The sequence below is a fragment of the Paenibacillus sp. Pae15 genome, assembly GCF_024519685.1.
Classification (GTDB): domain Bacteria; phylum Bacillota; class Bacilli; order Paenibacillales; family NBRC-103111; genus Paenibacillus_G; species Paenibacillus_G naphthalenovorans.
In genome coordinates this window covers 115,343-173,013 of record NZ_JALJRM010000008.1, presented here as the reverse complement: position 1 = coordinate 173,013, position 57,671 = coordinate 115,343, and the positions used below count along the sequence as shown (strand labels likewise).

Below are 57,671 nucleotides of genomic sequence, written 5' to 3'. Positions count from 1 at the left end.
CTCTTTCGAGCCCCTACGCGCACTCCCCCGAACAGGCTGAGTACTCCACGCCGCCTGCGCCATCAGCCCGTCCTTACCGGACCTTTTGCGGTACCTGATATAGAAAAAAGCATGAGACTGGACGATAAATCATTGAATATGGTTTATCGTCTGTCTCTTCTGTGATCATCATTTTAGCTCCTTGCCGCACAAAAGTTTGGCCGCCATCTGCCGGTTAAGCTATTTCATTACACGTTTAAGGGCATCGGCAAACCGCCGGATGCCTTCCCGGATATCTTGGGTCTCGGTGCGGCTGTAGGTAAATCGCATGAAGCCTTTCTTGGAGCCGAGTGTGGTGCCAGGGGCAAAAATAACGCCGTTTTGAATCGATTCCCTGAAAAGCGCATGTTCATCGCATTCCCCTTTTAGTCCGCACCATAAATGAATGCCGCCTTGAGGCTCGATAAATTCTATGTATGAACCTACCTCGCTACGCAAAGCCTCTACAACTCGATCCCGTTTGTCCCTCAATCCAGCGCGAAGTTGACCGATATGCGCATCAAAACCTTCGGATGCAAGCAGCCGTTCCGATATCCATTGCGGGTAATTCGGATGACCGAAATCGATTTGTTGTTTGGCATCGGCTAAACGGTCAATGACAGGCTGCGGTCCTACAATCCATCCGATTCTTAAACCGGACGCCGCAATTTTGGACAGCGAGCTGATATACAGAATAGCGCCGTCGCGATCCAACGATTTCAGCGGTGCAATGGCCTGTTCTTGAAAACCGGTAATGCTGTAAGGGTCATCTTCGACGATAGGAATGCCATATTGGGTGGAGATTTCGATGATTTTCTTTCTTCTTTCTTCAGACATGGTGGTCCCGGTCGGATTCTGGTAGGTAGGGTTCAAAAACACCATTTTGACCCGGGTTCTTTTATATAACGAGATGATTTCATCCGGATCGATGCCTTCCCGGCCGGGAGACAATAAGAACGTTTTTAAACCCGCCGAATGAAAGATAGGAAGGGAGTAGGCATAGGACGGGTCTTCGATGGCTACGGCATCCCCGGGCTTTAACAGACATTGAATAATCAGATGCAGCGCTTGCTGGGCGCCGGAAGTAATAATGATGGAGGAAGGGGTCGTTTCAATGCGCCTGTATTTCCGCAGGTGGGCGGATATCGTTTCCCGCAGCTTTATATTCCCCTGCATGTGCTCATAACCCAAGTAGTCGTTGATTTCCATGGAACGATGGATGTCCTGCATGAGCTTGACAGGCTGAAGATCGGGCGCCAATTCCCCGATAGCGAAATTGATGACGTGATCTCTGGACTGGATAATCTGATAGATTTGCTGGTTAATCGGGTTATTGATCTGGAAAAAGCCGCTTTTTACATATTGCCCCCAATTCGGAATTCGCTTCTGAGGTCCTTCTCCCCATAACGCTTGGCTCACTACCGTGCCGATCCCCTTCACCTTCTTGACGAGTCCGCTCGCAAGCAGCTCATCATAAGCCGCGATGACGGTTCCGCGATTCACGCCTAGTTCTGCCGCGAGAAAACGCTCCGAAGGAAGACAGCTTCCGCTCGGATATTCCCCGTTCATAATCCGGGTTTCCATATAATCGGCAATTTGCTTATAGATCGGCACGCTTTCTACTTTGTTTGGCTTCCATTCCATAGCATCCTCCATACGGTTGAGCATGCAGTCCTAACCATCGGATTGTTGCTCGAATCAAAATCATTACACGTCATCATTATACATCAATGTAATGTATTCTTCCATAAATTTGGTTTTTATTTTTTAAATTACGAATGATGTAAAGTATTTTATGGATTTTAAGTGGATGAGTAAAAAAATCGCGTACTGGATGAGGTGATTTTACAAATTATTCAGTAATATATGTTATATAAGTTAACAAATATAAATTGGACGTCAATGAAAGAAGGGATGGGTACTATGACTCCGGATGATCATGCTGATGAAAGGGAAGAAATACTGAGCCAATCCCGCTCCAACTGGTTGGTGGATATTCAGAACAAGGGCTTGCGCACGAACGGACTTATTGAAGGCGGCAGACGCGGGGGCGCGGGCCCGTCGGACGACCGGGCGTTTATACTGGGAGACCGGACGGTGATGGTGCCGACCTTCAACGGTCCGGCGGCCTCCTCGCCCTACTCCCTTGTTCGTACGGAAAAGGGGCTGACCTTGCAATATAACGGCAAAAAGCTGATGTATGTAGATCCGGTCGCTCGTCCCAAATTTTATGACCGGACAACGAAGGACGGCATTCCGTACAACAAGATAGCGGTGCTTCACAGCTCCGATGTGCTGGCAAGCACAGTCATTCAAAGCTGTATCCGGTGGGCTCCGAGTCAGAGATGCAAGTTTTGCGCGATCGGCCACTCTCTGGAAGCGGGAACTACCGTCGCCATGAAAACACCCGAGCAGCTGGCGGAGGTTGTCCAGGCGGCTGAGGAATTGGACGGCATCAAGCAGGTTACGCTGACAACCGGCACGCCGAACGAGACGGACCGGGGAGCGTTATACTTGGCTGAATGCGTCAAAGCCATCCGTAAGGTCAGCCGGCTTCCGGTACAGGTTCAATGCGAGCCTCCCGATGACGAGGCGCTGTATCAGGTGCTGAAGGATGCGGGGGCCACAACGATAGGGCTTCACGTCGAGTCTTTCGATGAAGAGGTTCGCCGCAGGATGATGCCGTCCAAGTCTGAGATCACTCTGGAAACCTACTTTAGAGCGTTCGAAAAGGCCGTATCCGTCTTCGGCAGAAATCAGGTCAGCACGTATGTCATCCTCGGAATGGGGGAGCGTATCGAGAACATATTGGAAGGCTGCCGGCGTGCGGCGCAGCTTGGGGTTTATCCGTTCGTCGTCCCTTTAAGGCCGCTGCAAGGAACGTTACTGGAAGATGCCTTGCCGCCAACCAGCGAATACATGGAGGAGGCCTATCGCAATGTGGCCGCCATTTTGGCAGAGGAGGGGCTGTCGTCTGAAGCCAATCAAGCAGGCTGCGCAAAATGCGGAGCATGCTCGGCCCTCTCCTCCTTCGAAAAATGGGGGACATCCGGGGTGGGCCTATGAAAAGCTGTCAGGTGCGTATAGCCAAAACGGAGCATGAGCTTGAAGCCGCATTGTCCCTGCGGCGGCAGGTATTTGTTGACGAGCAGCATTTATTCGATGGAACCGACGCCGATGAGCACGATCCGGCATCGATCTACATTAACGCCTGGAAGAATGGAGAGACGTTAATGGGAACCGTTCGCTGCTACGCAGACAACGACGACCCTACCCTATGGTGGGGAGGACGACTTGCCGTCAAACCGGAATTCCGGTTGAGGGGGGTTGGGGTATATTTGATCGAAGCCGCTGTAGAAGAAATGAGGCTTCGGGGCGTACGGCGTTTTTTGGCAAAAGTGCAGCAGCAAAATGTGAAGCTTTTTGAAAAGCTAGGTTGGAAAACGGTGGGCGGACTGATTTGGATACATGATCACCCGCATCACATCATGGAGGCGAATTTGCATGTGTATGATGCATCAGGCAGGAAGCAGCGTCAGTTTATCCAAGGTTGAATCGATCGCCCGGGTACCGGAGGAGTATGCATACGATATTCCGCTGACCATGGGATTTGGCCGAAAGGTGTTCAGCGTGCATAATCATGTCGGCCATCTGGAGCCTTGGCCGTTCTATGAGTCGGAGGTGCCGGTTTCGCCCGCCGATCCCGGCCCTGCAACGGCGGAAGAACTGGATCATTTCATGAAGTGCCGCGGTATGGAGAAGACCCTGATTATTCCGAACTACGGTATTCCCGTTCAGGCTCAACCCTTTTCCCACAATGAACTGGTCGTGCGCTTATGCCGGCAGGGAGGAGGCAAGGTCGCCGGAGCCTTATGGGTTTCGGGACTTCCGCAGAATCGGGAGCTGACTGAAAACGCGCTTACGCTTTTGGAGGAGCCGGGCATTGCCGCTTTGAAGATGAGCTATCTGCTTGGAGGGACAGCCGACCCCCGCAAGTGGGATGAGGCGACGACGAAGCTGCACGAAACGATTTTTCGGGCGGCGATGGAAAAGGATATTCCGATTCATTTCCATACCAGCCCGGGCGGGGGCTCGGATATACTGGGATTTTTTGAAATCATCAAGCGGTGGGGTAAGGAGTTGAAAATACATCTTGTTCACATGGGCGGCGGCGTCAGCGGGCATATCCGGCTGCTCTCCCGCTGGTCGGAGCTGATTGAAGGCGGCTACCGGGTCTATCTGGATACGAGCTGGGCCATCGGCTTTGCTGTCCGCAAGCTGCTTCAGGAGGTCGATCGGACAGGGATAGGCGCCGATCGCATTATGTTCGGCTGCGACGAGCCTTGGAGCGACTATGAAAGCGAGTTTTGGAAAATTCAAGGAGCGCGTATCTCTGAAGAAATCAAAGAGAGAATCTTCTGGGGTAACGCCCAAGAGCAATATTTCAGCAAGCTGGCTTAGGGCCCAGCCCTTAACCATATAAAAAATATCGAGAGGAAGATGAATCTATGACTGCCAACTTTACTGAGAACGAATTGAAATCGATGAATGAAATTCCGCACCCGTCCTTGCCGGTTGGGACGAAGCTGTACGGCGGCACCAAGGTATTTCCGGATTATAAGGCCAATCCCGGCGAAAAGTTTCTTGCGCTGGTGCACGGAATTGCCCATGAGTCGTCCCTGTCTTATGTAGCCATCCTGCAGGCCATCCGCGCCCAGCGCAAAGGGTACGAAACCGCCATTTATTTTTATGGAACCGGCGCGATGAATGCGATGGCTACCCGGGGCTTCCCTACGGTCGGCAGCGCCGCTTTCGGAGGCCAGCTGAATTACAATGAATCGTTAGCGACTTTTATTAAAGAAGGCGGAAAAGTGTACGTGTGCCGGTTCGGTCTCGGTTTGCACGGTTTGCGCGAAGAAGACCTCATTGAGGGGACGATCCCGGTTCATCCGCTTGATCTTCAGGATTGTCTCATTGAATACTCCCGGGCTGGAGCGTTTATTCTGAGTACGTTCCAAATTTAATCATCATTCCGTCAGAAAGAGCAGGTGGGTAACGATGACGATCCTTTTGGAAAAAGGGCGATTGAATCCCGATCACTTCGCGGTAACCGCCGAGCTTGTTCCGCCGAGGGATTGGAACCCTCGCCCCCTCGTTGAACAAGCGGTACGTTACCGCGGATATGTGGATGCAGTCGATTTAAGCGACAATTTGCTTGCGATCGCCAGGCTTTCGCCGGTAGTCGGCGCCTTTTTCGTACGTCAGGTCGGCGTGGAGCCAATTGTACAAATCAACCTCCGCGATCGGAATCGAATGGGAATTCAGAGCGATCTGATGGGGCTTGCCGCCATCGGAGTGAAAAATATTACGATCCTGGGAGGTTACCCGGCTAAGGTAGGTACGGAGCCAAACGCCAAAGAAGTCTATGATCTGGAGACGATGGAGCTCGTGCGCTACGCCAGAATTTTTTCCGATGAAGGGAAGCTTTTTGACGGAACGCCGATGCAGGAGCCTCCCCAATTTTCGATCGGTACGGTTGAAAATATTGCAGGCAAACCGATTAAGGAACTCATTGACCGTTTGGAGGCGAAGGCGGACAGCGGAACGAGCTTTGTTCGCACTCAGTTGGTTTTCGATATGGACCTGATCGGAGAATGGATGGAAGAGGCAAGGCGGCGCGGACTGCATGAGCGGGTCACTATCATGGCCAGCATCCTGCCTCTGCGTAATGCCGATCATGTAGGGAAGGCGCTTCGGATTCCCGGCGTTGTGATCCCCGATTCGCTGCATGCAAGACTCGCCGCTTCACACTCGAGCGAAGAGGGCCTGCATATTGCCGCCGAACTGATTAAGCAGCTTCGGCAGATCGAAGGCATCCGGGGCATCCATATCCGGCCGATCGGCGGGGCGGAAGACAGCGTGAACAAGGTCGTTCAATACGCGGGGCTGCTGCAAAGCTCCACGGCGGCTGCCAGCGCATAGGTGATATGTACGAAAGGGTGTGGCGTCAGGTGAATGTCGCTCTATATACCTACAACACAAAGCCCAGAGGCGGGGTGGTACACACGCTGGCCTTAGCCGAGGCATTGAAAGAACAGGGATGTTCGGTTACGGTCTTTGCTTTGGGCTTAAACGGCACAAAGCAGTTTTACCGTCCGGTGGGTACGGAAACAACTGTGTTCCCGTTTGAAACCAGGGAACATGAGGGATTTGAAGACCGCATCCTTCGTTACATCGAAACGTATACCGACGCGTTAGAGAAGGAGCGGTTGGAGGCATTCGACATTCATCATGCGCAGGATTGTATCAGCGCCAATGCATTGACCCGACTTGGAAAGAAGGGCCTCATTTCCTTCTTTCTCCGTACGGTCCATCATTTGGACGATTTCGTTACCCCGGCCTTGGTGGAATGCCAGCATCAATCGGTGCTTCAGCCGAGGGCCATCGTCACGGTCAGCCAAAGTTGGAAGGAAAAGCTGGAAAGCCTGTATTCGCGTTCATCGACGGTGATCCACAACGGCGTGGACGAGCGGTTCTTCACTTCCGATGAAAGCTCCATCGATACGGAGACGTTGGCCCCCTTAAAGGGGAAGATCGTTTACTTAACCATTGGGGGCATCGAACCCCGCAAAAACACGATCGAAACGCTTCGGGCTTTTGTTGAAGTAAAACAGCGTATTCCTCAAGCCGTGCTTGTCATCGCAGGGGGTACGACGCTGTTCGATTACCGGCCTTATCGTACCGGGTTCGAACGTTTGCTGGAAAGCCTGCCTGCTGAGATCAGGTCGGACGTGCGCATCATCCCCTCTCCCGATGATCGGACAGTCAAGCATTTATACCGGTTAGCGCATGTGTATCTTCAGCCTTCGATCAAGGAAGGCTGGGGGCTGTCCATTCTTGAAGCCATGGCCAGCGGAACTCCTGTTGTTGCTTCCAATATTGAAGTGTTTCAAGAATTTATGACGCATGAACATAACGCGCTGCTTTCAGATCCCATGGATTCAGGGGCTATCGCTGCCAATATGCTTCGTTTAACCCATGACCCCGCCTTGGCCGACCGTTTGCGCAAAAATGCCGGAATGACGGCCCGTCAATATACTTGGCCGCAAACGGCCGGAGGTCATATCAACTTGTATCGGAGGGTGCTGTCGAATGAATGAGTTAAGCAGGCTTGTGAGCCACCTGGCGGAATCCTCCGGATTTCGCAGAAAGAAGGATATTCAGATTCCCCTGCAAAAGTTCCAGTGGGATCCAAACGCTATGCTGGACCCGATCGGCGATGATGCCGCCGTGCTTCCAAGTGCCGAGGGTTACTTGTTGATGTCGTGTGACGGAATCATTCCTGGGCTGGTGAAGGAGGATCCGCTCTGGGCGGGTTACTGCGCAGTGCTCGTAAGCGTAAGCGATATTTACGCCATGGGCGGCCGGCCTGTGGCTATGGTGAATATGCTGAGCGCTTCGGATGAAGCGACAGCTTCTTTGATCGCCGAGGGAATGGCGGAAGGGTGCCGCAAGCTGGGGGTGCCTATGGTCGGAGGGCATTATTTGCCCGAGGAAACCGAAGGGGTGGCGACGGCCATCATCGGCAGAGCCACCCATCTTCTGCGGGCATCGAGCGGCAGGGCCGGGCAAGCTTTGATCGCTGCGGTAGATTTGGATGGAACCCCTTATAAACATTATTTACAGTGGGACTGCACCAGCGCCAAAGAACCTTGGGCATTGTTGAAAAAACTGGAGCTGCTTCCTGCCATTGCGGAGAAGGGGCTGGCCGTCGCCGCCAGAGACATCAGCAATGCAGGATTGTTAGGAACACTTGCGATGCTGGCGGAAAATGCCGGCTGCGGTGCTTATGTCCATATCGACCGTGTGCCGAAACCGGAGGCCGTGGAGCTCGAACGATGGCTGCAAATGTTTCCCGGGTATGGTTTCATTCTGGCGGCGGATGCTGAGCATACGGAGGAGATCCTATCGATTTTTGCCAAGGAGGGAATCACCGCCGCCGTCGTTGGCGAATTGACTTCGGATACCCGGGTGCTTGTCGGGAACGGTGCGGAGGAAGTGGTGTTGATCGATTGGGCGAATGAATCCCTGGTGGTGGCCCGGCATGGATAGGAAAGCGCGCATTCCGTCAGGTTTCAAAGCGGCGGCGATTCAATTCAATCCGTCGCTCGGGGACACGTCATTGAACCGCGAGCGCATGGCCTGTCTTCTCCGGGAAGCGGCTGCAAACGGCGCCCGGCTCGTCGTATTTCCGGAAATGTCCTCCAGCGGGTATGTGTGGAAGAACCGGGAGGAAATCGCCCCCTATGTCGAAACGATCCCGGGTCCGACTACGGAAGCCCTTTGCTCTGTAACCCGGGAGTATGGCTGCTATGCCGTCGCTGGCTTGCCGGAAGTCGATCCCTCCACAGGCGCGTACTATAACTCCGCCGTTCTTATAGGGCCGGAGGGCGTGGTTGGGAGCTATCGGAAAACGCACCTCTTCGCAGCCGATCCGCGATGGGCCAGGGAAGGCAATGAGGGGTTTCCTGTCTTTTCCACCCCCATAGGAAACATAGCTATGCTGATCTGCATGGATGCGATGTACTTTGAGCCTGCCCGGATCGCGGCGTTAGAAGAAGCGGACGTGATCGCTTTTCCGACAAACTGGGTTGGCAGCGGGAATGGCGGACCAAGCAAGACTTGGTGCTTGCGCGCGAAGGAGAATGGTTTGTGCTGGATTGCGGCGAACCGCTCGGATACGGAACGAGGCGCCCGATTTACGGGAGGAAGCGCAATTATCGATGCCGATGGGTCCGTTCAGGAGTCGCTGATATCGGGTGAAGGGTTTGTCTACGGGACGGTTCGGGCTGATCCGGACAAGAGAAAGAGAATCCTGAGAGGCCGGAGACCGGAAGCGTATCAAGAGATTTTGCTTCACCCGTATCTTTGGAAAGAAGGGGAAACGCGTCCAATCGGAGAACCGTCTCCATTTGAAGTCGTCGTCCTTCCGCTGGACATGAATGGGGATGGATCTGGAACCCTCGATCAATTGAGGCAATCGCTGGAGTCGGTTCAGCCGCGTTTAATGACCACCAATCGTTTATATGTCCTTCCTGAGATCGGTACAGCCGCCTTGGGCGCCTTGGGAACGGATCGGGCGGAAAAGCTTTTACACGAGCTTCAGCTGTTGGCCGGGTTATTCCGAGGTTATATCGCCCTGAGCGTCTTGGCATCTGATTCGGGAGAATGTGCCATGTACTTAGTCGGTCCTGAAGGGGTCGTCGGTTCCTATAAACAGGTTCATCACAAGCTCCATCGGGAATGCACCGGATTCCGCACCTTTGAAGTTCCTTTCGGGAGGGTGGGTATTCTGACCGGGAGGGATGCCGATTATCCGGAAGCTTATCGCGTGTTGGCCAAGCAAGGGGCGGATATCATTGCAGTCAGCGGTTCGGGACAGCATGACAGCGAAATCTGGATGAAGCGCATTTGGGCGTTCGAGAACGATGCGATATTAGCATGCGCTGTGCCTGCAGGCTCTTCCGGAAGTATGCTGTTTTTGCATCGTCAGGTGGCCTTGGAAGGAATAGAGCCTCCGGAACCTTATGTGCAGGCCTTCCAGCCTGAAATGATGGCTGTAGCCGGAAGCAGGCCATTCCTACGGCGGATGAAAACGCATTTGTATGACCGGCTGGTCATGGCTGAACCACAAAGCTTGAAAGGATGAGAACCGGAATGAAAATGCTCGGGATATCGGGGACCATTATTGGAGAAAAAACAAGCTCGGTTGTGAGAAAGGTCGTGAAACATGCGGCGCTTCTGGAGCCGGACCTGAAAACGGAAATGCTGGATTTAAGAGATTATGAGGTGCAGTTTTGCGACGGCCGCAATCCGGCGGCGTATAACCTTGATACGCAAAAAGTAATGGCAGCCGTTTTATCGGCAGACTGCTTTGTGATCGGGACACCGGTCTTTCAGGCGTCTATGGCTGCCCCGCTAAAAAATGTGTTTGACCTGCTGCCTCCGGATGCTTTTAGGGATAAGGTCATCGGTTTTATCGCCACCGGCGGGACCTATCAGCACTTCCTGGTTATCGAGAATCAACTGAAGCCGATTGCCGGGTACTTCCGGGCTTATGTGACCCCGGATTATGTGTATGCGCACCGGGATCATTTTAACGACAGGCATGAAGTCGTCGATGCGTCCGTGCTGCAAAGAATCAAAGGTTTAGCCCGGCAAATCGTTGAAATGTCCAAAGCACTGCAAGGAATCCGAACAGCCGCGGGGTGAACAGTGATGTATAGAGCCGCGATAAGCGGGATCGGCGCTTATTTGCCGACGGGACGTATGACGAACGAAGATTTAAAGCGACTGATTTCTTTAGAAGATGAGTGGATCGTCAGCAGAACGGGCATCCGGGAGAGGCGGATATCGGGCGTCTCGGAAGCCACGTCGGATTTGGCTTATCTGGCCGCGTTAGATGCGTTGGATGACGCCGGCATCCTGGCATCGGAAATTGACTTGATTCTTGTTGCTACAGAAACGCCTGATCATATTCTTCCGCCTGTGGCTTGCCAAATTCAGCGTCAATTGGGATGTCGTCCTATCGGTGCCATGGATGTTCATTCCACCTGCGTCGGATTCTTATCTGCACTTCAAATTGCCGACCAGTATATCAAGGCGGGGATGCACCGGTGCATCCTTGTGATTGGTGCGGATACATTATCCAAACTAACCGATTATTCCGATCCGTACACGAGCATCCTTTTCGGCGATGGCGCGGGAGCGGTTATCGTCTCCCGAATGAAGGATAACGATGAGGGTGAAATCATCTCGACATCGCTTCATGCCGACGGGGTAGCTTTCGAGTTTTTATATGTTCCGGGCGGGGGCAGCAGGCACCCGGCTTCGGAAGAATATAAATCCAAAATGGTCATGGATGGAGGGAAAATATTCAAGGCGGCTGTGAAAGCCATGACCTCGGGTGCCGAAGAAATATTGGAGAGGAACGGGTATCGCATCGATCAAGTAGATTGGTTCATTCCGCACCAGGCCAATGAACGCATCATAGACGCTGTGGCACGGAATCTTCATTTTCCGGAAGAGAAAGTGGTCAAGACCATTCACAATTATGGAAACAGCTGCTCGGCAACCATACCAGTGTCATTTCACGAAGCGGTAAGGGACGGGAGAATCCGGCATGGGGATACGATTTTAATGACGGCATTCGGTGCAGGCTTGGTATGGGGAGCCGCCTTGATCAAATATTAGACTGGCCGGAGGGAGATGGCAGCCGCGGATTTGGCGGGAAGGTTGCTGTTTCAACCGCTCGGCATTCCCGCAGGCGTTATTACGGCAGGAATCGGCACCCTTTTTCTTGTACCATATGTTTAAGCGGAGGATGGCGCATGAAGGGGATTTACATTTGGATTGCATATTCGTCCTGTTATTGGGAAAGTTATAGGTAATCAAATGTATGGAGTGGACAAGATGGAAACTAAAGATGGAAGCTCGGGAATTTGGGTTGCTATAGTGAGTTGGGTTGTGCTTATAGCTTTCTTCATCGGAATATTTTTGTTGTTTGTCCGCACGTGAGTATGAATGCATGAATTCAGCGATAGCAAGCTTCCCGCGGTCCTAGGACAGCTGGGAAGCTTTTTACTATCCGGAACTTCAGGAGGGACTTCCAGAAAAAGTAATGCCGGTGATGACAGGGGGAGTGTTGACAGAAAGACATAAACATCATAATATAATACCCATAGGGGTATAAGTATAAAATGAAAAGGAGTCATTGATATTTTGACATATGAAGGAGTGATAAAAGTGGCAGGTAAATATTCAAAAGAGATGAAACCTCAGGAAGTAAAACAAAGATTAGAACGGGGGGAAGCATTGACCATTCTGGATGTTCGGGAAAATAACGAATGGGAGTCCGGGCATATCCCCGGCGCCAGGCATATTCCATTGGGGCTGCTTGGTCAACGGCATACGGAGTTGGATCCTGAGAAAGAAACCATCGTCGTATGCCGCAGCGGCAATCGGAGTGGATTAGCCTGCGAAATGCTGGAGTCTTTCGGTTATAAGGTCATGAATATGTCGGGAGGCATGATGGAATGGACTGGAGAAGTCGAGTACTAATCTATTGGCTGCAGAGAAAAAATTCAAGCTTTTTTATACACATAGGAGTATAAGTATAAAATAATAAATCTAAAATGGAGGTTATGAGATGTCGACGCCGTCAGCGGTTCAAGCAGATTTAACATTGGATTGTAAAGGACTAGCTTGTCCGATGCCCATTGTCAAAACGAAAAAAGCCATGGACCAATTGAATCCCGGTCAAGTCATTGAAGTGCAGGCTACCGATAAAGGCTCATTGGCAGATATCCGGGGATGGGCAAAGAACACAGGGCATCAATATTTGGGAACCATTCACGAAGGAGAGGTATTGAAGCATTACCTGCGTAAAGCCAACCCGAATGAAGTCAAGGAAGAAACCAAATTTCCGCATACATTGACGAACGAGGAGCTGCAAATCAAGCTGGAATCCAATGAAAAACCGTTGGTGTTGGATGTGCGCGAACCTGCGGAATATGCTTTTCATCGGATTCCCGGGGCCGTTTCCATCCCATTGGGCCAGTTGGAAAACAGGCTCATCGAGCTGAAACCGGAGCAGGAAATACATGTCGTTTGCCAAACGGGCACCCGGAGCGATTTGGCCTGCCGGCTGCTCGCCGACAATGGCTTTAAAAACGTAAAAAACATCCTGCCCGGTATGTCCGGCTGGACCGGTCCGACCGAGAAAAATCAATAAAATAAACGGAGGTCATTCCTGATGTCAACGAAAGTCGCTATTATTGCCAGCAACGGCGGATTGTTCGATGCCTATAAGGTATTCAACATCGCCACGGCCGCGGCCGCTACCGATTCCGAAGTCGCTATATTCTTCACCTTTGAAGGACTTAATCTCATTCATAAACAGGGATATCGGCAGCTGCCGCTGCCTGCGGGTAAAGAGAATTTTATAGAAGGATTTAAAAAAGCCAACGTACCGTCCATTCCCGAGCTGGTTCATATGGCGCAAGACATGGGGGTCAAAATCATCGCCTGCCAAATGACCATGGATGTGATGAACATGAAGAAAGAAGATTTCATTGAAGGCATCGAAGTCGGCGGGGCCGTGACCTTCCTGGATTTCGCGAAGGATGCCAACGTCACTTTAACGTTCTAATTAAAGGGGGATCGGGCATATGGCTGCGGCAGACGATATACAGGGAATGACGGCGGAAGAAGCGGCAAGATTTATTCTCGATAAGAAAGAACTGTTCATTCTGGACGTCCGCAACGAAAGTGACTTTAACGACTGGAAAATGGAAGGGGAAAGCATCGAAATCCTCAATATCCCGTATTTTGAATGGCTGGAGGGAGCGGACTCTGTTCTGAGTCGGATTCCGGAAGGCAAACAGATTCTCGTTGTCTGCGCCAAAGAAGGATCGTCCAAATTTGTTGCCGAACAGCTTGCAGAGGCCGGCCGGAGCCCTATTTATTACCTTGAAGGCGGGATGAAGTCCTGGAGCGAGTATTTGGAGCCGGTCAAGATCGGCGATTTGAAGGACGGGGGCTCCATTTACCAGTTTGTCCGTATCGGCAAAGGCTGCCTTTCGTATATGATCGTTTCCGATGGCGAAGCAGCTGTTGTCGACATGGTTAGAATGACTGACGTGATTGAGCGCTTTGCCAAAGAAAACGGGCTGACGATTAAACACGCGATCGATACCCACCTGCACGCAGATCATATTTCCGGAGGAAGAATCCTGGCAGAGAAAACAGGAGCAGCCTACTGGCTGCCTCCAAAGGATGCGGCAGAGGTCGTGTTTGCCTACGAAAAGCTCGAGGACGGCAAAGAGATTACGGTTGGAAACACACGGATTAAGATTCAACCTGTATACTCGCCGGGCCATACGATCGGGAGTACATCGCTTATTGTCGATGATCAGTATTTGCTGACCGGAGACATTTTATTTATTGAATCGATCGGCCGGCCGGACTTGGCGGGGAAAGCCGAGGATTGGGCCGGGGATTTGCGTCATACCCTGTACAGCCGCTACAAAGAATTGTCCGACGATTTAATCGTGCTTCCCGCCCACTTCGGAAAAATATCCGAGCTGGGTGAAGGCGGAAAAGCAGCCGCCCGTTTGGGAGATCTGTACCAAAGCAACCCCGGGCTAAACATCCTGGATGAAGCGGAATTCAGATGCGCGGTTACCGATAATCTGCCGCAGCATCCTAATTCCTATCAGGCGATTCGTCAAACCAATATGGGTAAAATTCAACCGACGGACGAAGAACAGCGTGAAATGGAAATGGGTCCTAACCGTTGTGCGATTCACGATAAATAAAGAGGAATAAAAATGAACTGGCCTGAGGCCAAAGCAAATGTATAAGATTTGGCAATCCATTCGAGGATTGCAGGATTGCAAAACCATACCGCACACGTTATATTACCTGTAGGGGTATAAGTAATAATTAAAAGGAAAGTCAACCTGTTTATTTAATAGCAATCATAGAAAATACAGTGTTCAGCTGGATGCAGGGCAGCCGCCGCAAACGGATACTTGAGGTTTGAAGCGGCTGCGGGTTTTTGCGAGGGGGAAGGAAAGTGTCTATTTTATTGGTGCTGTTGGCCATCGGATTGATATGGTTCATAAGAAGTGTCTGGCCTGTAAGCGGGCTGTCCTTCGTAGATTCGAGGATATTGGAGGCGGCACGGGAAGAAATGACGACGTTGAAAATTGTTGATGTACGGGACGCGGCGGATTATCAGAAAAATCATTATCCCGGCTCAATTAATATATCGTTAGGTCGTCTGCCGTTCGTCTGGCGGAATGAGCTTTCACCGGACGAGCCTGTCCTGATCCTCGCCGATAGCCGCCGTAAAAGCATAAAAGCCGCCCGTGTACTCAAAAATAAAGGCTTCTCTCAGTTGTATGCACTGCGCAGGGTGAGCGGCTATTAATATACCTGGACGGGATCGGAATGGAGGAAAATCGAATGATAAAATACGATGAAAGCGTGCTTCGTCGGGTTAAACGCATCGAAGGGCAAGTTCGCGGTATTTTGAAAATGATGGAGGAAGGCAAAGATTGCAAGGAGGTCGTGGCACAGCTTTCCGCTGTACGCAGCGCCGCAGATAAAGCGATGGCCTACATCGTCGCCGTCAATCTGGAGCAATGCATTATTGAAGAGAAGGAAAAAGGAAAGGATACGGGCATGATTGTGAAGGAAGCTGTTGACCTGCTAGTAAAAAGCCGATAAGAAAGCGGGATGATCATCGTTGGATTAGCATTATCTTGTCGCTGTGCAAAAATAAACTTAAAGAAGGCGGAATGATCAAATAATTCCGCCGTTCTTATCGATCTTGAGGATTAGACGTTCTTTGGAATCGTCTAAATGAATTTTGATAACGGATTTGATCTGTTGAACATTCCCGTCTCTTAACGATTGAATAATCGCCAGATGCTGATTGGCGGCAGTAGTAATCATATCCTCTGAAATTAAAGAGGTCTCGGCCGCCAAAAATCTGTAATTCATAATATTTTTATAAATTTCAGTATTTTTATTGTTTCTGCCCAACTCCATAAATTTCAGATGGAACGCCATATTGTAATCGTTTTGTAAATATTGTTTTAAAGACAATGTTTTTATATCTTTAAGCGATCTTTGAATAATGGCCTCCATCACCATTAATTCTTTTTCCAGTTCCTCCTTGGGGACATCAGCCAACTTTTCCGCCACCCAAAATTCCAGCATCATTCGAGTATCCATAATGTCTAATACATCATGAATCTCGATGCCATTAACAAAAGTGCCGACCTTGGATACCGTTGTCACCAAACCATCCATCTCCAAACGGTTTAATGCGTCCCGAATCGGTGTTCTGCTTACGCCAAGCTGCTCGGCCAATTCGGGGATTAAGAGCTTTTGATTCGGTCTAAATTCCCGGCGGATGATTCGTTCCTTTAATATATTATAGGTTTTATCCCATAAATTCGAAGTATCGATTTTAGGCAGTTCCATATATAAACTCCTTTTGATCCATTTTTCTTCATAAGAGACTATCATTAACCCTTCACGATTATGATGCCTATATGTTATATACATCATATTTCATTTTCTATATTACAGCCATTAACAAATGACGTCAATTGCAGAGAAGGTTTTCCCATTTTATTTGGAAGCGGTTATATAAATACGTTGACAAAATCATTGATCATCCATTATGATGTGATTAATGTTGTATACAACATAAAACAAAAAAAGAAGGTGAAACGGACAGCGATCGCCATGCCAATTTCAGGAGTTCATCTTATTCAGAAAGGATTGACTGTAAAAACCAATTCAAGTATGATGGCTCTAGCTACCATGTATACAACATTTAATATACTTGGTGTTCAATATCAGAATCAGTGGCCGTTTCATCATTACATTTATGATAGCGGCAACACTGTAGCACTGTATCGTTCTGGATCTTCTTATGCTATTTCATTATTCGGATTATGTTCGTTCGTACATAGAGGAGGAACCATCGAATGTTAAAACCAGAAGGCATTATTCCGGCTATGGTGACACCGTTTACATCATCGGAAGAAGTAAATGAACCCGTACTCCGCCAATTAGTTAAAAGATATGTGGACGCCGGTGTTCATGGATTATTTTGTTTAGGAACGAACGGAGAGTTTTTTTCACTAACGTTCGATGAAAAAATAAGAATTGCCGAAATCATTATAGATGAGGTCAAAGGGAAAGTACCGGTATATGTAGGTGCGGGCTGCATCACAACTTCTGAAACCGTTCGTATGGCCAAAAAGCTGGAGGAAATCGGCGCCGATGCGCTTTCCGTCATTACGCCGTATTTTCTGACGTTCACACAGGACGAGCTCGTGGAGCACTTTAAACGGATTGCCGATTCGACCCGCCTTCCTGTCGTTTTGTATAACATCCCATCCCGAACGGGGAACAGCCTGCTGCCAGGCTCGGTTGGGGTATTATCTCAAATTCCTAATATCGTCGGGATTAAAGACAGCAGCGGAAGCTTTGATAACACGCTGCAATATCTTGATGCCGTCGGACCTGAATTTTCCGTATTAGCCGGGACGGATTCCCTCATCTTGCCGACCCTGATGGCCGGAGGTAAAGGAGCTATAGCGGCGACAGCCAATATTTTACCGGAGACGGTCGTATCGATTTATACTCACTGGCAAGCGGGACGCTTTGCGGAAGCCGAGGAGGGGCAAAAACAGCTAAGGGCCATTCGATCGGCCATGGGACTGGGGACATTGCCAACCGTCTTAAAAGAAGCGATGAACATCATGGGCTTGCCTGTCGGGCCGGCCAGAGCTCCTGTTGCCGCGCTGCCTGAGGCAAAATACAACCAGCTCATGAAGGTTATGGATGCCTATATTCAGAAGGGCGTTATCCAGGCATCGAACGGTAGTGCAATGGTTTAAATGAATGCGCTTTATTATATATGTGTAAGTTGTTGATTGATATTCTATTAGGGAGGTCATTATACATGAAGAAAAATGTGATTACTATGATGGCTGTGCTGTTAACTTTAACTTTACTGTTCGGCTGTGCACAGGCGCCTAAGCAAGGAGAGCAAGCCCAATCGGGTCAGCCGGAAGCGGCAAAGGCCAAATTCCCGACCAAACCGATTAATTTAATCGTTCCCTGGGCTGCCGGAGGAAGCACCGATTTGATGGCCCGCACATTGGCCAAAGAGGTGGAGAAAGAGCTTGGCCAGCCGGTCATGGTGGTCAATAAGGCCGGAGGAGGGGGAACCTTGGCGGTTACGGAGGTTTCCAAGTCTGCGCCTGACGGATATACCTTGGTCATTAGCTCGAACAGCCCTTTCACTACGCAGCCGCTCCTGAACCAACTGGAATATTCCATTGATGATTTCAGAATCGTGCACGCTACGACCTTTGAAGATCTTGTATTTGCAGCGCATGTGGATTCCCCGTATAAAACACTTGATGATGTACTGAATGCCAAAGGCAGCGGTAAGGCGATTAAATATGCGACATCGGGCGCCGGCGGATTATCTAATCTGGCTGCGGAAACCTTCTTTGAAACAGCGGGGATGAAAAGACAGCACGTTCCTTACAAGTCGGGAGCGGAAGTAGCCACGGCCGTACTTGGCCAGCAAGTGGATATCGGTATAGCCCATCCGGGAGAACTGATGGAGTATGTGAAGTCCGGGAAAATCAGATTTATCGGCGTATTCAATGAAAAGCGTGTACCGGAAATGCCCGACGTGCCTACGATGAGCGAAAAAGGCATTGACGTCAAATGGGGCGTGTACAAATTTATCGCAGTTCCCAAAGGTACGCCGGAGGATGTATATCAGGTTTTAAACAAAGCATTCGCCAAGGCTTTCGCATCTGATGCGTTTCATGACTTTTTGACGAAATCAAACTTGATTGCCAATAACGACAGCCCGCATCAAGTGGAAGAAAAAATCCGTACAGAATTGAAAGTGACCAAAGAATGGATCGATAAGATCGGTTTTGGAAAATAAGATACTTCCATGCAGCGACTGGGGCTGCTTACCATAAACAATCATGAGATGGTGCTTCACGGAGGGTAAGCAGTCTTTTTTAACGGCAGTAAAGAGCAATATGATTAAAGGATGTGTTTCCTTGTGAGAAATGCGGGGGTTTGGGTAGGCCTTGTCCTGCTGCTTTTTTCAGGCACGATGTTTTTCAGCTCCTTATCTTTGGAATATCGCGGTTCAATCGGGCCGGGACCGGGATTGTTCCCGTTATGGTTAAGCGGATTGCTGATCCTTCTGTCCGTGCTGTATATTATCGAATCCTTTATTAAAAAAGAAGTTGAGGTAAGCGACATCTTACCCAAGGGTAAAGCATTGCGAAGGGTGCTGCTTTTTGTTGGTTCGTTCCTTTTTTTTCTTCTGATTGTCCCGTTTACCGGTTTTTGTGTGGCAGGCATTGCGATGCTTTCCCTCATGTTCATGCAAGCCTACAAATGGTATGTGGGAATGGCCATTTCAACGGTAGTCACGCTGGTCTTTTTTGTCGTTTTTGCGGTTCTTCTAAAAATCCCGTTGCCGGTTAATTCTTTTGGATGGTAGGTGAGGCTGATGGAATCCTTCAACATGTTATTGCACGGATTTGAAACGGCGCTGTCCTTTTGGAATTTGTTGTATTGTTTGATCGGAGTAACCGTAGGGATGCTTGTGGGCGTGCTGCCGGGGCTTGGTCCGACAACCGCTACCGCCATTCTGCTTCCGATCAGCTTCGGTATGGAGCCTGTATCCGCCATTATTATGCTTGCCGGGATTTATTACGGCGCCATGTATGGGGGCACCATTACTTCGGTATTAATTAACACCCCCGGGGAAGCTGCTTCCGTCATCACATGCCTGGACGGACATCCGCTGGCCAAGCAAGGGCGTGCGGGCGCCGCGCTTGGAATAGCAGGGATCGGTTCGTTTATCGGGGGGACCATCTCCATTATCGGGCTTGTTCTGATCGGTCCTCCCGTTGCCGAATATGCTCTGAAGTTTGGTCCGCCGGAGTTTTTTGGGCTGATGGTGTTAGGCATGATCATGGTCATTGGCTTGATGGGAAAATCCCTCATTCGCGGTCTCGTTGCAGCCGTCATAGGCCTGGTGTTGGCTATGATTGGCATGGACCCGATGACGGGAACGGTGCGCCTTACCTTTGGCCAGGATCAATTAATGGACGGCCTTGATTTTGTGATGATTGCGATGGGCCTATTCGGCTTATCCGAAATTTTAAGCGGACTCGAAAATCAGGAGAAAGCGCAGAAAATTCCGAAGGTGAAGGGCGTTCTGCCTAAGCGGGAGGAATGGAAGCCGTCGCTTAAATCCATTGGCAGAGGAAGCCTGCTCGGCTTTCTTATGGGGTTAATTCCCGGGACGAACTCCGTCATTCCGGCGATTTTGTCTTACTCGCTCGAGAAAAAATTGGCCAAAGACCCTTCCAGATTCGGAAAAAGGAGCCATTGAAGGCGTGGCCGGTCCCGAAACGGCTAACAATTCTTATTGCGGCGGAGCCCTTATTCCGTTATTTACCTTAGGACTTCCTAGCTCGCCGACGATTGCGGTCTTGTTGGGAGCGTTCATCATGCATGGTCTTACCCCGGGGCCTACACTGTTTGTAAAAAACCCGGATATTGTATGGGCGATTATCGCCAGCATGTTTATCGGTAATCTGCTGCTTCTGATCATGAACCTGCCGCTTGCCGGGATTTGGGCCAAAATTGCGTTGGTTCCGGCAAAATTACTGTTTCCAATCATATTGATTATATCGATCATCGGATCATACAGCGTCAAAAACAGCTTGTGGGATGTAGCGGCTATGTTCGTTTTCGGCATTGTGGGATATGTATTCAAAAAAGTGGATATTCCGCTCGCACCCATCGTGCTCACTTTTGTATTAGGGGAACTGATGGAGAATTCATTATTGCAATCCCTTGCCTTGTTCGAAGGCCATTTTATGGGTTTCTTTACGCGTCCGTTAAGCGCAACATTGCTCGTGCTTTCTGCTATGATTCTGATCGCAAGCTTTGTTGCGGGGCTGATGAAAAAGAAGGATGGTCTTTCGGCGGATGTTGAAATGTAAACGTGGGTGTGATCCGGACGTGGATCGGCCTCGGCACGGTTTTTGATGATAGAAGAAAATCTAAGTTATCAGCGGAGCTGAAAGTTTTCTTTACCGCGAGAAAAGGTTCTAAAGGGGAGATTCAGTAATGAAAGTCGTATCCACATCGCCATCCTTTGCCAAATATTCGAATGAGCCTGTGAAATATCTAGAAAAACATGGGATGCAGTTGGTTCAATTGCCGGCGGATATTCAAGAGGAATCATTTATTGCCGAAATCCAGGATGCGGATGCCGCCATTGTTGCTTTTAATGCCATTACGCCGAATGTTCTGGCTCGTACGCCGAATTTAAAGATTATTTGCAAACATGGCGTAGGGGTGGATAACATCGATTTGGAAGCGGCCAGGAAAAGTCAAGTTTGGGTGACGAACGTTCCCAATACCAACAAGCATGCGGTAGCTGACTTTACCTTTGCCTTAATGCTTTCCTTGGCCCGTCAAATTCCGGCGGCCGTCGAATTAACCAAAAAGGGCGAGTGGCCAAGAATATTTGGCTCCGACGTTTATGGGAAAACGGTTGGCATCATAGGGCTCGGCAACATTGGCAAGGAAGTAGCCCGCAGGTCCAGAGGCTTTGATATGAATATTCTGGCCTTTGATCCTTACCCCGATCACAGCTTCGCGGAGAAGCATGAGGTCACATTCGTTTCCCTTGAAGAGCTTTTGAGTAAAAGCGATTTTGTAACTCTTCATATCGCGCTTACGGAACAAACGGAAAATCTCATCGGGCGCAAAGAATTGGACATGATGAAGAAAAGCGCCTATCTGATCAATGCTTCCCGGGGCGGGATTGTATCCGAAGATGCCCTGTACGAGGTTTTAAGAGACGGCTCCATTGCCGGAGCCGCATTGGATGTATTCGAACAAGAACCGGTTCGGGAGCATCCGCTGTTTGGTTTGCCCAATTGTATAGCCACGTCTCATATTGCAGGTTATACGAGCGGAGCTGTCAATGAAATCGGCATGATTTGCGTGCGGAATATCGTGGACGTTCTTGTGAACAAAAAAAGACCCGAGCATGTCGTAAACGGAATGTAGCCGCAGCGCCCGATCCTGAAACATGAGGAGAACGATGATGAATAAAATCATAGCATTACTGCGCGATATTCCGATTCCCAGGATGATCAAAGTACAGCAACACTTCATTGCTCCCGAAATTGGCGATACGGCATCGGCTGTCCGCAAAGCGATGAAGGAAGCCGGCGTTCTGCCGCGGGTTTCTCAAGGAGATCGGGTCGCTATAGCCGTGGGCAGCCGGGGAATAGCCGATATTGCCATTATCGTAAGAGAGGTCGTCCGCGCCGTCAAGTCTGCCGGTGCCCATCCCTTTATTGTACCGGCTATGGGAAGCCACGGCGGAGCGACGGCTGAAGGCCAGGCCGAAGTATTGGAGCAATTGGGGGTTACGGAACAATCCGTCGGGGCTCCCGTACATTCGAGCATGGACGTCGTGGAGGTGGGCAGATTACCTAAGGGTTTGCCTGTCTACACCGATAAAATTGCTTATGAAGCCGACAAGATTATCGTGATTAACCGGATTAAACCGCACACCGCCTTCAGCGGTCCGATCGAAAGCGGTTTGATGAAAATGATCACGATTGGCCTCGGGAAGCATAAGGGAGCTGATGCCGCTCATGCCTACGGTTTTAAATACATGGCTGAGCATGTCCCCGAGATGGCCCGAATCGTTCTTTCCAAGCTCCCTGTTATTTTTGGAGTAGCTGTTATTGAGAATGCTTATGACCGGCCCGCCAGGATCGCTGCCGTACCTGCCGAACGGCTGGAAGACATCGAACCCGGGTTACTGCTGGAAGCCAAGTCCCTCATGCCCCGGTTATTGTTCGATCCTATCGATGTCTTGATTGTAGATGAGATCGGAAAGGATATATCCGGCAGCGGCATGGACCCTAATATAACCGGACGCTTCCATACACCGTACGTCAAAAGCACGGCTCCCGCCATCAGCCGTATTGCAGTTCTCGGATTAACGGCCAAAACCCGGGGCAATTCGCTGGGCATCGGCTCGGCGGATGTGATTACGCGTAAGCTTTTTGATGAAATGGATTGGGAAAAGGGCTATATGAATGCTTTTACAAGCACGGTCCTAACCCCTGTCAAGGTTCCCATGGTTCTTCCGACGGAAAAATTGGCGATACAGGCGGCGATAAAAACGTGTAATGTGCCCGATTTTCATCAAGTGAGAATCGTCCGGATTAAAAATACGTTGGAATTAAAGGAAATCCGGATATCCGAAAATCTGCTGCCCGAAGCATTGGCTTCAAAGGCCATTGAGGTATTGACGGGGCCGGTTACGATGCATTTTTCCGACGTACCATAGAAAATTACAGGACTAACCCATGGGTTATCCAGAGGCGGTCTTGTCGGCGCCGGAGGCATCCTTGCGGGCCGATCGAAGCGCCAAGACAAGGACGGACACGATGATACAAAGGCTGCCGAGGAGCTGGACCGGATCCATAGGCGTATGTAAAAATACGGTGGTAACCAGTACGGCTGTTAACGGTTCGGCGCTGCCGAGGATACTGGCCTGGGCCGGCGTGACAAACCGCAGGCTGTCCAGGAACAGATAGAATGGAGTAATGGTGCCTACGATGACAATAAACGCAAGCAAGGCAAACAGAAGCAGGGAGCCTTGGCTCCAATCGAAAAACCATGGCGGGTGAAACAGACTAAGTCCGACACCGCCGATGACCATGCTCCAGCCGACGACGGAAACCGGTCCCCAGGCTTTCAACAGCTTTGCCGGGAACAAGGTATAGAATGCCGCGGCTATGGCGGACAGGATTCCCCATATAAACGCTTCCAATGTTATCGTTAAAGAATCGACAGAGCCGCTCGTCGTCATGAAGAAAATGCCGGTCAGAGCTAACAGGAACGCAATGAGCTCCCGGCTGCCGGGCATTCGTCTGAACTGCAGGGAAACATAGACGATGATGAAGATCGGTCCCAAATACTGCAGCAGGGTGGCTGTGGCCGCATTTCCATGGTGAATCGCGGCAAAAAAGGTGTATTGAACGCCTAACATCCCTATTAAACCAAAGACAAGTAAGGTAAGCCGGTCCTTTTTATGCGACCAGACGGAAAAAGCGTTTTTGGTTCCCTGAATCAGGCTTTGCAGCAGGATCATGATGACACCGGCAGAGAGCAGACGAATAGAGACAAGGATGCCGGGCGCTGCCGCAAAATGCTGAAAAAACAGCTGAGCCGCGATTCCGGATAACGCCCAGCAGACAGCCGCGCACAGAACCATAAAAACTCCTTTGATCTTGATGTCGTTCTCCTCCTTGCAGCTTAAACAATAATAAGACAATATCTATTACACTACCATTATCTCCTCCATGTCGTAAACCCAAATTTCTAAATGATTCCATCCGCGCAAAAAGACCCTATTCCGTCCGGTTTCGGAGAGAACAGGGTCTTATTCATGATTCGGCTTCATCCAATCACCCTTTTTTTATTCGTACATCCGGCTGCGATACTGATTGTAAACCGAATTGGTTTTGTCTTCCTTGACTTCCAGAGCATCGATAAACTTGTTCAAAGCAGCCACCAATTTTTTTAACATTTGAACAACCTCCTCCCGATCTATAGCTTTATTATCGTATCTCCGTCAGGTTTTGACAAAGCCGATATTCCTCTATGAAAACGGCAATCATTTCCAATGAAAATCAATGAAAGCGGGTATCATGCCACCCGGTCTCAGGATTTTAACGAATTTCAGAGTTTTTCATCACTTTTCATAAAATCCGGTTTGAAACGGGGGATTTAACACTCCGCAAACATTTGAAGGGTATAGTGGTAACAAGGCATGTGGAGGTGGAATTCATGAAAAATTATCCGATCATCGCTTCGGTCACTAAGGAGGAGCAAATACAAAGCGTGCTGGACAGCGGCGTCAAACGGGTGAATCTGATGGCAGGACATATCGGTAATCTGGAAACGATCATTCAGCAAATCCATGACAGCGGCAAACAGGTTTACGTCCATTTGGAGATGGTCTCGGGCTTGGGCAGGGATTCGCACACCGTGGACTACTTGGCGAAGCAATTTAAGGTGGACGGGATCGTAACGACAAAGTCTAATGCGGTAGCTGCGGCCAGGCAAGCGGGAATCCAGAGCATTCAGCGCATCTTTGCCATTGATACGGCGGCCGTCCATACGGCCATTCGAATGATCGCCAGCACACAGCCCGATGAGGTCGAACTGATGCCCGGTTTGATGCCAAGGGTCATTCGCGAGCTGAAGAACACGATTAAGCAGCCGTTGATTGTGGGCGGCCTGATCCGTTATGAGGAGGAAATAATCGAAGCGCTGGAAAGCGGCGCGGATTTTATTTCCAGCGGCGATCCGTCCATGTGGCGGCAGCGGCCTTCATGGAGAAATTTACAAAACAACAACATGTCGTTTATCGCCCCTTAACAAAACGATCTTATGATCTACCTATAAGTAGAACAGATTTACTGGTGAATATGGGTTGAGAAGAGGAGAAAACCCTTGTTCAGTAAAATGCCAAAAAAGCCGGAGCATCTATCCGATGGTTCGATGACGCTTTTTTCATTTTCGGACAAGGGTTATTTTTTGTGGAAAAGAGGCACGAAGGTGACAGGATATTGGGCATATCGCAAAAGCAAGCACGATTTTAGGCGAAGGGAAGAGGCGAAGACCAAAGGGCAGTATGCCAAACGCCCCAAAAGTTTAAATGAATTTCATGGCTATTTGTTTGATCTGGACGGCACCGTGTATTCCGGTGATACCTTACTCCCGGGTGTGCTGTCCACGTTGAATCGTCTCCGCGAACAAAACAAATCGCTGCTGTTCGTGACGAATACGACCATACGTACGGTAGAAGAGGTGCGGATGCGTCTGGAGCAGCTTGGGGTCGCTTGCAGCGAGTCTGAAATTATGACAGCATCATGTGCTGCAGGCATGTATTTTCAGGAATATGAACCGGGCGCTAGGGTGCTGATGATCGGTGAACAGGCCATGAAGCGGGAGTTGGAGCGCTTTGACGTAGAAACGACCGAGGATGCGTCCGGTGCAACGCATGTACTGGTTGGAATGGACAGGCAGTTTACGTATGACCGGCTCACCCAAGGCATGAAGGCTCTTCGCAACGGGGCGCTGCTCATCGCGGCCAACCCGGACCCGTTCTGTCCGCTGGACGACGGGGCGATACCCGATACGTGGTCGTTGGTAAGGGCGTTGGAGACGGCAAGCCTGCGGCAGACGTTTACCGTGATCGGCAAGCCTTCGGCTTATTATGCGGAAAAGGTATTCCAGAAGCTGGATATCGCTCCGGAGGAGTGCCTGATGGTCGGCGACCGGATTGAAACCGACATCCGCTTCGGCAATGATCACGGCATGTATTCTGCGCTCGTCCTGACAGGAGCGGATTCACGCAAAGACATCGTGTTAACGGGGATCGAGCCGGATTATGTCCTTGCTTCCCTTAGGGATATACTGGCCGACTGGTAGGATGATACGGAGCGCGGTATGATGCTAACGGCAAGGATAAGAGATAGAAGACAATAGCAGGGAGAATTGAACGGCTGCGCGAATATGGCCATGCCTACGTCAGCGGCCATTTTTTTATGGCATTATTTTAATATTATGTAAATTTGATTTTCATTTTAAAAACGTAATAAAAAGATTGACTGGAAAATTATTCCTTTGATATAATTTAAATTGTCAAAATAATTATTTTTTTGGGAGGGGTCGTATGAAAAACTATTCGGGTGAGAAGTTCACGGTAGCTGCGGTGCAAGCATCTTCGATTTTGTATGATCGGGACAAGTGTTTGGACAAAGCCATATCGCTTATAGAAGAAGCCGCTAAGCAAGGGGCACAGCTGGTCGTGTTGCCTGAATCGTACATCCCCGGGTACCCGTATCACATCTGGCTCGGAACCCCCATGTGGTACCATGGGCTGTTTAAAGAATGGTTTTTGAACTCGGTTGAAATTCCAAGCAAAACCGTTGATGCCTTATGTGAAAGCGCTAACAAAAATAATATCCACGTGGTAATCGGCATATCCGAACGCGACGGGAATACATGCTACAACACGATTTTGTTTATCGATAACCGGGGGAAAATATTCGGCAAGCACAGAAAATTGATGCCGACCCATGTGGAGCGCGTACACTGGGGCATGGGAGACGGAAGCTACCTGAATGTATATGATACGGATCTGGGCCGGATGAGCGGACTCGTATGTTGGGAACATACCATGGATTTGGTGCGCCATTCTCTTATTGCCCAGCGTGCTCAGCTTCATTGCGCCGTTTGGGTCGGATTCTCGAGCATTACGGGATGGGAAACCCTGTTCGACATGTCCACGGAACTTTCCGCCCGCTATCATGCGCATGTGGGAGAATGCTTTGTCCTAAATTCCCAAAGTACGGTCGACAAAGAAAACGTTGAGAAATTGTCGCAGACCGATTATCAGGGGCAGTGGATCAAACCTGGCGGCGGTTGGACGGCCATCATCGCACCCGGCGGGGCGATTCTGGCAGGTCCTTTGAAAGGAGAAGAAGGAATTCTATACGCTGAGGTCGATTTGAACATGATCGCCGACATGGCTCATTGGCATGATGCAACCGGACACTATTCCCGTCCGGATGTGGCAAGCTTGTTATTAAACCGCGAGCCTTATAAAGTGACGCGGAACATGAACAGCATTTCCAACAAAGCGGGATCGGCGATAGGTTTCGGAGCCTCCCAACAGTCTTCGGACCAGCTTTTGAAAATGATGCAACAATTAGAGGGTAAATTCGGCGATTCGGAAGAATGGACACGAAAATTAGCGGAGTTGAAGCAAGAAGCTTTGCAGAAAAAGAAATAGAAAAACAATTCAGTAAGGAATAGCGGTTGAATGAAGCTCTATAAATGGGCTTCATTTTTATTATATGGAACAACTCTGCTTGCCAATGAGGATCTTTGGGAGTACCGGCCAGAGCTAGCACGTCACAGCCGTAAGAGGTATGCTTCATACTGAGAAGCTGTAATATGTCTTAGGGAACGGGCAGTCCGTACTACTGCAAGAGAAAGCCAATATTTGACGGAGGTGCTATAATAGCATAGAAGTGATTTAGAAAGGGAATTCGGTATGGAAGCCAGTTCAGATTTTTTCAATCGAAAGCACAAAGACCACGGCGTGGCCTTAAATCATGTCCAGAAGCAGGCGGTTCTGCAGACGGAGGGGCCCTTGCTTCTTTTGGCGGCTCCGGGTTCGGGGAAGACGACTACGATGATTATGCGAATCGGCTATCTCATTGAAGTGAAGGGAGTGGCTCCGTCACGAATCAAGGCGGTGACCTTCAGCCGCGCATCGGCGTCCGATATGAAGGAGCGGTTCACACGCTTTTTCCCAGATCTTCCACCTGTCGATTTCTCTACCCTACACAGTCTGGCCTTTGAGATCGTCCGGGAGCATTTTCGTCAAACGGGAACAGCCTATCAAATGATTGAAGGGGACATCGATTTGGAGGAGCGGGTCGATTTTGATTCGGAGCACCCGCCGCTGCATAAGAAGCATATTTTAAGACATTTATTTAATACGATCGTTGGCGAAATCATCACGGATGATCAAATGGACGAGCTGACTACGTATATCAGCTATATTAAAAACAAAATGATCCCCAGGGAAGAATGGCCGCTCGTGGAGTGCGATGTCAAGGAAGCTGAACGGATTCTGCGGGAATATGAGGCGTTTAAACGGTCGGGCTCGGATAAGCTGCTGATCGATTACGATGATATGCTGACTCTGGGAAATGAGATTCTGGAGCGGGATAAGGTACTGCTGCGCAAATACCAGCAGCGATACGATTATGTGCTTACGGATGAAAGCCAGGACACCTCACTGGTGCAGCACGCCATCATAGAAAAGCTGGTCCGCCGGCATGGCAATCTTTGCGTCGTAGCCGACGACGATCAATCCATCTACGGCTGGAGAGGTGCGGAGCCTTCCTATTTGCTTAACTTCAAGCAAGTGTATCCGAAAGCCGTTATTTTGTTTATGGAGCAGAACTACAGGTCGTCCAAAGACATTGTAAGTGCGGCCAACCAGTTCATTAAACGAAACAAAAGCCGGTATGACAAAAACATGTTTACCCATAACCCGTCTCATCAGCCGATTAAAATCAGGAGCTTGGCCGATTATCAAGATCAGGCCAAATACTTGGTTCAGGAGATCCAAAAGGTGGAAAGCCTGCGTGATGTGGCAGTGCTGTACCGGAACAATGCTTCTTCCATTCCATTAATGAACAAATTTGACCGGGCGGGGATTCCTTTTTACATGAAGGATGGCGATATTCGATTTTTTTCCCATTGGGTAGTGAAGGACATCTTAAACTTTATGCGGATGACCTTTACGGACAAGCGTGCGGATATTTTGGAAGAGATTCACACCAAGATCAACGGGTATATTACCAGACGGCAAATGGCCGCACTGAAGGAAATAACCAATAACGAATCGGTCTTTGATAATTTGCTGAATTACGTCGAACTCAAAGATTATCAGCGTAAACCGCTGCAGGAGTGCAAAGAGACCCTCCAACAAATGAAAGGAATTCCGCCGTTGGACGCCATACGTGCAATTCGGAGAAAATTGGGGTACGAGAAAGCCGTTGAAAAGATGAGCGAGCGTCTGGGCTTCAGAAAGGAATACGTGTTCGGGATCCTGAACACCCTGGAAGAGATTGCCGACGGTCTTGAAACGATGGAGGATTTTGCGAAGCGGTTAAAGTATTTGGAATCGGTGATGAAAAGCTCAAGGTTCAATAAGAACCGCAATGCGGTAACCTTCTCCACGCTTCACAGCGCAAAAGGCCTGGAGTTTAAGCGGGTTTATATGATCGATTTGATTGACGGCATTATCCCTTCTAATGATGATTTGGAGAAAAACGGTGCAGGGAAGCAGGAGTTCATGGAGGAAGCGGTTCGTTTATTCTATGTGGGGATGACCCGGGCGAAAATGGAACTGAAGCTCATCACGTACCAAAAACGGGATGGCGAAAAGGTAAAAGAGTCCCTGTTTGTTTCGGATGTCCGCAGCATTATAGCTCCTCCAAAGCCGATGCAAACACAAGTGCCTAAAGAAGAACCGTCAAAGCCTCATAACCCGAAGGCAATCCGAAATAAAAATGAATTGAAATTGGGTAGCATCGTAGAACATCGTGTATTTGGCCGGGGAGAAATTATTAAAATCAACGGGGAACGAATCCACATCCGCTTTCAAGCCGGCGTCAAGGCCTTGTCCATTCTTACATGCATTGAAGCGGGATTGTTGGAACCGGCGGTGCGGGTTGAAGCAACAAGCGGTGAAAACGGTTATCCGGTATGAAACGACAACGGTGCAAGCCGGGGGTTCTTCCCCTGCTTTTTTAAGTTTGGCTATTCTATTTGGTTATGATAAACAATGAGGAATATGAATGATATGCTTCTGCTCATTTGTGATACGCTAGATCCAAGCCGGATGAACAAATGGGATGAAGTTGTGCCGCAGCGATGCATGATCCGCTGCTGCGGTGGAGGAGGTGCAGATGAACAAATTGTCCGGAAATGCCACGGTGCTTAAGATTGTACTGCTGATCATGCTGGGATCTCAGCTGATGTTGAATATGTCCAGACCCGTGATCACTCTATTCGCTTCCAATCTCGGTGCAAGCACCCTCGAAATCGGCTTCCTTACCGCTTCCTTTGCCTTCTTACCCTTGCTGTTTGCCATTCGCGCAGGTAAAATAGCGGATCGGTTCGGTGACCGGCTGCCGGTCGTGGCTGGGGGGATCGGCTGTTCGCTGGGGATGGCGCTGCCTTTTGTTTTTCCGGCCATGTGGGCGTTGTTTGTGTCCCAGGTCCTGGTGGGGTTATCGCATGTTTTTATTGCGATTTGTTTGCAAAATGTGCTGGGAAACGCGGCGGCGTCCAAAGAACAACGGGACCACTATTTCAGTATGTTAAGCATGGTGGTCGCCATAGCCCATTTTGTCGGACCTCTGATGGGCGGTTATACGGCGGAGCATTATTCATACCGGACGGTATTCCAGACGGCCATGCTGATCGGCATGGTTCCCATCCTTATTTCATTTTACATTCCTGTGATGTTGAGAAAGAAAGAGGAGACGGACCCGGCACCGGATTCGACGACTTTGCTCAGTCTGTTGAAGCTTCCTGTCCTTCGGAATGCGTTGGCGACGAGCGCATTGGTCCTGTATTCCAGAGATATATTTGTCGCTTACTTCCCGCTGTATGGCGAAAGGATAGGCATGTCGGATTCAAGTATCGGGTGGATTATAGCGATTCAAGGTCTGTCCATGGTACCCGTCCGGTTATTTTTATCCAGACTGACTGCGGCCTTTGGCCGGGAGCGTATCCTGCTTCTTTCCATACAAATCGCCGGCTTTGCCTTTGTTCTTATCCCCTATGCGGGACATATATCCCTGCTGCTCCTGTTAAGTGTATTCATGGGAATCGGTCTAGGGTGCGGACAGCCGCTGTCCATGTCAACAACGTATAGCGCGTCCCCCAAAAATAAAACGGGGGAAGTGCTGGGACTGCGGCTTGCAACAAACCGCCTGTCGCAGCTCATTGCTCCCCTTTTCTTCGGGCTGGTGGGCAGCTGGATCGGGTTGGTCTCCGTATTTTACGTGAGCGGGGCATTTCTTATAGGAGGCGCTTTGCTGACTAAAACGAAAGCCGGCCACCAGGATCAGGAAGGGGTAGGGATGTAACCAGGGATGAATCAGGGATGGACAAAATCAACGGATTCGCTCATATCCTGCAGATCGGTGGTTTTAATAAAGTCGACAAACGCTTTGACGACATTGTTTTGCAGCGATTCCTCATAGTAAAACATCCATGTTTCCCGCTTGAGAGGAATATTGTCCTTATCCGTCAGCTCGATTTTATAAATATCCTGTACATCCCTTAAAAACCTCGACGGCAGGAAGGCATAGCCGAGGCCGTTTTTCACCATTTCCTTGCAGGTGTCCGCCCGGTCTACCTTGATAGCGGTAAGCGGCGCCCTGGTATAACGATCCGCCCACCAACGATCGATGAGGGATTTAAATAAGGTATCGGTATAATAGTCGATTCTCGGCGCTTGGGGAAGATCGTTCAGATCGATCTTTTCTTTGGAGACGATCCATATCTTCTCCTCAAATAAAAGATGCTTCTCACCCGGCCAGCTGTAATCTCCCCGAACGAAACCGATGTGAATATCACGGTGATAGGCCATCTGAAAAATATCTTTGCTGAATGCGGTGTCTAATTGAAAATCCACACGCGGATACTGATCCCGAAACCATTTTAATAAAGCGGGAAGCTCATATTTTCCAAAATAATGGGAGACGCCGATGCGGAGCGTTCCTGCAATGTCCTGATTCATGTTCAGCACGGCTTCCTTGATTTCGCGGAACGTGGAGATCAGCTGCCCGGCCCGTTTGGCCAAATACTCTCCCTGCGGGGTAAAATGGACGCCCCGGATTCCCCGATTGACGATTTTGACCCCGAATTCCTCTTCGATATGCATCAGCCGTTTGGTTAGCGCAGGCTGTGTAATATATAAAATTTGGGCGGTTTTTGTAATGTTTTTCTGTTCGTAGAGCACGTGCAGGATAGTCCAGTCGCGTTCGTCCATGACGTTGTCCCCCGTGTACATAGAAGTGTTAACTTCAGTTTACCCTGAACAGGCCATAAATGAAAATGGGATACTGGAACTCCCGTCTGCGGCAATGCTTTTGGTTTGGGATGAACAAAGCGTTGAGCCGGGAGCCTGTCACTTCAGATTCAAAAGCTGGGGAACGGTAAGCAGCTTATAGCTTCTGCCGCGCAGCGTTTGGATGACGACGGGAAGCGCGTCTACCGATCCCTGCAGGCTTTCGCCGACACCACCGGCGCTGTGCTGAAGAACAATCGATCCTGGACGGGTATGGGCGAGGATGTTGGCTGCGACCTGCCTGCCGCTCAACTGCATCCAATCGAGGCTGTCCACATTCCACAAAATGACTTTTTTCTTCGCTTTGACCGCTTCTTCTACGACCGTATCGCTAAGCGCTCCGTAAGGCGGCCGGAAGAGAACAGGAGTGATTCCCGTCAGTCTGCGGATCACTTCGTCTGTTCGTTGGATTTGGGAACGGACGTCTTCGGCGGCTGTCAGCTTCGCAAGATTGGGATGGTTCCAGCTGTGGTTGCCGATTGCGTGTCCCTCTCTGGCGATACGCCGCAGCACATCGGGATTGGATTCGCATCGGCGGCCGACGACGAAAAAAGTGGCCTTCACATGAAAGCGGGCGAGCGCATCGAGAACCATCGGTGTCCATAGGCCGTCCGGACCATCGTCGAACGTCAAGGCCGCTTCTTTGCGCAGCGGACCGTGAAGGATGACCTCGGTCGGATATTTGGACGACCAATCGAGATGTTCAATATGGGGGGCATGTTCTTCCGGTCTCTCGGGCCCCCCGATGTGAGGTTCCACCGGCGCAGGCTCCCGTAATCCGCCATGCTGAATCGGCACGGCGGGATGGCGGTTCCGCCAATCATATGCGGTGTATGGCGTTGCGCAGCGGGAAGGACCGTAAACAACAGAGCCTTGCCGATTCACCCAGGTAACCAAAGGGAAAGGCTTGCGCATCTTATATCTCTCCTGAATGCTTTCCTGTTCCTGCGGAAAGCTTCGATGTCGGGGGGGCGAAACCTGCATCCAATATTGCAGCGGCTTGTGCGCCGATATGTTACAGCCTATGTACTAAAGCTTATGCAGGTTCCTTCCATAACAGATCTGTCCGGCTTTTGGACGGTCTGATTTGCCCATACCGAAAAAATCCAGTTGTAACCGCATACATTGCCCGTATGAGTCAAAAGTCCTTGTTTTTGTCGAAATTTCATAAAAAATCCTGAAAAAATCTAAAAGTTAGGGAGTACCATGTCGATATATAAATATAGCCGTGTAAATAAAAAAATAACAATCCTTACTTTGGTGGGGAAGACATCGGCATCGAGCGGTTTGTTACTATACATAATGGAGGAGAACGCATGAAATGGTTTAAAAATTCGTTTAATTGGTTTAATAATTTAAAAATTTCAATGAAGTTTGTTTTGAGTTTCTCTATCGTGCTGCTTATTTTGGTAGCCATAGGGTTATTCGGAATTACTAACGCCAACAGGATCAATAATAATCTGGAAGATATCTATGCCAACCGTTTGGTGGCCATTACCGAACTGGGGACGGTGTCCTCAAATTTGCATAGAATCAACAGCAGTGTCGGCAGTTATATGTTAAACACCGATCCGGAAAGCCGTAAAGCGGAAAAAGCAAAGATTGAAGAAAGCTCCAAACAGATCGAAGAGGCGTTGCAACGGCTCTCCACTGTCCGACTCACCGATGCGGAACTCAAGGAATTGAACTTGTTTCAAAACTTATGGAAGCAGTATCTGCCTGAAGTGGACAAGGTATATGGTTACATCAACAATAACCAGATGGAGTTTGCGATAACCCATTATCAGAGACAAGTATTAAACCGAATGAGCGGGGTAGACAGAAGCTTCCAAAATTTCATTGAAATGAACAAAGAAAATGCTCATACGGCCTATGTGGAATCCAATAAAGTGTACCAGGGAGTCATTCAGTTCTCGGCGATTTTTATGGTGGTATCTTTTATCCTGTCGGCACTGCTGGGTTATCTGATGACGAACTCGATCCGCAGGCCGTTGAACCAGTTGTTAAGTCTTTCGGAGAGAATTGGCCGGGGAGATCTGTCTCAGACGATCAGCATCAAGCGGAAGGATGAATTCGGAGAACTGGCGGGATCATTTGAAAAAATGAGAGTCAATCTGATCGAGATCGTTGAGAACGTGAAGCATTCCTCCGCCATACTATCCGGCTTGTTTAATGAAATTCGGGATCATGCCGACAATACCGGCAAAGCGTCCACCATGTTCTATGAAGGTTTGCAGGAAAGCGCCGAAAAGTCGAGGGTTCAATCCGAGCAAGTCACCAACGATGCCGTTATTATCAAAGAGATGGCCCATGGTCTCCAGCAGGTAGCTGTCAGTATCGATCAAATCGGAATTCATTCCATTGAAATGGAACAGTCGTCTACCAGTGGAGTCGTTGTCGTTCAAAAAGCGGTTGAAAAGATTAGCCATGTGCAAAAAGAGGTCCATCATTCATTTGAAACCATGACTGAATTAATGGAGCTGTCCAAAGAGATTGGGCAGGTCATGCACACGATCAGAAATATTGCCGAGGAGACCAACCTGTTATCCTTGAATGCCTCTATTGAAGCGGCGCGTGCCGGCGAAGCGGGACGGGGATTTGCCGTGGTCGCGCATGAAGTCAGAAAGCTCGCGGACAATAGCAGCCAAGCGGCGAATCATGTGCAGACGATGATTTCCAGAATTCAGGAAAGCAGCGAGAATGCCATGCGGTCGATCGAGCTCTCCCTTCGTGAGATCGACGAAGGTCAAGCCAGTGTTGGTGAAGCGGGTGCTGCCTTTACCGAAATTCAAAACTGGATTCTTAACATCAACAATAACATTCAGGATGTATCGGCTTCCGTTGAAGAACTGGCAGCGGGGAGTCAGCAGATCAATGTATCCATTCAAGGGATCGAACAATTCTCTTCTCAAACCGCTCAATCGAGTCAGGAGTTTGCCGCCATTTCCGCCGAGCAGATCCATTCTATGGATCAGGTGATCAGCTCTATTAAGCAGCTGTACGAGACGACGCAGGAAATGAACAAGGCGATTAACCGTTTTGTTTTGAAATAGCAGCATAGCAAGGGAACGCCGGGGTCTTAGGAAGCCGGCGTTTGCTGTTTTGTTGAAAGAACGGCTTCTGCATGCATCGCATGACCGCAAAAAGTATAAATACATAAATAAATTATTGTTGAAATTCCTCGAATGCAATGATAGAATACTTTTGGGTAAGGTGGTACTACCACTTATCCACTATACGACCCGATCAAAGTTAAAGGTGTGATAAACATGAATTATGCTCCGATAAAAAAACAAAAAGTACATGAGATTATCATAGGCAGAATTAAAGAGTCCATCGAATCGGGAAAGTTGAAGCCTGGAGACAAGCTTCCGGCAGAAAGAGAATTGGCGGCGATGTTTTCCGTCTCCAGAGGCCCTATTCGTGAAGCGATCAGCGTACTGGCTTCGAAAGGAATTATTACGGTAAAGCCTGGAAGCGGTATCTTTTTGAATCATAATGATGATTTGTTTTCGTTATTCGATTCCATTCTGAACGATGGAGATCACGATATTTTTGAATTGCTGGAATTGCGTATTGGTGTCGAAAGCTATGCCGCCTTTTTTGCCGCCCAGCGAAGAACCGAAGAGGAACTGAAGCGAATCAAAAGCGCGCTTGACCAAATGGAAAGCTCCATCAAGCGGGGCGAGCTTGCCGTTGAAGAAGATTTTGCCTTTCATACGGCCATTATTGAAGCCAGCCATAACTCCCTGATGATCAACACGTTTAAATTAATCTCGGATATGTTTATTCGAGGGGTGTATCAGGCCAGGATCGATGCGCTTAAAATTCCGGGAAAAACGGAAGAGGTGTTTATTGAGCACAGACTGGTCTACGAAGCGATTCTTGCTTCCGATCCTGAAATGGCCCGGAAAGCGATGGCGGATCATATCGGCAATATCTCGCATCAATTGAACGCGATGGAAGAAATCTGATCTACGGGTTCTTTCCAAGCGATCTGGAAAGGACACCGTTTTATATATATGGAAGACGGTCATGCTTGGGTTGACGCATGTTCGCCGCATGACCGCACAAAGGAGATAGAAAGGGGCAGGCGCAACTTGGACAGCTACCAATATTTTATGCCCACGCATATGGAGTGTGGGCAGGGACTTGCGAGGAAAACAGGAGAGTTTCTGAAACCGTATACCAAAGATAAAGTTTTGATTGTTACTGATCCGGGCGTGAGAAAGGCGAACATTCTGGAGCCGGTCGAAGCGTCTTTGAAGCAGTACAGCATCCCATATGATATTTTTGATGAAGTGGAACCGAACCCAACGAGCAAGGTGGTTGATAAAGCCACTGCGTTTTTACAAAAGAGCAATTATGACCTTATATTAGCCGTTGGCGGAGGAAGCAGCATCGATACGGCGAAGGCTATAGCTGTAATGGCCAATAACAGTGGAAGCATTCTCGATTATGAGGGAGTGAACAAAATACCCAATCCTTCTCTTCCGTTGGTTGCCATTCCTACTACAGCCGGAACGGGGAGCGAGGCTACGCCATCGACGGTGGTTACGAACACGCAGACCTTATTTAAAACGGCCATTCTAAGTCCGTATTTATATCCGAAGCTGGCGATATTAGACCCTGAGCTTACCTTAAAGCTGCCGCCTTCCATTACTGCCGCAACGGGAATGGATGCGCTTACTCACGCGATTGAATCTTATACCTCCAAGCTGGCGAGTCCAGTAAGTCAGTCTTTTGCGATTCACGCCGTAAAAATGATCGGGGATAACCTGCACAAAGCTTACTTCGTAGGGACGGACATGGAAAGCAGGAAAAATATGCTGGTGGCTTCTTTTATTGCCGGAATCGCTTTTGCGCACTCGCGACTCGGCAATGTACACGCGATTTCACATACGTTTGGAGGCGTTTTTAATATTCCTCACGGTATCGCGAATGCTACTTTGCTGCCGTATGTTCTCGCATTTAACCTGCCTGCATGTCCCGAGAAGTTCAAGGATATTGCCGCAGCCTTAGGGGAAGATGTGAATGGTTTATCTGCGATGGAAGCAGGAGGGAAAGCGATTGAAGCGGTCGTAAAGATGAACAAGGCCTTTAACATTCCGAACAATATCAAGGATTTGGGAGTATCATTGGATTACCTCCCGCAAATGATCAAGGACTCTATGAGAAGCGGCAATGTGTTGGCGAATCCGAGGCTGACCAGTGATAACGATATTAAGCAAATTATTGAAAACGCTTATCAGGGCGTTATATAAAAAAGGGGGTCATGATATTGAAAAAATCGATCTTATCCATGGTATTCGTACTTGCCGCAAGCGCTGCATTGTCCGCATGTTCTTCTGCAGGTTCTTCAGGGGATACGGGAGCCGGCTCGGGCAAAACGTATGAAATTAAGGTTGCGCATGCTGCTCCCGCCACGAATGACCGGCTTGAAATCTCTTTGCAGGAATTTAAAAAAGAAGTGGAAGCCAAAAGCAACGGCGCCATCAAAATTAACACCTTTCCAGCGAGTCAGCTTGGCGGAGAAAGAGAACAGGTCGAGGGCGTTCAGTTAGGTTCGCTGCATATGGCTGCTGTAAGTACAGGACCGCTTCCTGGCATTTTTAAAGATTCCATGGTGTTTGACCTGCCGTTTCTGTTTAACAATGAAGAACAGGCCTATGCCGTATTGGATGGCCCGGTAGGCCAGGAGCTTTTGCAAAATATGGCGGCACAGACGGGGATTCGCGGACTGGCATGGGGCGAGAATGGGTTCAGGCATTTTACCAATAATATCAGACCTGTACAAAAACCGGAGGATTTGAAAGGCCTGAAGATCAGAACGCAGGAAAATCCTCTTCATATGGATATGGTGAAGGCTTTGGCCGCCAGCCCGACACCGATGGCATTTGGAGAAGTGTACTCGGCGCTGCAGCAGGGAGTGATCGACGGCCAGGAGAACCCTATCTCATTGATTGAAAGTATGCGTTTTAACGAAGTGAATAAATACGCTACATTAAACGGTCACGTGTACAGTCCTTATGTGCTAATCATCAATGACGCTTTCTATCAAATGCTTCCGCAGGATCTGCAAAAGGTGTTGGCGGATGCAGCCAAGAACTGGAGTACGGTACAGCGTGATTTGAACAAAAAGCAAGTGGATGCCGGAGTGGAAAACCTCAAGCAAAAAGGGATGAACATTATTGAATTGACGGATGCGGAGAAGGATGCCTTCCGGAATGCGACGAAATCCGTCTATGACAAATATCGTAATGAACTGAGCAGCGGATTGATAGATAAAGTCTTACAGGCTGCCGAAGAAGCGAAGTAAATGGAATAAGCCAGTCCGGGGAGCGCTTTTCCTGGAATGGTTGAAACGGATTGGGGGCGGAATTTTTTGCGGAATTTGGTAACAAGGATAGATAAGATTTTGACCAAAATTGAAGAGAATCTGATTTTTGTTCTGATGCTTGCCATGCTTGTCGTCGTGGTTACAGGGATCATGAATCGTTTTATTCTTAAAGAATCATTGCCGTGGGCGGAAGAGCTTTCCCGTTATTTATTAATATGGTCTGCCTTGATTGGCGCGAGTTTGGGCGTAAAGCATTCCGTACATATCAGCATCGATGCGGTTAAAAACTTTCTGCCTGCGCGACTGCAGCGGGGCATCGTCATTTTGAGCTATCTGATTTCTTTTAGTTTTTGCATAACCGTGTTGGTCATCGGGATCCCGTTCGTGTTGAGATTAATGGAAACCAATCAGCTTTCTCCGGCCATGCGAATCCCGATTTACTTTGCGTATGCTTCTGTTCCGGTAGGTATTTTCTTCATGGCCATCCGTTATTTTTGCTTAACGGTTTATGAATGCACATCCAACCGTCAGGCGGTTGAAAAAGTCAAAACCGACAAGGAGGTTTTGGCAGGGTGAGCGCTACATTATTTGTCTCGATGCTGACGCTGTTGGCATTAAATGTTCCGCTGGCGATCGTGATCGCATTTGCATCGATTATCGCTATTCTATTTGCGTCGGATGTACCTTCGTTTGTTGCGGTTCAAAGAATATTTACAGGTCTGGATTCGTTTACGATTATGGCCATCCCGTTTTTTGTCATCGCCGGGAAGATCATGGAAAAGGGAGGAATATCCCAACGTTTGATCGGACTTGCGGCCAGTATTGTAGGTTCGACAACAGGCGGTCTGGCGATTATCGCGATTCTTGCCAGTATGTTTTTCGCCGCCATATCCGGGTCCGCACCGGCAACGGTGATTGCGATAGGGAGCCTTATGGTTCCGGCCATGGTGAAAGCAGGGTATGAAAAGGGCTTTTCCATTGCGCTGATGGCGACGGCTGGGACCATAGGCGTGATTCTTCCTCCGAGCATTCCTTTCATTACTTATGGAATTACGGCAAACGTCAGTATTGGCGATCTGTTTATCGCAGGCGTCATCCCGGGAATATTGATCGGGATATCATTGATGATTTACAGTTACTTTTATTCCAAGAAGCATGGATACCGTGGAGGAGAAAAAACCAGTTTTTCAAGATTTATCAAGCAATTGAAGGTGTCTATATTAGGCGTTCTCATGCCGGTGATTATTTTGGGCGGGATTTACGGCGGAATCTTTACTCCGACGGAATCGGGAGCAATTGCTTGCGTCTATGGTTTGATCGTTTCCTTTTTCGTATATAAGGAATTAAAGTTATCCGATTTAAAAGGAATATTTGTAGAGTCCGGTTACATTTCCGCTATGATTTTGCTGATTATGGCGGCGGCAAATATTATGAGTTGGATTCTGACGGCTGAGCAAGTGCCTAACAAAGTGGCGGAAATTGTAGGGCCTTATGCTACGAACGGCATCATGCTGCTGATTATTATTAATATTGTTTTGTTAATCCTTGGGACTTTTCTGGAATTAAATGCGGCCATTATTATTCTGGTTCCGATCCTGCTGCCGTTACTGGCCCAGTTTGATATTAATCTCGTCCATTTCGGAGTAATCATGATCGTAAACCTGGCCATTGGTTTGTTAACCCCGCCGCTCGGAGTCAATTTATTTGTGGCCAAAACGCTGGGTGATATCAGTTTCAATATGATTTTAATAAGGGTCGTACCTTTATTGGTTGTCGTATTGATCGATTTGATTTTAATTACTTTTATTCCAAAAATTTCGATGTTTCTGTTGGGATAGATGATATAATAAGAATGATTCTTCCGAATAGGGAATGAACAGGAGGCGGTTGACATGCTGTATATCAATGGGGAATTTTGTAAGGCCAAGTCCAATCAAACCTTTGACGTGATCAATCCGGCGACGGGTGAAATTGTGGAAAGCGTTGCCAAAGGGGGCGCGGAGGACGCGCAAGCCGCTATTGACGCAGCGCAGGCCGCACTGCAGCCCTGGTCCCGTTTAACGGCAAAGGAACGCTACGCGTATTTGACCCGGACGGCGGGAATCCTTCGCAGCCGTACCGAAACGATCGCGGAGCTGATCACCCGCGAGATGGGTAAACCGCTGGCCGAGGCGAGAGGAGAGATCGCTCTGGCCATTGACTACCTGGACTGGTATGCCGAAGAAGGGAAACGCATCTATGGAGATACCATACCGGCGTCGGCCCCGAACAAGCGCATCTTCGTTTTGCGTCAGCCGGTAGGTGTGGTCGGGGCGATCACCCCGTGGAACTTCCCGATCGCGATGATCACCCGCAAGCTCGCTCCGGCGCTGGCGGCAGGCTGTACGATCATTCTCAAGGCGGCATCGGCTACGCCGCTTGCGGCCATCGAGGTGTTCAAAGCGCTGCATGAGGCCGGTGTGCCCAAGGGTGTGGCCAACCTGGTCAACGGCTCCGCCTCCGAAGTGGTCGGTACGTTGATGGCCAGCCCCGTGGTACGCAAGATTACCTTCACCGGCTCCACCGAAGTCGGTAAAGAGCTCGTGCGCCAGTCGGCCGACACGATGAAGAAGGTATCGATGGAGCTTGGCGGACACGCTCCGCTTCTCGTATTCGAGGATGCCGATCTGGAGAAAGCGGCAGAGGGCGCGATCGCCAGCAAGTTCCGCAACGCGGGCCAAACGTGTGTTTGCACCAACCGCATTTATGTGCAGAAATCCGTCGCCGAGTCCTTTGCCAACATCATGGCGGAGAAAGTCAAGAAGCTGGTCATCGGCAACGGATTGAACGACGGCGTCCATATCGGTCCGTTGATCGACCAGGCGGCGGTGGCAAAAGCGCAGGAGCATATCGACGATGCGGTAGCCAAAGGTGCGACCATCCTGACCGGCGGCAGCAAGCTGACTGAGGGCGAACTGGCCAACGGCTGCTTCTTCGCGCCGACCGTACTGCTGAATGCAACGCATGAGATGAAGATTTCCTATGAAGAAACGTTCGGTCCGGTCGCGCCGATCTTCACGTTTGAAACTGAGGAAGAAGCGATCCGCTATGCGAACGACACCGAATACGGACTGGCCTCTTACATTTATACCAAAGACGGCTCCCGCATGTTCCGGGTGGCCGAAGCGCTGGAGTACGGCATCGTCGGCATCAACGACTCGCTGCCTACCGTGGCGCAGGCTCCGTTCGGCGGGATCAAGGAATCCGGCGTCGGACGCGAGGGCGGCAAGTACGGTATTGAAGATTATTTGGAGTATAAATTCCTGTCCCTCCAGTTGGACCTGTAAAAGGATGATTGCTGTGGCTTACAGAAAAGTAGATTCGGACATCGTACGCAGAGTACGTGCCATCATTCCTGAACATAAGCGTGTGATGACGGAAAAGCCGGATTTGGCCGGCTATTCCTTTGACGGATCGTTTGGCACCTATATGCCGGAGCTGGTCGTGCAGCCCAAAAGCACCGCCGAGGTGGCGGCCATCGTCAAGCTGGCCTACGAAGAAACCATTCCGGTGTATCCGCGCGGCCAGTCGACTTCGCTTTCCGGTGGACCGCTTCCTGTCGAAGGCGGCATTGTGCTGGACCTGTCCCGGTGGGATGAGAAGCTGGAGATTTACCCCGAAGATTTAATCGCTGTCGTTTCCCCGGGCGTATTGACCTCAAGTATCCATGCGGCGGCGGAAAAGGCGGGGCTGATGTACCCGCCCGACCCGAGCAGCTCCGCCGTTTCGACCATCGGCGGCAACCTGGCCGAGAATTCCGGGGGCCCGCGCGGCTTGAAGTACGGGGTAACCAAAGACTATGTGCTGGGGCTGGAATTCGTCACGCCGCAGGGCGAAATTATCCGTACGGGCGGCCGTACGGTGAAGAACGTCACCGGCTACGATCTGACCAAGCTGATTGTCGGATCGGAAGGTACGCTTGGCGTCATTACGGAAGCGACGCTGCAGCTGATTCCCAAGCCGCCGAAAACGGCGACGCTGCTGGCGATCTTTGACGATATCGTGACCTCCGGGCAAGCGATCTCGAAGGTGCTGACCTCGGGCATCCTGCCCTCCAAGATGGAGATCATGGATCAGGCCTGTATTCACGCGGTGGAAAACTACGAGCCGAGCGGACTGCCTGTCGATGCGGAGGCGATCATCCTGATTGAGGTGGACGGTCATGCCCGCACGGTAGAGGAAGAAATCCGGGAAGCCGGCCGGATTTGCGAGGCCATCGGGGCCCGCAAGGTACAGATTGCCAGCACGGCAGCGGAGGAGGCCAATTTGTGGAAGGCGCGCAAAATGGTGTCTCCGGCGATCACCCGGGTCAAGCCGACCAAGATTTCCGAGGATGCCACCGTTCCGCGCAGCCAGATTCCGGCGATGTTTGCCCGGCTGAAGGCGATCCGCGAAAAATACAACGTCAACCTCGTCGTATTCGGCCATGCCGGAGACGGCAATCTGCATCCGAACATTGTCGCCGACAAGCGGGACAAAGAAGAGATGAAGCGTGTCGAGCAGGCCGTGACGGAGATCTTTGAGGCGGCCATCGAGTTGGGCGGCACGCTGTCCGGCGAGCACGGCATCGGCAACATGAAGGCGCCGTTTATGGAGATGGAGCTGGGCAAAGCGGGGCTTCAGATGATGAAGCTGATCAAGGATAGTTGGGATCCGAAAAATATTATGAATCCGGGAAAGATTTTTCCTGCTCCCGGGCAGCGGCTCAACTTAACGGAGGGGTAGCGGCCGATGAAGCATACCAAAGAATTGCCATACGACGAAACGATCCAATGCGTCCAGTGCGGCTACTGTTTGCCGGCTTGCCCTACCTATGTGACCATGGAACGGGAGACCCATTCGCCTCGCGGCCGGATCAATCTGGTGAAGATGGCGGCGGAAGGACATCTGTCGCTTCATGAGCTGGAGGGGCCGCTCGATCTGTGTCTGGGCTGCCGCGCCTGTGAAACGGCCTGTCCGTCGGGCGTAGAGTACGGTAAAATTCTGGAAGGTGCGCGGGAAGTGCTGGCGGAGCATAAGGCCCGGCGCACCTCCAAGCCGCTGCGCAAGATGCAGGACGCCATGTTCCGGAACGTCTTTCCCGACTCGAAGAAGCTCAAGGTTGCGGCCGATATGATCTGGCTGTACCAAAAGAGCGGTCTGCAGAAGGTGGCGCACAAAGGAAAGCTGACGCGGGTTCTGCCCCAAAATCTGTGGGCCTTTGAGGAAGTGCTGCCGCAGGTGACTTCTCCCGCAGCGCGGCGCCATCGTCCGCGTCTCTTCGAACCGCCGCAGGGGACCAGGCCCAAATGGAAAGTGGCCTTTTTTACCGGCTGTATTATGGATGCGATGTTCGAGAAGATCAACCGGCTGTCTATGGAGCTGTTGGCGCTGGCAGGCTGCGAGGTGCAGGTGATCGCCGAGCAGACCTGCTGCGGGGCGCTTCACGCGCATGCCGGACGCAAGGACGATACGGTGATGCTGGCCAAGCAGAATATTGAGGCGTTTGAGCAGCTGGATGTCGATTTCATTATCAACAATGCGGGCGGCTGCGGCGCGATGCTGGTGGAATACGATCACCTGTTCCATGGTGACCCGGAGTGGGAAACGCGTGCGAAGGCCTTTGTGGCCAAAACCCGCGATATTACCCAGGTGCTGGCGCAATGTGAGCTGCCGCTGGCCAAACCGGTCGACGAGATCGTCACCTACCAGCGTTCCTGCCATATGACCAACGTCCAGAAGGTGGTCAAGGAGCCTTTGGAGCTGATCAAGCGGATTCCGGGGATCACGTATAAGGAAATGGCCAACCCGAATATGTGCTGCGGGTCGGCCGGGATTTACAATGTGGTTAATTACGAGGAATCCATGGAGATCCTCGACGTCAAGATGGAGACGGTAAAGACGACCCAGGCGACGACGATCGTCACCACCAACCCGGGCTGTCTGCTGCAGATGAAGCTGGGCGTGCAGAGAGAAGGCATGTCGGCCAAGGTTCGGACGGTTCACCTCGTTGAACTGCTGGCGGAGTCCTGCGGTATTTCATAAACATCAAGGGGCTGTCCCATAAGTCATCCTGACTGAGGGACGGCCCTTGTTATATGAAAGAAACGACGATAGGGCAGGAGTAAGGGGGGAAGCACAATCTCATCCAAAAACGTTTTGACGCGTGCTTCCGCATGTTTCAGATTCATACGGGTTTGGCGATTCACAAGCCACGACCAGCGTATGAGCATGGCCCACCCTATGAAAGATCATGTCTATATTGTAATTTATAAGAAAAGGCGCAGCGGAGCCGTATCCATTTACTTCGGATCATAGAATTGATATCCTTTTTTCAAGGAGGAGGTTACATAAAAGAAGAGAGGACGGGGCATTTTACCTTTTGTCCTGCGTTTGGCAATTTGCGGCGGAAGGAAACGATCGGCCTATGAATGACTTCAGTCGGCACCAAGGCTATAGACGGATGTTTAAAGAAAATCATTTGACGCTGGGACTGTTCTTTCCTTTGGAAGCGTATGAAGGAAGTATTCCGGTCATGAATGTGGAGGAACAAGTCAAGCTGGCAAAGAAAGCGGAGCAATGGAATTTTGCTTCCTTATTTGTACGGGATGTTCCATTATACGATCCCAACTTTGGAGACACCGGACAAATCTACGATCCCTGGGTCTATCTCGGATATATAGCGGCTCACACGGAAAAGATCGCTCTGGGTACGGGAAGTATTATAGTCACGCTAAGGCATCCTTTGCATGTCGCGAAAGCGGCTGCTTCTACCAACCTTATTTCCGGCAGACGGCTGATTCTTGGCGTGGCTACCGGCGATAGGCCTATGGAGTTTCCCGGCTTTTCGGTTGATTTTGATCAAAGAGGGGAACGGTTTCGGGAAGCCTTGTCCGTCATCAAAAACGTATGGAATCAATCATTTCCCGTCATTCAAACCCCCAGGGTACATATGGTCGGCGGAGATCTGCTGCCGAAGCCGGAATTGCGCGACATTCCGGTTCTGGTGACCGGCCATAGCGGCCAGTCGATGGAATGGATTGCGGCCAACGCAGACGGATGGCTGTATTACCCGCGCAATCTCTTTCATCAAACGAGCCTGATTCGGGATTGGCGTTCTCATTTGGAGGTCTTCAAGCCCTTTACCCAGTCTTTATATATCGATTTGGCGGAGGATCCGGATGAAGCGGCCAGCGCCATTCATTTGGGGTTTCGAATCGGCCGCAGGCGCTTGATCCGATTCATTGAAAATTTAAAAGCTGCTGGAGTGAATCATGTCGTATTCAATTTGAAATACGGCAGCCGTCCTGCAGCCGAAGTCATAGATGAGCTGGGCGAAGAAGTGGTGCCTTTGTTTCCTGCTTTAGATGTTTAGATGGTATTCTGACATGTGAAGAGCATCAAAAATAAAAACGGACGGAGGGTTACCATGTTTGTAGTGAAACTGTATAATCAATCGGCGGAATGCCTGCATATCGGCCGTTTCGATGATCTTGCGTCATCGGAAGAAGCGGCCAAAAAGGGATTAAGATATAGTCATGTAGCGATCATATATGAAGGAGAAATGCCGGTAAAGCTGTATGATCAAGGCGAGTATAAAAACGGTTTTCCTTTAGGGGTCGGAAGCTATTAATCAAAAGACCGGCTAACCAAGCCAAAGTGAATCCAGGATCATCTATCAGATTCGCTTTGGTTTTTTTTATCCAGCAATTCCCGTATTGAAAAAAGAGGGAAAACCGGAGGGAACGAGGAACTATTACACTATTCAACTATTTCTCGATGATCTTATAAGTTAAAGCAGAATCGATCCGATAAGGAATTTATATTATGATAATATAACGTTTGTTAATAAAACGCAATACAAATTTGCGAAATAGCTTGTTAGTTTGCTCTAATAGTCCTCATAAATACGAAATACACCAGATGGATTAAATTAAAGCGAATAATAAAAAAATATGTAAGCGATTTCAATTGGCCCTTGCCTTTCCAATCACATTACGATATATAATCTTGCGATAAAAAAACATAATACGGATGTAAAATCGAGCATTTTAAAGCATGTGTGAGATTTATCACAGGAATTGAGCCAAAACTACCCAAATCTATTCTTGATAATATTCAAACAATTTTGTAAATTATGTATTGTATACGTAAGTCAAAAAAACGTAATAGGAGGTTTTTAAACATGTCATCCGTATCTGTGAACAAGGAAACCGCATTGACACTTAAAAAAGAAAATGGAATCGCAGAAATTCATCTGCACGTGAACAAAACGAACTCCTACAGTCTGGACTTCTATCAAGAGTTGAATGCGGCGATTGACGATATCCGCTTTGATTCCTCGATTAAAGTTGCCATCCTCATGAGCGATGTACCGAAATTTTTCTCTGCGGGAGCGGATATTAACTTCTTGAAGGCGGCTGAGCCCCGTTTCAAAACGCAATTCTGCTTGTTCTGCAACGAGACACTGGATAAAATGGCGCGTTCCCCGCAAATTTTCATTGCCTGTCTTGAGGGACATACGGTCGGCGGCGGTCTGGAGATGGCGCTCGGGTGCGACCTTCGCTTTATGGGGGATCAAGCAGGTAAAATCGGTCTGCCGGAAATCTCGCTCGGGGTGCTCGCCGGAACCGGCGGAACGCAGCGGTTGGCGCGTTTGATCGGTTTCTCCCGCGCACTGGACATGAATATCACAGGCAAAACGATCTCGCCGCAGGAGGCGCTCGAAATCGGCCTGGTCAACGATGTGTTCCCGCAGGAGCAAACGCGCGAAAAAGTGCTGGAATACGCCAGAAACATCGTCAACAGCGCATCCTATGCGGCTTCGAACATCAAGCTTTCCATCATGAACGGCAAAGAAATGCCGCTGAATGTGGCGATTCGTTACGAAGGCGAGCTGCAAAATCTGCTCTTCCGTTCCGAAGATGCTAAAGAAGGTTTAAGCGCTTTCCTGGAAAAACGGCAGGCAAACTGGAAAGGTCTGTAACAAATAAAACGGTTGTTACCCACAGTAGGCAAGAAAACCTCATAACGACGATATCCGCTGCAGCTTACAGCAGATATTGTCGTTATTCCTGCAGTCGTGCAATGAGTAATCCTGAACAAGAAGGTGGATATAACGATGGAATTGCGTGGAATCGGTTCTTCCTATAACGCGGCTACCCGTTTTATCGATGACAATGTGAGTAATGGATTAGGCGACAAAGCTGCTGTTTATTATAACGATCAGAGCATTACCTACAGTCAACTGCAAGAATTCGTTAATAGAGCGGGAAATGGGCTTAAAGAATTGTCGGTTGAAATGGAGAATCGCGTTTTGCTGATATGCCACGATACACCGGAAATGATCGCCGCATTCTATGGTGCGGTCAAGATCGGAGCGGTTCCTATTCCGGTCAATACCATCATGGCGCCTGCCGATTATGAATATTTTTTAAATAACAGCAGAGCGAAAGCGGTTGTCGTCCATGAAGATATCTGGCATAAAATCCGTCATTTGCGTGACCGGTTTATTTATCTCAGGCATGTCATAGTGATTCATGATAGCGCTATCAAAGAGGCGGGCGTGATTGATTATCACGAATGGATCCAAGCGGCTTCGCCTCAGTTGGAGGTGGCTCTGACGGATCCCGGCGATTCGGCCTTTTGGCTGTACAGCTCGGGAAGTACAGGCAAGCCCAAAGGCGTGATCCATTTGCAGCACGATATGGAATGGGCTTATAACGCCTACGCCAAACAGATTTTGCAAATCAGGGGAGACGACATTACGTTTTCCGCCTCCAAGCTCTTTTTTGCCTACGGCTTAGGCAATGGCATGTATTTTCCGTTAGGTGCGGGAGCATCCACCGTATTATTGCGGGAGCGTCCAAAACCGGAGACGGTGCTTGAAACCATTGAGAAATACAAGCCGACGATCTTTTTCGGCGTACCGACGCTTTACGGTTCGATGATTGATTTAGTGGAGCGTTCGGGCAAAACGTACGATCTCTCTTCTCTCCGGCTTTGCGTATCGGCAGGAGAAGCACTGCCAGCTCAATTCATCAGGAAGTGGAGGCTGCTGTTCGGCGTCGATATTCTGGACGGAATCGGTTCTACGGAAGCGCTTCACATTTTTATATCGAACAGGGTCGGAGATATACGGGAAGGAAGCACAGGCAAGCTTGTTCCCGGTTATGAGGCCAAAATCGTGAATGAAATGGGAGAGGCTCTTCCTCCCAATGAAACGGGCGACCTGTTAATTAAAGGAGACAGCATCGCCAGCGCCTACTGGAATCTTCATGAGGAAAACAAAAACAAGTTTTACGGCGAATGGTTTCAAACCGGCGATAAATATTATATGGATGAAGAAGGCTACTTTTGGTATTGCGGCCGTTCCGATGACATGATTAAAGTCGGCGGCATCTGGGTCTCTCCTATTGAAGTTGAAAACGCTTTAATCCGGCATGATGCCGTGCTGGAAGTCGCCGTGGTAGGCGCGAAACTGGACAGCAACCTGGTACAGCCTAAGGCCTATGTAGTGTTAAAGGAGGGGGTAGCCCCGTCGGATAGCTTAATGAATGATATGAAGGACTTTTTGAAGAAGGAACTGGCACCCTATAAATATCCGCGAATCATTGAATTTATCGATGAACTGCCCAAAACGGCTTCCGGTAAAATTCAACGCTTCAAGCTGAGAATCAGTTAGGGGACGAGTCCGTACCGCGGCCACCGTAATCTTGAAATTTTCTGAAAACTGGCATAATCTATTATCAGTGATTACCATTTACAATGAAGAAGGAGAACTTAACAAGAATGAAACCCAGATCACTGATGTTTACATTGTACGGTGACTTTATTCAATATTACGGTGGGGAAATCTGGATCGGAAGTCTGATTCGAATGATGGCTGAATTCGGAATCTCCGAATCGTCGGTACGCGGCGCAACGCTCCGTATGGTTCAGCAGGATCTTCTGCAGGTGAGAAGAGTAGGGAATAAAAGCTACTACAGCTTGACGGAAAAAGGAAAACGCAGAATCGAGGACGGCGTCAGAAGGGTATATTCGATCAAAAGCCACAAGTGGGACGGTTTCTGGCGAATTTTAACGTATTCCATGCCGGAGGAAAAACGCGACTTGAGAAACCAGGTTCGCAAGGAATTAAGCTGGACCGGATTCGGGATGATTTCCAACAGCACCTGGGTAAGCCCCAACCCCTTGGAAAAACAAATATTGGAAATGATCGAAACCTATGAATTAAAGGAATATGCGATGCTGTTCAGCTCCAGTTCCCTCTTATCGCATGACCAGCAGTACATCATTGACAAAGGCTGGAATTTGCAAAGCATTCAAGAGGATTACAAAACCTTCATCGAGACCTACAGGCCCAAATACGAGATGCTGAAAGAACGCGTCTGGAACGATTCCTTGACCAGTCTGGAAGCTTTTGTAGAACGAACATACCTTGTTCATTATTATAGAAAATTCCTGTTTAATGATCCCGGCTTTCCTCAGGATCTGCTGCCGCACAATTGGAACGGGAACGAAGCGAGGGATTTGTTTTGGAATATGCACCAGCTTCTCTCCACACTTTCGGTCAAATATTTTGAAAGCTTGTTTGAGCAGGCCCCTGACCGGGAAATTCAGGCCAAAAGGGAGAAGGCCATCAATCCGTTCGCAGAAATATATATTTGACCCATATTTGAAGGTCAATGCGTAAGGAGGAGCTTGCTTTGAAATCACATGCAACAAGAGTTGAATTGATTGAAGTTGCACAAGGTCGCCGTCCCGCGGATCTGTTCATCAAGGGCGGTACGGTGATTAACGTGTACTCGGGCGAGTTCCTGCCGCAGAACGTGGCTATCTACAAAGACCGCATCGCTTATATCGGGAATAGCGAAGCGGCAATAGGGGAACATACCCGGGTGATTCATGCCGAAGGGAAGTATGTCTCGCCGGGCTTTATCGAACCGCATGCACATCCATGGGTTGTATACAACCCTGTCAGCCTCACAATGAAATCGCTTTCATCAGGAACGACTACATTAGTGAACGATAATCTGTTTTTTTATCTCCATATGGGTGCTAGCGGGTTTAAAGCCATGCTGCAGGACCTTAGAGAATTGCCCGGAAATAACTTATGGCTCGTACGCCTGGTTTCGCAGGCGGAGTACCCGAGTGAGCGGGATGAGTTTAACGCCGGGGACGTCCGTTCTTTGCTTGAGCTTGAGGAGGTCGTCGGTACGGCGGAGATCACCCGCTGGCCGCTCTTGTATAAAGGCGATCCGTTTGTGATAGATACGATCGAATATGCCAAGCGTCTGGGGAAAATATCGGATGGACATACGGCCGGCTGCTCCTATGAAAAGCTGAATTCGATCGTGGCTGCAGGCATTAGCGCCTGTCACGAAGCGATTACCGCGCAAGAAGCTTTGGACCGGCTGCGTTTAGGCATGTGGACGACGCTGCGCAACAGCTCGCTGCGTCCGGATTTTCCCGAGATTATGAAGCTGATCACAGAAAATAAAGTGAGTACGAATCGTATTTTGCTGACGACCGATGGCCCTCACCCTGCCTTTATCGAGGAACAGGGCTCTGTCGACGGGCTGCTGAGAATAGCGGTGGAGCTTGGATTGACTCCGATGCAGGCTATTCAAATGGCGACGATTAATCCGGCCACCTTTCTCGGCCTGGATCAGGAAGTCGGCGGAATCGCTCCCGCCCGGCGGGCCGACGTGCTGATTTTGCCGAACCTGGTTGATTTTCGTCCGGAGCTGGTCATTTCCGCCGGTACCATCGTAGCATTGAAAGGCCAAACGCTTGTATCTCCACCGGTCATCGATTGGATGAAATACGTGGCCAAACCGGCGTTTACCATGGAACGGACGTTACTGCAGCATCCGGATTTGTACCGTTATCCGCATACCTCTTCAGCCGAACCCGTACCGGTCATTTATTTTCAAAGCAACGTGATCACAAAGAAAAAAGATACGGAGTTGCCTGTAAACAACGGGTATGCAGACCTGTCAAAGCATCCGGGGCTGGTGATGGCCAACCTGATCGACAGGGATGGCCAATGGATTACCAAAGGCATTATGGAACGCTTTGCCGTAGATTTAGACGGGATGGCTTCCACCTATAATACGACGACACAATTGCTTGTCATCGGCAGGGATGCAGAGGCGATGGCGAAGGCGGCGGCGCGTGTCCATGAGCTGGGCGGCGGTATTGTCATCGTAGACCGTGGAGAAATCATTGTAGAGATTCCGCTTCCGTTAGCCGGAATGATGACCACCGACCCTGAGTTTCACAAGGCGGTAGAGTATCAGGAAGTGCTGTTATCCGAGCTGAAGAAAAGGGGATTTCCTTTCCACGACATCCTGTATACGCTGCTGTTCCTGACATGCGACTTCCTTCCCGGGCTGCGATTAATTCCTCTTGGTCTTTATGACGTCAAGGCTGGCGGAGTCATTAAACCGGCCGCAGCGATAGAAACAGAAAGGGTGTAAGCCGTGAGCGAATATCAATGGATCGGCTTCTCGATCGAAGACAAGGTTGCCACTCTTGTATTACGAAGAGCTCCAGTCAATGTCATGAACATGGAAATGATGGAGGAAATGGTTCACGCATTTAGTTCACTCCATGGCAATGAACATTTGAATGCGCTTGTCATCCGTGCGGAAGGAAAAGTATTCTCCGCAGGGGTTGCGGTGGAAGACCATCTGGGTGATAAAACGGAGCCGATGATTCATCTGTTTCACCGCATGTTCCACTGCCTTGCTGACGTTCCCTGCCCGACGATTGCCGTGGTCGACGGCGCAGCGCTTGGAGGCGGATGCGAGCTGGCTACGTTCTGCGATATCGTGCTTTCCAGCGAACGGGCGAAGTTCGGTCAGCCTGAGATTCATCTGGCGCTGTTTCCACCCGTATCCATCGTGACCTTCCCCTGGATGACCGGCTATAACAGAACGATGGAGCTTTTATTGACGGGTGAGAGCATCAGTGCGGCCAAGGCTTATGAGTGGGGGCTGGTCAACCGGGTCGTTCCTCCAAGCGAGCTGGACGGCGCTCTGGAGCAGCTGCTCTCGCACTTGCGCACCAAAAGCGCCCTGGCTTTGCGTTTAACGCGAAAAACGGTCCGCGAATCCATGGCCCCATCCTTTGCTTCGGCGATCAAACCCGTGGAAAACATCTATTTAAGGGAACTGGTTCAATCCGCAGACGCTCAAGAAGGCTTGAAAGCGTTTTTGGAGAAGCGTCGGCCCGTTTGGCATAACAAATAGAGAGGCGCGCTTAAAGATGGAGCAGATTAGAAAAGGGCTATTTAGAATACCCATTCCGGTGCCGTTCCCGATGAAGTACATCTATTGCTATCTGGCGATAGGACAGCAAGGGATTGTCATGATCGATGCGGGTTTTAACTATAAGGACGCACAAGAGGCATGGAAACAGGCGTTTACCGAGCTGAAGATTCAGCCGAAAGATATCGAGGTCATTTACCTCACCCATTTTCATCCGGATCATTTCGGTTTGTCGGGATGGATGCAGGAATGGACCGGCGCCCCGGTCTATATCAGTGAAGCGGACATGGCGATGGTGGACAGGGCATGGAGAAACGGCGATGTTCAAGCCAAGCTTGTCGGGCAAATGGGCAAAGAGAATGGCGTTCCCGAGTCGTTGGCCGAGCAAATTGTTGAACATATGCTAAAGCTCCATGACCATGTGCTTCCCCTGCCTGAGCTCAGGCCGATGACGATGACGGAAGTAAGACTGGGCGATGAACTCTGGCAGGTGATTCCGACACCGGGTCACAGCGACGGGCATCGTTGCTTCTATCAATCGGAGAACCGGTTGCTGCTCGCGGGAGATCATATTCTGGATAAAATTACACCGAATATCAGCTTGTGGCCCGGAGGCCGGTCCAATCCCCTGGAAGACTACGTTCAATCGCTGCAGCAAACGGCGGCGCTTGATATCTCGCTGGCGCTTCCGGCGCACGGCAAGCTGATCGATAACATTCCACAACGGGTATCGCAATTATTGGAGCATCATCAGCAGCGGTTAGAGCAAATGCGGGGGCTTGTGAGGCAGGGGAGGACCGCTTATGAAGTGGCCTCGGATGTATTCCGGCATAAGGAGCTGACCCCGCACCAATGGCGGTTCGCTATGGCGGAGACCCTTGCTCATCTGGAATGTCTGGCGTTTCAAGGAAGATTGAATAAAAGTCAAGACGGTCAACTCAACATTTACACCCAAGCGAATCCCGACGAAATGTTTCTATAAGGATTCCAACGAAAAAAATCTTTTTCCCTCCGTGTTCCATAGTTATAAAAATATATAGGGGTGATCAAGGATGAAAAGAGTAAAAGGGAGTTTATTGATCGTTTTGGCTTTATGTTTGGTATTCGTTACGGCCTGTGGCCAGTCGGCGGGAACAACAACCCCAAGTAACAGTCCCGGTACAGGCGACGCTTCAACTCCCACTGCAAATGGTAAGGACCCTGTAAAAGTAGGAGCCATTTTGCCTTACTCCGGTGTCTACGCTTCTCTGGGTGAGAATTTGACCCGAGGCATGGAGCTTTATTTTGAAAGCGTGAACTGGGAAGCTGCAGGCAGAAAAATCACGCTCATTAAAGAAGATGAAGAGAACGATCCTCAGGGGGCGCTTCGTAAATTACGCAAGCTGATGGAAAAAGACAATATCGATATTTTGACCGGTCCTGTAAGTACGGCTGTCGCTTATGCCTTGCGCGATGAAGTGGACAGCAAAAAGCTGCCGTTTCTCGTATCTCACGCCGGCGGCAACGATTTGACGAGAACCAAACGCAGCGACTACATTTGGCGTTCATCGTTCAGCTCCTGGCAAATCGGGAACTCGATGGGGAAATACGCCTATGATCACATTGCCAAAAAGATTTATGTAACCGCTGCCGACTACGCCTTCGGCAAAGAGGTGGCAGGCGCCTTCAAAGAAGCGTTTACGGCTGCCGGCGGCGAGATTGTCGGTGAAGTGTATCCGCCTCTGGGCTCGAATGACTATGCTTCTTACTTAACGCAGATCAAAGGCAAAAAACCGGAAGCCGTGTATGCTTTCTTCGCTGGCGCCGACGCCGTGCGATTTGTCAAACAGTATGAGCAGTACGGCCTGAAAGGACAAATTCCGCTGATCGGCTCCGGATGGTTAAATGCGGAGGACATTCGCCCTGAACAAGGCAATTCCCCGGAAGGCATCACCAGCACCATGTTCTGGGATTATCATCTGGATACGCCGGAGAACAAAGCGTTCGTTGCAGCCTATGAGAAGAAGTACAATGCGCGTCCGAGCATCGAATCGGTTGAAGGCTATGACGCCGCACGCGTCATTGTCGAAGCCTTGAAAAGCTTGAACGGAGATACGTCCGATAAGCAAAAATTGTCTCAAGCGATCGGCAAGGTTCAATTTACAAGTCCTCGCGGACCGATCCAATTCGATCCGGAGACGCATCATGTGATTCAAAAGTTGTACCTGATCAAAACAGAAATTCAAAACGGCAAGACAGAGAACAAGGTTGTTGAAGAGATCGGGGAAATTAAAGATCCAGGGAAATGACGGGAAGGCCTTGATAGCCCCGCACCATGAAGGAGAGGGATGGTCTTGGATATTATAGCTATACAGTTAGTCAACGGTTTGTCATATGGTCTGCTCCTTTTTATGATAACCATCGGTTTGTCGTTAATCTTCGGAATAATGGGCGTTTTGAATTTGGCCCATGGTTCTCTTTACATGATAGGGGCCTATCTGGCCCTTAGCATTACTCAGCATATTGCTCCCAACTTTATGTATGCGCTGCTTCTGGCTCCCATTTTTGTCGCCGTTATCAGTTTCCTGCTTGAAATTTGCCTGCTGCGCCCCACTTATAAATTAGGGCACTTGTCGCAAGTGCTTCTGACCTTCGGAGTAGCCTACATTCTTCACGATGTGGTTCGTTTAATCTGGGGCGCCAATGTCAAATCCTTGACGCTTCCCCCTTGGTTAAGCGGGTCCGTAGAGCTGTTCGGTCAAACCTTTCCTCTATACCGCATACTGATTATGGGCTTTGGTCTGCTGGTTGCCGCCGTCATGTGGTACCTGCAGGAAAAAACCAGATGGGGAGCCATTATTCGTGCCGGCTTAAGCAACCGCGAGATGGTAAGCGGGCTGGGCATTAACATCAAAATCGTGTTCTCCGTCGTCTTTGCCATCGGAGGACTTCTGGCCGGACTCGGCGGTGTGGCCGCAGGTCCGGTGCTGGGGCTCTATCTGGGAATGGAATTTGAAGTGCTGATCCTTGCGCTGGTGATCCTGGTGGTCGGGGGACTGGGGTCCATCACCGGCACATTGCTTGCCGGCTTGATTGTCGGCGTAGTGGAAACCTTCGGCAAGGTGCTGTTTCCGCAGCTGAGCTTGCTCATCATTTTCGGACTGATGGCTCTCGTTCTGGTTGTAAAACCTACCGGAATGTTAGGAAAGCAGGTGCATTGATGGCTGGATTGAAAAAGAACCCGGTGGTCTTCTTAGTCCTTTTGGTTGCGCTTTGCATTGCCCCTTTTATCATGTCCAATTATTTCCTCAGCATTCTGGTTGAAATCTTAATTCTGGGCATTTTTGCTCTCAGCCTGAATATCCTGGTAGGTTATACCGGTCTGGTATCGCTCGGACATGCGGCATTTTTCGGTGTGGGGGCGTATACCTCCAGTCTGATTGCGATCCATTACACCTCGAATGTATTCGTCACTTTAATTGCGGGAATCCTTTTATCGCTGATGATGGCCGGTATGATCGGATTTTTCTGCAACCGGGTCAACGGATTTTATTTTCTGATGCTTACCCTCGCTTTTTCACAAATGTTTTATGCGCTCGTGTATCGTTGGGGCAGTCTGACCCAAGGGGACAACGGATTATCCGGAATTCCAAAGCCTACGCTATGGGTCAATGGGCTGTTGGATAGTCCGATCGCGTTTTATTTCTTTATCCTGATCATCTTTTTGATCGTTTTCATCGGTCTGAGCGTGATTCTGCATTCCCCACTGGGCCAAATTTTCGTCGGCATCCGGGAGAACGAAACCAGGGTCAGAGTCATGGGCTACAATACGACGATCTATAAAAACATTTCTTTTATTCTGGCGGGAGGAATAGGCGGGTTGGCCGGCAGCCTGTATGCCTTTTTCAACGGATTTATATCTCCAAAAGATATTTATTGGACGATGTCCGGGGAAGTACTGATTATGGTGCTGGTCGGAGGCGTCGGAACGTTGATCGGTCCGGTGCTGGGGGCGGCTTTTATCGTCATCCTGGAAACGTTCGTCAGCTCCTATACGGATATGTGGATGCTCATTGTCGGTATGACGTTCATCCTGTTCGTTATTTTTATTCCGAAAGGCATTGTCAGTATCGGGTCATTGTGGAATGAACGGAAAAACGTTAATCAGGGGAAGGGTAACGAGAAAGAGTTGAAGGTCAGGATGAGCGGGGTGATTCAGGATGAGAAATGAAGAGCATTCCATCGTGGCGGATCATGCGCTGCGTGTAGAAGGGATCGGCAAGCGATTCGGCGGTCTGGAGATATTAAAAGACATTACCTTTGCCGTTCAACCGGGTGAACGCCGAGCCTTCATCGGACCGAACGGAGCGGGGAAGTCGACCTTGTTTAACATGATTGCCGGAGATTTGGCGGCGTCCAGCGGAGATATTTACTATTTTAATGAGAATATTTCCCGGGTACCCAACCATCAACGGGTCAGAAAAGGCATGGTGAGGACTTTTCAAAAAAGCAATCTGCTTCAAGAGCTGACCGTGCTGGATAACCTGCTGCTGGTGCTGCAGGTGAAGTTTGGGCTCCATCATGTTTGGTTTCGCAAAAGAACCGCCCAACAATTTCCGGA

The 57,671-nt window shown here is 49.7% G+C and carries 55 protein-coding genes (2 of these 55 running past the window's edge); 50 read left to right on the top strand and 5 right to left on the bottom strand.

What is annotated here, in order from left to right; translation table 11 throughout:
* On the top strand, nucleotides 1–98 hold the 3' end of the coding sequence (locus NR121_RS09485) for a protein adenylyltransferase SelO (protein ID WP_074729894.1). It extends 1,378 nt beyond the left edge of the window; 98 of the gene's 1,476 nt are visible here — the last part of the coding sequence; its start codon lies off the left edge, out of view; its stop codon occupies nucleotides 96–98.
* Nucleotides 99–219: 121 nt separating this feature from the next.
* On the opposite strand, the gene pdxR is transcribed toward NR121_RS09485, so the two are convergent.
* Complete coding sequence (gene pdxR / locus NR121_RS09480) at nucleotides 220–1,662, bottom strand: MocR-like pyridoxine biosynthesis transcription factor PdxR (protein WP_054817401.1); 1,443 nt, start codon at nucleotides 1,660–1,662, stop codon at nucleotides 220–222.
* A 279-nt stretch (nucleotides 1,663–1,941) separates the two neighbouring features.
* On the opposite strand from pdxR, the gene NR121_RS09475 reads away from it, so the two are divergent.
* The 16 genes from NR121_RS09475 (at nucleotide 1,942) to NR121_RS09400 (ending at nucleotide 15,312) form a co-directional block, all read left to right on the top strand.
* Complete coding sequence (locus NR121_RS09475) at nucleotides 1,942–3,084, top strand: MSMEG_0568 family radical SAM protein (RefSeq protein ID WP_256831119.1); 1,143 nt, start codon at nucleotides 1,942–1,944, stop codon at nucleotides 3,082–3,084.
* Entirely contained in the window at nucleotides 3,081–3,572 is a 492-nt protein-coding gene (locus NR121_RS09470) for an MSMEG_0567/Sll0786 family nitrogen starvation N-acetyltransferase (protein WP_256831118.1), read from the top strand. Before NR121_RS09475 ends, NR121_RS09470 begins: the two co-directional genes overlap by 4 nt.
* On the top strand, nucleotides 3,523–4,479 hold the full coding sequence (locus NR121_RS09465; protein ID WP_256831117.1) for an amidohydrolase family protein: 957 nt from the start codon (nucleotides 3,523–3,525) through the stop codon (nucleotides 4,477–4,479). Before NR121_RS09470 ends, NR121_RS09465 begins: the two co-directional genes overlap by 50 nt.
* Nucleotides 4,480–4,526: 47 nt before the next feature.
* Nucleotides 4,527–5,042 carry an MSMEG_0572/Sll0783 family nitrogen starvation response protein gene (locus tag NR121_RS09460; RefSeq protein ID WP_054817402.1) on the top strand — a complete coding sequence of 172 codons (516 nt, stop codon included), beginning with the start codon at nucleotides 4,527–4,529 and terminating at the stop codon, nucleotides 5,040–5,042.
* A gap of 34 nt (nucleotides 5,043–5,076) precedes the next feature.
* The gene (locus NR121_RS09455; protein WP_074729890.1) at nucleotides 5,077–6,000 is read left to right on the top strand and encodes a methylenetetrahydrofolate reductase; all 924 of its coding nucleotides are present in this window, start codon (nucleotides 5,077–5,079) and stop codon (nucleotides 5,998–6,000) included.
* A gap of 5 nt (nucleotides 6,001–6,005) precedes the next feature.
* The gene (locus NR121_RS09450) at nucleotides 6,006–7,178 is read left to right on the top strand and encodes an MSMEG_0565 family glycosyltransferase (RefSeq protein ID WP_256831116.1); all 1,173 of its coding nucleotides are present in this window, start codon (nucleotides 6,006–6,008) and stop codon (nucleotides 7,176–7,178) included.
* Nucleotides 7,171–8,130 (top strand): sll0787 family AIR synthase-like protein, encoded by a 960-nt coding sequence (locus tag NR121_RS09445; protein ID WP_256831115.1) that lies wholly within the window; start codon nucleotides 7,171–7,173, stop codon nucleotides 8,128–8,130. The genes NR121_RS09450 and NR121_RS09445 overlap by 8 nt, the downstream gene beginning before the upstream one ends.
* Nucleotides 8,123–9,727 (top strand): nitrilase-related carbon-nitrogen hydrolase, encoded by a 1,605-nt coding sequence (locus NR121_RS09440; RefSeq protein WP_256831114.1) that lies wholly within the window; start codon nucleotides 8,123–8,125, stop codon nucleotides 9,725–9,727. Before NR121_RS09445 ends, NR121_RS09440 begins: the two co-directional genes overlap by 8 nt.
* 8 nt (nucleotides 9,728–9,735) lie before the next feature.
* Nucleotides 9,736–10,290, top strand: a complete 555-nt coding sequence (locus NR121_RS09435) for an NADPH-dependent FMN reductase (RefSeq protein WP_062409596.1) — start codon at nucleotides 9,736–9,738, stop codon at nucleotides 10,288–10,290.
* A 6-nt stretch (nucleotides 10,291–10,296) separates the two neighbouring features.
* Complete coding sequence (locus tag NR121_RS09430) at nucleotides 10,297–11,271, top strand: beta-ketoacyl-ACP synthase III (protein ID WP_054817403.1); 975 nt, start codon at nucleotides 10,297–10,299, stop codon at nucleotides 11,269–11,271.
* A 576-nt stretch (nucleotides 11,272–11,847) separates the two neighbouring features.
* Nucleotides 11,848–12,138 (top strand): rhodanese-like domain-containing protein, encoded by a 291-nt coding sequence (locus NR121_RS09425; protein WP_054817462.1) that lies wholly within the window; start codon nucleotides 11,848–11,850, stop codon nucleotides 12,136–12,138.
* A gap of 88 nt (nucleotides 12,139–12,226) precedes the next feature.
* Nucleotides 12,227–12,811: a sulfurtransferase TusA family protein gene (locus tag NR121_RS09420; protein ID WP_074729885.1), complete on the top strand. Its 585-nt coding sequence runs from the start codon at nucleotides 12,227–12,229 to the stop codon at nucleotides 12,809–12,811.
* Between the two features lie 21 nt (nucleotides 12,812–12,832).
* Complete coding sequence (locus NR121_RS09415; protein ID WP_062409593.1) at nucleotides 12,833–13,228, top strand: DsrE/DsrF/DrsH-like family protein; 396 nt, start codon at nucleotides 12,833–12,835, stop codon at nucleotides 13,226–13,228.
* Nucleotides 13,229–13,247: 19 nt separating this feature from the next.
* The gene (locus NR121_RS09410; RefSeq protein ID WP_054817404.1) at nucleotides 13,248–14,396 is read left to right on the top strand and encodes an MBL fold metallo-hydrolase; all 1,149 of its coding nucleotides are present in this window, start codon (nucleotides 13,248–13,250) and stop codon (nucleotides 14,394–14,396) included.
* Nucleotides 14,397–14,656: 260 nt separating this feature from the next.
* Nucleotides 14,657–15,013, top strand: coding sequence for a rhodanese-like domain-containing protein (locus NR121_RS09405; protein ID WP_054817405.1), 357 nt, complete (start codon nucleotides 14,657–14,659; stop codon nucleotides 15,011–15,013).
* Between the two features lie 35 nt (nucleotides 15,014–15,048).
* Entirely contained in the window at nucleotides 15,049–15,312 is a 264-nt protein-coding gene (locus tag NR121_RS09400) for a metal-sensitive transcriptional regulator (protein WP_054817406.1), read from the top strand.
* A 75-nt stretch (nucleotides 15,313–15,387) separates the two neighbouring features.
* Here NR121_RS09400 and NR121_RS09395 read toward each other — a convergent pair whose 3' ends face one another.
* Nucleotides 15,388–16,074: a GntR family transcriptional regulator gene (locus NR121_RS09395; protein ID WP_062409590.1), complete on the bottom strand. Its 687-nt coding sequence runs from the start codon at nucleotides 16,072–16,074 to the stop codon at nucleotides 15,388–15,390.
* A gap of 512 nt (nucleotides 16,075–16,586) precedes the next feature.
* Between NR121_RS09395 and dapA the strand changes: the two genes are divergently transcribed.
* From dapA to NR121_RS09360, 7 genes are all read left to right on the top strand, one after another.
* Nucleotides 16,587–17,504, top strand: coding sequence for a 4-hydroxy-tetrahydrodipicolinate synthase (gene dapA / locus NR121_RS09390; protein WP_062409589.1), 918 nt, complete (start codon nucleotides 16,587–16,589; stop codon nucleotides 17,502–17,504).
* A gap of 65 nt (nucleotides 17,505–17,569) precedes the next feature.
* Nucleotides 17,570–18,577 carry a tripartite tricarboxylate transporter substrate binding protein gene (locus NR121_RS09385; RefSeq protein ID WP_054817408.1) on the top strand — a complete coding sequence of 336 codons (1,008 nt, stop codon included), beginning with the start codon at nucleotides 17,570–17,572 and terminating at the stop codon, nucleotides 18,575–18,577.
* Nucleotides 18,578–18,700: 123 nt separating this feature from the next.
* On the top strand, nucleotides 18,701–19,150 hold the full coding sequence (locus NR121_RS09380; RefSeq protein ID WP_062409587.1) for a tripartite tricarboxylate transporter TctB family protein: 450 nt from the start codon (nucleotides 18,701–18,703) through the stop codon (nucleotides 19,148–19,150).
* Nucleotides 19,151–19,159: 9 nt separating this feature from the next.
* A complete protein-coding gene (locus NR121_RS09375; RefSeq protein ID WP_256831112.1) occupies nucleotides 19,160–20,050 on the top strand; it encodes a tripartite tricarboxylate transporter permease in 891 nt (296 codons plus the stop codon).
* A 4-nt stretch (nucleotides 20,051–20,054) separates the two neighbouring features.
* Nucleotides 20,055–20,666, top strand: a complete 612-nt coding sequence (locus tag NR121_RS09370; protein ID WP_256831111.1) for a tripartite tricarboxylate transporter permease — start codon at nucleotides 20,055–20,057, stop codon at nucleotides 20,664–20,666.
* 127 nt (nucleotides 20,667–20,793) lie between these two features.
* Nucleotides 20,794–21,744, top strand: coding sequence for a phosphoglycerate dehydrogenase (locus NR121_RS09365; protein ID WP_074729881.1), 951 nt, complete (start codon nucleotides 20,794–20,796; stop codon nucleotides 21,742–21,744).
* Nucleotides 21,745–21,781: 37 nt separating this feature from the next.
* On the top strand, nucleotides 21,782–23,044 hold the full coding sequence (locus NR121_RS09360; RefSeq protein WP_054817411.1) for a nickel pincer cofactor-dependent isomerase, group 22: 1,263 nt from the start codon (nucleotides 21,782–21,784) through the stop codon (nucleotides 23,042–23,044).
* A gap of 24 nt (nucleotides 23,045–23,068) precedes the next feature.
* Here NR121_RS09360 and NR121_RS09355 read toward each other — a convergent pair whose 3' ends face one another.
* Nucleotides 23,069–23,974 (bottom strand): EamA family transporter, encoded by a 906-nt coding sequence (locus tag NR121_RS09355; RefSeq protein WP_217437411.1) that lies wholly within the window; start codon nucleotides 23,972–23,974, stop codon nucleotides 23,069–23,071.
* A gap of 575 nt (nucleotides 23,975–24,549) precedes the next feature.
* Between NR121_RS09355 and NR121_RS09350 the strand changes: the two genes are divergently transcribed.
* The 5 genes from NR121_RS09350 (at nucleotide 24,550) to NR121_RS09330 (ending at nucleotide 31,451) form a co-directional block, all read left to right on the top strand.
* On the top strand, nucleotides 24,550–25,143 hold the full coding sequence (locus tag NR121_RS09350) for a glycerol-3-phosphate responsive antiterminator (protein WP_054817412.1): 594 nt from the start codon (nucleotides 24,550–24,552) through the stop codon (nucleotides 25,141–25,143).
* A gap of 180 nt (nucleotides 25,144–25,323) precedes the next feature.
* Nucleotides 25,324–26,199, top strand: coding sequence for an HAD-IIA family hydrolase (locus NR121_RS09345; RefSeq protein WP_235594151.1), 876 nt, complete (start codon nucleotides 25,324–25,326; stop codon nucleotides 26,197–26,199).
* Nucleotides 26,200–26,443: 244 nt separating this feature from the next.
* The gene (locus tag NR121_RS09340; RefSeq protein WP_054817413.1) at nucleotides 26,444–27,565 is read left to right on the top strand and encodes a carbon-nitrogen hydrolase family protein; all 1,122 of its coding nucleotides are present in this window, start codon (nucleotides 26,444–26,446) and stop codon (nucleotides 27,563–27,565) included.
* A gap of 264 nt (nucleotides 27,566–27,829) precedes the next feature.
* Entirely contained in the window at nucleotides 27,830–30,064 is a 2,235-nt protein-coding gene (locus NR121_RS09335) for an ATP-dependent helicase (RefSeq protein ID WP_256831110.1), read from the top strand.
* A 199-nt stretch (nucleotides 30,065–30,263) separates the two neighbouring features.
* Nucleotides 30,264–31,451 carry an MFS transporter gene (locus tag NR121_RS09330; RefSeq protein ID WP_062409582.1) on the top strand — a complete coding sequence of 396 codons (1,188 nt, stop codon included), beginning with the start codon at nucleotides 30,264–30,266 and terminating at the stop codon, nucleotides 31,449–31,451.
* Between the two features lie 11 nt (nucleotides 31,452–31,462).
* On the opposite strand, the gene NR121_RS09325 is transcribed toward NR121_RS09330, so the two are convergent.
* Together NR121_RS09325 and NR121_RS09320 are read right to left on the bottom strand one after the other, a co-directional pair.
* Nucleotides 31,463–32,359 carry a LysR family transcriptional regulator gene (locus NR121_RS09325; RefSeq protein WP_062409581.1) on the bottom strand — a complete coding sequence of 299 codons (897 nt, stop codon included), beginning with the start codon at nucleotides 32,357–32,359 and terminating at the stop codon, nucleotides 31,463–31,465.
* A 138-nt stretch (nucleotides 32,360–32,497) separates the two neighbouring features.
* Nucleotides 32,498–33,352: a polysaccharide deacetylase family protein gene (locus NR121_RS09320; protein WP_082660853.1), complete on the bottom strand. Its 855-nt coding sequence runs from the start codon at nucleotides 33,350–33,352 to the stop codon at nucleotides 32,498–32,500.
* Nucleotides 33,353–33,753: 401 nt separating this feature from the next.
* Between NR121_RS09320 and NR121_RS09315 the strand changes: the two genes are divergently transcribed.
* The 21 genes from NR121_RS09315 to NR121_RS09215 all read left to right on the top strand — a co-directional run.
* On the top strand, nucleotides 33,754–35,490 hold the full coding sequence (locus tag NR121_RS09315; RefSeq protein ID WP_054817414.1) for a methyl-accepting chemotaxis protein: 1,737 nt from the start codon (nucleotides 33,754–33,756) through the stop codon (nucleotides 35,488–35,490).
* A gap of 216 nt (nucleotides 35,491–35,706) precedes the next feature.
* Nucleotides 35,707–36,411, top strand: a complete 705-nt coding sequence (locus tag NR121_RS09310) for a FadR/GntR family transcriptional regulator (RefSeq protein ID WP_062409580.1) — start codon at nucleotides 35,707–35,709, stop codon at nucleotides 36,409–36,411.
* 126 nt (nucleotides 36,412–36,537) lie between these two features.
* Entirely contained in the window at nucleotides 36,538–37,701 is a 1,164-nt protein-coding gene (locus NR121_RS09305; protein WP_054817465.1) for an iron-containing alcohol dehydrogenase, read from the top strand.
* Between the two features lie 17 nt (nucleotides 37,702–37,718).
* Complete coding sequence (locus NR121_RS09300) at nucleotides 37,719–38,756, top strand: TRAP transporter substrate-binding protein (RefSeq protein WP_201023561.1); 1,038 nt, start codon at nucleotides 37,719–37,721, stop codon at nucleotides 38,754–38,756.
* Nucleotides 38,757–38,855: 99 nt separating this feature from the next.
* The gene (locus NR121_RS09295) at nucleotides 38,856–39,353 is read left to right on the top strand and encodes a TRAP transporter small permease (protein ID WP_160327389.1); all 498 of its coding nucleotides are present in this window, start codon (nucleotides 38,856–38,858) and stop codon (nucleotides 39,351–39,353) included.
* A complete protein-coding gene (locus NR121_RS09290; RefSeq protein ID WP_256831109.1) occupies nucleotides 39,350–40,615 on the top strand; it encodes a TRAP transporter large permease in 1,266 nt (421 codons plus the stop codon). The genes NR121_RS09295 and NR121_RS09290 overlap by 4 nt, the downstream gene beginning before the upstream one ends.
* 54 nt (nucleotides 40,616–40,669) lie before the next feature.
* Nucleotides 40,670–42,103: an NAD-dependent succinate-semialdehyde dehydrogenase gene (locus NR121_RS09285; RefSeq protein WP_256831108.1), complete on the top strand. Its 1,434-nt coding sequence runs from the start codon at nucleotides 40,670–40,672 to the stop codon at nucleotides 42,101–42,103.
* An 85-nt stretch (nucleotides 42,104–42,188) separates the two neighbouring features.
* Nucleotides 42,189–43,541 carry an FAD-binding oxidoreductase gene (locus NR121_RS09280; RefSeq protein WP_235594358.1) on the top strand — a complete coding sequence of 451 codons (1,353 nt, stop codon included), beginning with the start codon at nucleotides 42,189–42,191 and terminating at the stop codon, nucleotides 43,539–43,541.
* Nucleotides 43,542–43,547: 6 nt separating this feature from the next.
* The gene (locus NR121_RS09275; RefSeq protein ID WP_256831106.1) at nucleotides 43,548–44,840 is read left to right on the top strand and encodes a (Fe-S)-binding protein; all 1,293 of its coding nucleotides are present in this window, start codon (nucleotides 43,548–43,550) and stop codon (nucleotides 44,838–44,840) included.
* Between the two features lie 382 nt (nucleotides 44,841–45,222).
* On the top strand, nucleotides 45,223–46,170 hold the full coding sequence (locus NR121_RS09270) for an LLM class oxidoreductase (RefSeq protein WP_074729484.1): 948 nt from the start codon (nucleotides 45,223–45,225) through the stop codon (nucleotides 46,168–46,170).
* A 54-nt stretch (nucleotides 46,171–46,224) separates the two neighbouring features.
* Entirely contained in the window at nucleotides 46,225–46,428 is a 204-nt protein-coding gene (locus NR121_RS09265) for a hypothetical protein (protein WP_054817419.1), read from the top strand.
* Nucleotides 46,429–46,980: 552 nt separating this feature from the next.
* Nucleotides 46,981–47,781, top strand: a complete 801-nt coding sequence (locus NR121_RS09260; RefSeq protein WP_062409573.1) for an enoyl-CoA hydratase/isomerase family protein — start codon at nucleotides 46,981–46,983, stop codon at nucleotides 47,779–47,781.
* A 135-nt stretch (nucleotides 47,782–47,916) separates the two neighbouring features.
* Nucleotides 47,917–49,479 carry a benzoate-CoA ligase family protein gene (locus NR121_RS09255; RefSeq protein WP_062409572.1) on the top strand — a complete coding sequence of 521 codons (1,563 nt, stop codon included), beginning with the start codon at nucleotides 47,917–47,919 and terminating at the stop codon, nucleotides 49,477–49,479.
* Nucleotides 49,480–49,586: 107 nt separating this feature from the next.
* Nucleotides 49,587–50,465 carry a phenylacetic acid degradation operon negative regulatory protein PaaX gene (gene paaX / locus NR121_RS09250; RefSeq protein WP_074729486.1) on the top strand — a complete coding sequence of 293 codons (879 nt, stop codon included), beginning with the start codon at nucleotides 49,587–49,589 and terminating at the stop codon, nucleotides 50,463–50,465.
* 17 nt (nucleotides 50,466–50,482) lie between these two features.
* A complete protein-coding gene (locus tag NR121_RS09245) occupies nucleotides 50,483–52,279 on the top strand; it encodes an adenine deaminase C-terminal domain-containing protein (RefSeq protein ID WP_062409570.1) in 1,797 nt (598 codons plus the stop codon).
* Between the two features lie 3 nt (nucleotides 52,280–52,282).
* A complete protein-coding gene (locus NR121_RS09240) occupies nucleotides 52,283–53,053 on the top strand; it encodes an enoyl-CoA hydratase/isomerase family protein (RefSeq protein WP_054817421.1) in 771 nt (256 codons plus the stop codon).
* 16 nt (nucleotides 53,054–53,069) lie between these two features.
* Nucleotides 53,070–54,053, top strand: coding sequence for an MBL fold metallo-hydrolase (locus NR121_RS09235; protein ID WP_054817422.1), 984 nt, complete (start codon nucleotides 53,070–53,072; stop codon nucleotides 54,051–54,053).
* Between the two features lie 70 nt (nucleotides 54,054–54,123).
* Entirely contained in the window at nucleotides 54,124–55,359 is a 1,236-nt protein-coding gene (locus NR121_RS09230) for an ABC transporter substrate-binding protein (protein ID WP_054817423.1), read from the top strand.
* Between the two features lie 45 nt (nucleotides 55,360–55,404).
* On the top strand, nucleotides 55,405–56,271 hold the full coding sequence (locus NR121_RS09225) for a branched-chain amino acid ABC transporter permease (protein WP_054817466.1): 867 nt from the start codon (nucleotides 55,405–55,407) through the stop codon (nucleotides 56,269–56,271).
* A complete protein-coding gene (locus tag NR121_RS09220) occupies nucleotides 56,271–57,281 on the top strand; it encodes a branched-chain amino acid ABC transporter permease (protein WP_062409568.1) in 1,011 nt (336 codons plus the stop codon). The genes NR121_RS09225 and NR121_RS09220 overlap by 1 nt, the downstream gene beginning before the upstream one ends.
* Nucleotides 57,271–57,671 carry the 5' portion of an ABC transporter ATP-binding protein gene (locus tag NR121_RS09215; RefSeq protein WP_062409567.1) on the top strand. The gene runs 382 nt beyond the window's last position, so the window shows 401 of its 783 coding nt (coding positions 1–401); it begins with the start codon at nucleotides 57,271–57,273; its stop codon lies beyond the right edge, outside the window. Before NR121_RS09220 ends, NR121_RS09215 begins: the two co-directional genes overlap by 11 nt.

Coding starts and splice junctions, on each gene's coding strand:
- pdxR (WP_054817401.1), bottom strand. CDS start 1,662: ATGGAATGGAAGCCAAACAAAGTAGAAAGCGTGCCGATCTATAAGCAA.
- NR121_RS09475 (WP_256831119.1), top strand. CDS start 1,942: ATGACTCCGGATGATCATGCTGATGAAAGGGAAGAAATACTGAGCCAA.
- NR121_RS09470 (WP_256831118.1), top strand. CDS start 3,081: ATGAAAAGCTGTCAGGTGCGTATAGCCAAAACGGAGCATGAGCTTGAA.
- NR121_RS09465 (WP_256831117.1), top strand. CDS start 3,523: ATGTGTATGATGCATCAGGCAGGAAGCAGCGTCAGTTTATCCAAGGTT.
- NR121_RS09460 (WP_054817402.1), top strand. CDS start 4,527: ATGACTGCCAACTTTACTGAGAACGAATTGAAATCGATGAATGAAATT.
- NR121_RS09455 (WP_074729890.1), top strand. CDS start 5,077: ATGACGATCCTTTTGGAAAAAGGGCGATTGAATCCCGATCACTTCGCG.
- NR121_RS09450 (WP_256831116.1), top strand. CDS start 6,006: ATGTACGAAAGGGTGTGGCGTCAGGTGAATGTCGCTCTATATACCTAC.
- NR121_RS09445 (WP_256831115.1), top strand. CDS start 7,171: ATGAATGAGTTAAGCAGGCTTGTGAGCCACCTGGCGGAATCCTCCGGA.
- NR121_RS09440 (WP_256831114.1), top strand. CDS start 8,123: ATGGATAGGAAAGCGCGCATTCCGTCAGGTTTCAAAGCGGCGGCGATT.
- NR121_RS09435 (WP_062409596.1), top strand. CDS start 9,736: ATGAAAATGCTCGGGATATCGGGGACCATTATTGGAGAAAAAACAAGC.
- NR121_RS09430 (WP_054817403.1), top strand. CDS start 10,297: ATGTATAGAGCCGCGATAAGCGGGATCGGCGCTTATTTGCCGACGGGA.
- NR121_RS09425 (WP_054817462.1), top strand. CDS start 11,848: ATGAAACCTCAGGAAGTAAAACAAAGATTAGAACGGGGGGAAGCATTG.
- NR121_RS09420 (WP_074729885.1), top strand. CDS start 12,227: ATGTCGACGCCGTCAGCGGTTCAAGCAGATTTAACATTGGATTGTAAA.
- NR121_RS09415 (WP_062409593.1), top strand. CDS start 12,833: ATGTCAACGAAAGTCGCTATTATTGCCAGCAACGGCGGATTGTTCGAT.
- NR121_RS09410 (WP_054817404.1), top strand. CDS start 13,248: ATGGCTGCGGCAGACGATATACAGGGAATGACGGCGGAAGAAGCGGCA.
- NR121_RS09400 (WP_054817406.1), top strand. CDS start 15,049: ATGATAAAATACGATGAAAGCGTGCTTCGTCGGGTTAAACGCATCGAA.
- NR121_RS09395 (WP_062409590.1), bottom strand. CDS start 16,074: ATGGAACTGCCTAAAATCGATACTTCGAATTTATGGGATAAAACCTAT.
- dapA (WP_062409589.1), top strand. CDS start 16,587: ATGTTAAAACCAGAAGGCATTATTCCGGCTATGGTGACACCGTTTACA.
- NR121_RS09385 (WP_054817408.1), top strand. CDS start 17,570: ATGAAGAAAAATGTGATTACTATGATGGCTGTGCTGTTAACTTTAACT.
- NR121_RS09375 (WP_256831112.1), top strand. CDS start 19,160: ATGGAATCCTTCAACATGTTATTGCACGGATTTGAAACGGCGCTGTCC.
- NR121_RS09365 (WP_074729881.1), top strand. CDS start 20,794: ATGAAAGTCGTATCCACATCGCCATCCTTTGCCAAATATTCGAATGAG.
- NR121_RS09360 (WP_054817411.1), top strand. CDS start 21,782: ATGAATAAAATCATAGCATTACTGCGCGATATTCCGATTCCCAGGATG.
- NR121_RS09355 (WP_217437411.1), bottom strand. CDS start 23,974: ATGGTTCTGTGCGCGGCTGTCTGCTGGGCGTTATCCGGAATCGCGGCT.
- NR121_RS09350 (WP_054817412.1), top strand. CDS start 24,550: ATGAAAAATTATCCGATCATCGCTTCGGTCACTAAGGAGGAGCAAATA.
- NR121_RS09340 (WP_054817413.1), top strand. CDS start 26,444: ATGAAAAACTATTCGGGTGAGAAGTTCACGGTAGCTGCGGTGCAAGCA.
- NR121_RS09335 (WP_256831110.1), top strand. CDS start 27,830: ATGGAAGCCAGTTCAGATTTTTTCAATCGAAAGCACAAAGACCACGGC.
- NR121_RS09330 (WP_062409582.1), top strand. CDS start 30,264: ATGAACAAATTGTCCGGAAATGCCACGGTGCTTAAGATTGTACTGCTG.
- NR121_RS09325 (WP_062409581.1), bottom strand. CDS start 32,359: ATGGACGAACGCGACTGGACTATCCTGCACGTGCTCTACGAACAGAAA.
- NR121_RS09320 (WP_082660853.1), bottom strand. CDS start 33,352: ATGCGCAAGCCTTTCCCTTTGGTTACCTGGGTGAATCGGCAAGGCTCT.
- NR121_RS09315 (WP_054817414.1), top strand. CDS start 33,754: ATGAAATGGTTTAAAAATTCGTTTAATTGGTTTAATAATTTAAAAATT.
- NR121_RS09310 (WP_062409580.1), top strand. CDS start 35,707: ATGAATTATGCTCCGATAAAAAAACAAAAAGTACATGAGATTATCATA.
- NR121_RS09285 (WP_256831108.1), top strand. CDS start 40,670: ATGCTGTATATCAATGGGGAATTTTGTAAGGCCAAGTCCAATCAAACC.
- NR121_RS09280 (WP_235594358.1), top strand. CDS start 42,189: ATGACGGAAAAGCCGGATTTGGCCGGCTATTCCTTTGACGGATCGTTT.
- NR121_RS09275 (WP_256831106.1), top strand. CDS start 43,548: ATGAAGCATACCAAAGAATTGCCATACGACGAAACGATCCAATGCGTC.
- NR121_RS09270 (WP_074729484.1), top strand. CDS start 45,223: ATGAATGACTTCAGTCGGCACCAAGGCTATAGACGGATGTTTAAAGAA.
- NR121_RS09265 (WP_054817419.1), top strand. CDS start 46,225: ATGTTTGTAGTGAAACTGTATAATCAATCGGCGGAATGCCTGCATATC.
- NR121_RS09260 (WP_062409573.1), top strand. CDS start 46,981: ATGTCATCCGTATCTGTGAACAAGGAAACCGCATTGACACTTAAAAAA.
- NR121_RS09255 (WP_062409572.1), top strand. CDS start 47,917: ATGGAATTGCGTGGAATCGGTTCTTCCTATAACGCGGCTACCCGTTTT.
- paaX (WP_074729486.1), top strand. CDS start 49,587: ATGAAACCCAGATCACTGATGTTTACATTGTACGGTGACTTTATTCAA.
- NR121_RS09245 (WP_062409570.1), top strand. CDS start 50,483: ATGCGTAAGGAGGAGCTTGCTTTGAAATCACATGCAACAAGAGTTGAA.
- NR121_RS09235 (WP_054817422.1), top strand. CDS start 53,070: ATGGAGCAGATTAGAAAAGGGCTATTTAGAATACCCATTCCGGTGCCG.
- NR121_RS09230 (WP_054817423.1), top strand. CDS start 54,124: ATGAAAAGAGTAAAAGGGAGTTTATTGATCGTTTTGGCTTTATGTTTG.
- NR121_RS09220 (WP_062409568.1), top strand. CDS start 56,271: ATGGCTGGATTGAAAAAGAACCCGGTGGTCTTCTTAGTCCTTTTGGTT.